This window comes from Actinokineospora bangkokensis (assembly GCF_001940455.1).
GTDB lineage: Bacteria > Actinomycetota > Actinomycetes > Mycobacteriales > Pseudonocardiaceae > Actinokineospora > Actinokineospora bangkokensis.
In genome coordinates, this window is sequence record NZ_MKQR01000009.1 from 471,074 (window position 1) to 528,744 (window position 57,671).

At 74.5% G+C, this 57,671-nt stretch carries 50 protein-coding genes; 18 read left to right on the forward strand and 32 right to left on the reverse strand.

What is annotated here, in order from left to right; genetic code table 11:
- The 10 genes from BJP25_RS10320 to BJP25_RS10375 form a co-directional block, all read right to left on the reverse strand.
- Positions 1-1,554: SMI1/KNR4 family protein (locus BJP25_RS10320; protein ID WP_075974596.1), on the reverse strand; the 1,554-nt coding region annotated here is incomplete at its 3' end.
- Between the two features lie 54 nt (positions 1,555-1,608).
- The gene (gene ppk2, locus BJP25_RS10325) at positions 1,609-2,598 is read right to left on the reverse strand and encodes a polyphosphate kinase 2 (RefSeq protein ID WP_075974597.1); all 990 of its coding nucleotides are present in this window, start codon (positions 2,596-2,598) and stop codon (positions 1,609-1,611) included.
- A gap of 79 nt (positions 2,599-2,677) precedes the next feature.
- On the reverse strand, positions 2,678-3,901 hold the full coding sequence (locus BJP25_RS10330) for an MFS transporter (RefSeq protein WP_075974598.1): 1,224 nt from the start codon (positions 3,899-3,901) through the stop codon (positions 2,678-2,680).
- The gene (locus BJP25_RS32100; RefSeq protein ID WP_084793853.1) at positions 3,898-6,687 is read right to left on the reverse strand and encodes an alpha/beta fold hydrolase; all 2,790 of its coding nucleotides are present in this window, start codon (positions 6,685-6,687) and stop codon (positions 3,898-3,900) included. The genes BJP25_RS10330 and BJP25_RS32100 overlap by 4 nt, the downstream gene beginning before the upstream one ends.
- A complete protein-coding gene (locus BJP25_RS10350) occupies positions 6,599-9,709 on the reverse strand; it encodes an amino acid adenylation domain-containing protein (protein WP_143218977.1) in 3,111 nt (1,036 codons plus the stop codon). The genes BJP25_RS32100 and BJP25_RS10350 overlap by 89 nt, the downstream gene beginning before the upstream one ends.
- A 17-nt stretch (positions 9,710-9,726) precedes the next feature.
- Complete coding sequence (locus BJP25_RS10355) at positions 9,727-10,950, reverse strand: ATP-grasp domain-containing protein (protein WP_075974600.1); 1,224 nt, start codon at positions 10,948-10,950, stop codon at positions 9,727-9,729.
- 33 nt (positions 10,951-10,983) lie between these two features.
- The gene (locus BJP25_RS10360; RefSeq protein ID WP_075974601.1) at positions 10,984-12,138 is read right to left on the reverse strand and encodes an acyl-CoA dehydrogenase family protein; all 1,155 of its coding nucleotides are present in this window, start codon (positions 12,136-12,138) and stop codon (positions 10,984-10,986) included.
- Positions 12,135-13,709: an amino acid adenylation domain-containing protein gene (locus tag BJP25_RS10365; RefSeq protein ID WP_075974602.1), complete on the reverse strand. Its 1,575-nt coding sequence runs from the start codon at positions 13,707-13,709 to the stop codon at positions 12,135-12,137. The genes BJP25_RS10360 and BJP25_RS10365 overlap by 4 nt, the downstream gene beginning before the upstream one ends.
- Before the next feature lie 68 nt (positions 13,710-13,777).
- On the reverse strand, positions 13,778-14,038 hold the full coding sequence (locus BJP25_RS10370) for a phosphopantetheine-binding protein (protein ID WP_075974603.1): 261 nt from the start codon (positions 14,036-14,038) through the stop codon (positions 13,778-13,780).
- A complete protein-coding gene (locus BJP25_RS10375) occupies positions 14,035-14,994 on the reverse strand; it encodes a chlorinating enzyme (RefSeq protein WP_075974604.1) in 960 nt (319 codons plus the stop codon). The genes BJP25_RS10370 and BJP25_RS10375 overlap by 4 nt, the downstream gene beginning before the upstream one ends.
- A gap of 582 nt (positions 14,995-15,576) precedes the next feature.
- On the opposite strand from BJP25_RS10375, the gene BJP25_RS10380 reads away from it, so the two are divergent.
- A complete protein-coding gene (locus tag BJP25_RS10380; RefSeq protein WP_075974605.1) occupies positions 15,577-16,749 on the forward strand; it encodes a cytochrome P450 in 1,173 nt (390 codons plus the stop codon).
- Positions 16,750-16,902: 153 nt separating this feature from the next.
- Here the strand turns inward: BJP25_RS10380 and BJP25_RS10385 are convergent, their stop codons facing one another.
- From BJP25_RS10385 to BJP25_RS10395, 3 genes are read right to left on the reverse strand one after another with little or no spacing between them, the layout of a single operon-like run.
- Positions 16,903-18,126, reverse strand: coding sequence for a PP2C family protein-serine/threonine phosphatase (locus BJP25_RS10385; RefSeq protein ID WP_084793855.1), 1,224 nt, complete (start codon positions 18,124-18,126; stop codon positions 16,903-16,905).
- 9 nt (positions 18,127-18,135) lie between these two features.
- Positions 18,136-18,972 (reverse strand): alpha/beta fold hydrolase, encoded by an 837-nt coding sequence (locus tag BJP25_RS10390; protein ID WP_075974606.1) that lies wholly within the window; start codon positions 18,970-18,972, stop codon positions 18,136-18,138.
- 23 nt (positions 18,973-18,995) lie between these two features.
- Positions 18,996-19,376, reverse strand: a complete 381-nt coding sequence (locus BJP25_RS10395; protein ID WP_075974607.1) for a VOC family protein — start codon at positions 19,374-19,376, stop codon at positions 18,996-18,998.
- A 139-nt stretch (positions 19,377-19,515) separates the two neighbouring features.
- On the opposite strand from BJP25_RS10395, the gene BJP25_RS10400 reads away from it, so the two are divergent.
- The 5 genes from BJP25_RS10400 (at position 19,516) to BJP25_RS10420 (ending at position 23,373) form a co-directional block, all read left to right on the forward strand.
- Positions 19,516-19,935, forward strand: a complete 420-nt coding sequence (locus tag BJP25_RS10400; RefSeq protein WP_075974608.1) for an ATP-binding protein — start codon at positions 19,516-19,518, stop codon at positions 19,933-19,935.
- A 148-nt stretch (positions 19,936-20,083) separates the two neighbouring features.
- A complete protein-coding gene (locus BJP25_RS10405) occupies positions 20,084-20,626 on the forward strand; it encodes a PadR family transcriptional regulator (RefSeq protein ID WP_233157991.1) in 543 nt (180 codons plus the stop codon).
- Positions 20,627-20,639: 13 nt separating this feature from the next.
- On the forward strand, positions 20,640-21,857 hold the full coding sequence (locus tag BJP25_RS10410; RefSeq protein WP_075974610.1) for a cytochrome P450: 1,218 nt from the start codon (positions 20,640-20,642) through the stop codon (positions 21,855-21,857).
- A gap of 10 nt (positions 21,858-21,867) precedes the next feature.
- On the forward strand, positions 21,868-22,065 hold the full coding sequence (locus BJP25_RS10415; protein WP_075974611.1) for a ferredoxin: 198 nt from the start codon (positions 21,868-21,870) through the stop codon (positions 22,063-22,065).
- Between the two features lie 117 nt (positions 22,066-22,182).
- Complete coding sequence (locus tag BJP25_RS10420) at positions 22,183-23,373, forward strand: hypothetical protein (protein ID WP_075974612.1); 1,191 nt, start codon at positions 22,183-22,185, stop codon at positions 23,371-23,373.
- Between the two features lie 52 nt (positions 23,374-23,425).
- Here the strand turns inward: BJP25_RS10420 and BJP25_RS10425 are convergent, their stop codons facing one another.
- Complete coding sequence (locus BJP25_RS10425) at positions 23,426-24,073, reverse strand: DUF998 domain-containing protein (RefSeq protein ID WP_075974613.1); 648 nt, start codon at positions 24,071-24,073, stop codon at positions 23,426-23,428.
- A 213-nt stretch (positions 24,074-24,286) separates the two neighbouring features.
- On the opposite strand from BJP25_RS10425, the gene BJP25_RS10430 reads away from it, so the two are divergent.
- Positions 24,287-25,036 (forward strand): hypothetical protein, encoded by a 750-nt coding sequence (locus tag BJP25_RS10430; protein WP_075974614.1) that lies wholly within the window; start codon positions 24,287-24,289, stop codon positions 25,034-25,036.
- 20 nt (positions 25,037-25,056) lie between these two features.
- Here BJP25_RS10430 and BJP25_RS10435 read toward each other — a convergent pair whose 3' ends face one another.
- The 4 genes from BJP25_RS10435 to BJP25_RS10450 all read right to left on the reverse strand — a co-directional run bounded on the left by BJP25_RS10435 (position 25,057) and on the right by BJP25_RS10450 (position 30,384).
- Positions 25,057-25,887, reverse strand: a complete 831-nt coding sequence (locus BJP25_RS10435; RefSeq protein WP_075974615.1) for a GNAT family N-acetyltransferase — start codon at positions 25,885-25,887, stop codon at positions 25,057-25,059.
- An 83-nt stretch (positions 25,888-25,970) separates the two neighbouring features.
- Positions 25,971-27,341: a glycosyl hydrolase family 18 protein gene (locus tag BJP25_RS10440; protein ID WP_075974616.1), complete on the reverse strand. Its 1,371-nt coding sequence runs from the start codon at positions 27,339-27,341 to the stop codon at positions 25,971-25,973.
- A gap of 70 nt (positions 27,342-27,411) precedes the next feature.
- Positions 27,412-29,568, reverse strand: a complete 2,157-nt coding sequence (locus BJP25_RS10445) for an RICIN domain-containing protein (protein WP_075974617.1) — start codon at positions 29,566-29,568, stop codon at positions 27,412-27,414.
- Between the two features lie 219 nt (positions 29,569-29,787).
- Entirely contained in the window at positions 29,788-30,384 is a 597-nt protein-coding gene (locus BJP25_RS10450) for a TetR-like C-terminal domain-containing protein (RefSeq protein ID WP_075974618.1), read from the reverse strand.
- Between the two features lie 177 nt (positions 30,385-30,561).
- Here BJP25_RS10450 and BJP25_RS10455 point away from each other — a divergent pair, with 177 nt between their 5' ends.
- Positions 30,562-31,884 (forward strand): alpha/beta hydrolase family protein, encoded by a 1,323-nt coding sequence (locus BJP25_RS10455; RefSeq protein ID WP_075974619.1) that lies wholly within the window; start codon positions 30,562-30,564, stop codon positions 31,882-31,884.
- A gap of 318 nt (positions 31,885-32,202) precedes the next feature.
- A complete protein-coding gene (locus tag BJP25_RS10460) occupies positions 32,203-33,270 on the forward strand; it encodes an SdrD B-like domain-containing protein (RefSeq protein WP_075974620.1) in 1,068 nt (355 codons plus the stop codon).
- A gap of 19 nt (positions 33,271-33,289) precedes the next feature.
- Here the strand turns inward: BJP25_RS10460 and BJP25_RS10465 are convergent, their stop codons facing one another.
- The 4 genes from BJP25_RS10465 to BJP25_RS10480 all read right to left on the reverse strand — a co-directional run bounded on the left by BJP25_RS10465 (position 33,290) and on the right by BJP25_RS10480 (position 36,839).
- Complete coding sequence (locus tag BJP25_RS10465; protein WP_075974818.1) at positions 33,290-34,084, reverse strand: TIGR02452 family protein; 795 nt, start codon at positions 34,082-34,084, stop codon at positions 33,290-33,292.
- A gap of 49 nt (positions 34,085-34,133) precedes the next feature.
- Positions 34,134-35,342 carry an MFS transporter gene (locus tag BJP25_RS10470; RefSeq protein WP_075974621.1) on the reverse strand — a complete coding sequence of 403 codons (1,209 nt, stop codon included), beginning with the start codon at positions 35,340-35,342 and terminating at the stop codon, positions 34,134-34,136.
- A 146-nt stretch (positions 35,343-35,488) separates the two neighbouring features.
- Entirely contained in the window at positions 35,489-36,400 is a 912-nt protein-coding gene (locus BJP25_RS10475; RefSeq protein ID WP_198943414.1) for a DAPG hydrolase family protein, read from the reverse strand.
- 19 nt (positions 36,401-36,419) lie between these two features.
- A complete protein-coding gene (locus BJP25_RS10480; RefSeq protein ID WP_075974622.1) occupies positions 36,420-36,839 on the reverse strand; it encodes a MarR family winged helix-turn-helix transcriptional regulator in 420 nt (139 codons plus the stop codon).
- Positions 36,840-36,927: 88 nt separating this feature from the next.
- Here BJP25_RS10480 and BJP25_RS10485 point away from each other — a divergent pair, with 88 nt between their 5' ends.
- On the forward strand, positions 36,928-37,698 hold the full coding sequence (locus BJP25_RS10485; RefSeq protein WP_075974623.1) for an alpha/beta fold hydrolase: 771 nt from the start codon (positions 36,928-36,930) through the stop codon (positions 37,696-37,698).
- Here the strand turns inward: BJP25_RS10485 and BJP25_RS10490 are convergent, their stop codons facing one another.
- From BJP25_RS10490 to BJP25_RS10510, 5 genes are read right to left on the reverse strand one after another with little or no spacing between them, the layout of a single operon-like run.
- On the reverse strand, positions 37,699-38,751 hold the full coding sequence (locus BJP25_RS10490) for a GDSL-type esterase/lipase family protein (protein WP_075974624.1): 1,053 nt from the start codon (positions 38,749-38,751) through the stop codon (positions 37,699-37,701).
- 25 nt (positions 38,752-38,776) lie between these two features.
- The gene (locus BJP25_RS10495) at positions 38,777-39,427 is read right to left on the reverse strand and encodes an ABC transporter ATP-binding protein (RefSeq protein WP_075974625.1); all 651 of its coding nucleotides are present in this window, start codon (positions 39,425-39,427) and stop codon (positions 38,777-38,779) included.
- Positions 39,424-40,089 (reverse strand): ABC transporter ATP-binding protein, encoded by a 666-nt coding sequence (locus BJP25_RS10500; RefSeq protein WP_075974626.1) that lies wholly within the window; start codon positions 40,087-40,089, stop codon positions 39,424-39,426. The genes BJP25_RS10495 and BJP25_RS10500 overlap by 4 nt, the downstream gene beginning before the upstream one ends.
- Positions 40,082-42,586, reverse strand: a complete 2,505-nt coding sequence (locus tag BJP25_RS10505) for a hypothetical protein (protein ID WP_075974627.1) — start codon at positions 42,584-42,586, stop codon at positions 40,082-40,084. Before BJP25_RS10505 ends, BJP25_RS10500 begins: the two co-directional genes overlap by 8 nt.
- A gap of 31 nt (positions 42,587-42,617) precedes the next feature.
- Entirely contained in the window at positions 42,618-43,472 is an 855-nt protein-coding gene (locus BJP25_RS10510) for an alpha/beta fold hydrolase (protein WP_075974628.1), read from the reverse strand.
- Between the two features lie 149 nt (positions 43,473-43,621).
- Between BJP25_RS10510 and BJP25_RS10515 the strand changes: the two genes are divergently transcribed.
- The gene (locus BJP25_RS10515; protein WP_233157992.1) at positions 43,622-46,693 is read left to right on the forward strand and encodes a BTAD domain-containing putative transcriptional regulator; all 3,072 of its coding nucleotides are present in this window, start codon (positions 43,622-43,624) and stop codon (positions 46,691-46,693) included.
- Here BJP25_RS10515 and BJP25_RS10520 read toward each other — a convergent pair.
- Positions 46,644-48,023, reverse strand: a complete 1,380-nt coding sequence (locus BJP25_RS10520) for an alpha/beta hydrolase family protein (protein WP_269844534.1) — start codon at positions 48,021-48,023, stop codon at positions 46,644-46,646. The two genes, BJP25_RS10515 and BJP25_RS10520, sit on opposite strands and share 50 nt — an antisense overlap.
- A 246-nt stretch (positions 48,024-48,269) precedes the next feature.
- On the opposite strand from BJP25_RS10520, the gene BJP25_RS10525 reads away from it, so the two are divergent.
- Entirely contained in the window at positions 48,270-48,983 is a 714-nt protein-coding gene (locus BJP25_RS10525; RefSeq protein WP_075974630.1) for a TetR/AcrR family transcriptional regulator, read from the forward strand.
- Here the strand turns inward: BJP25_RS10525 and BJP25_RS10530 are convergent.
- A complete protein-coding gene (locus BJP25_RS10530; RefSeq protein ID WP_075974631.1) occupies positions 48,948-49,493 on the reverse strand; it encodes a TetR/AcrR family transcriptional regulator in 546 nt (181 codons plus the stop codon). The genes BJP25_RS10525 and BJP25_RS10530 overlap by 36 nt on opposite strands.
- Before the next feature lie 160 nt (positions 49,494-49,653).
- Between BJP25_RS10530 and BJP25_RS10535 the strand changes: the two genes are divergently transcribed.
- A complete protein-coding gene (locus BJP25_RS10535; RefSeq protein ID WP_075974821.1) occupies positions 49,654-50,364 on the forward strand; it encodes an SDR family oxidoreductase in 711 nt (236 codons plus the stop codon).
- Between the two features lie 12 nt (positions 50,365-50,376).
- Here the strand turns inward: BJP25_RS10535 and BJP25_RS10540 are convergent, their stop codons facing one another.
- Positions 50,377-50,685: an ArsR/SmtB family transcription factor gene (locus tag BJP25_RS10540; RefSeq protein WP_075974632.1), complete on the reverse strand. Its 309-nt coding sequence runs from the start codon at positions 50,683-50,685 to the stop codon at positions 50,377-50,379.
- Between the two features lie 87 nt (positions 50,686-50,772).
- Here BJP25_RS10540 and BJP25_RS10545 point away from each other — a divergent pair, with 87 nt between their 5' ends.
- Genes BJP25_RS10545 through BJP25_RS10565 form a run of 5 tightly spaced genes read left to right on the forward strand, consistent with a single transcriptional unit; the run spans position 50,773 to position 55,373 of the window.
- Positions 50,773-51,939: an MFS transporter gene (locus BJP25_RS10545; RefSeq protein ID WP_075974633.1), complete on the forward strand. Its 1,167-nt coding sequence runs from the start codon at positions 50,773-50,775 to the stop codon at positions 51,937-51,939.
- 56 nt (positions 51,940-51,995) lie between these two features.
- Positions 51,996-52,562 (forward strand): TetR/AcrR family transcriptional regulator, encoded by a 567-nt coding sequence (locus tag BJP25_RS10550; protein ID WP_158075628.1) that lies wholly within the window; start codon positions 51,996-51,998, stop codon positions 52,560-52,562.
- Positions 52,563-52,620: 58 nt separating this feature from the next.
- Entirely contained in the window at positions 52,621-53,559 is a 939-nt protein-coding gene (locus tag BJP25_RS10555; RefSeq protein ID WP_075974634.1) for an aminoglycoside phosphotransferase/kinase family protein, read from the forward strand.
- Complete coding sequence (mmuM, locus tag BJP25_RS10560) at positions 53,556-54,422, forward strand: homocysteine S-methyltransferase (protein WP_198943415.1); 867 nt, start codon at positions 53,556-53,558, stop codon at positions 54,420-54,422. Before BJP25_RS10555 ends, mmuM begins: the two co-directional genes overlap by 4 nt.
- Before the next feature lie 45 nt (positions 54,423-54,467).
- Positions 54,468-55,373 carry a LysR family substrate-binding domain-containing protein gene (locus tag BJP25_RS10565; RefSeq protein WP_075974635.1) on the forward strand — a complete coding sequence of 302 codons (906 nt, stop codon included), beginning with the start codon at positions 54,468-54,470 and terminating at the stop codon, positions 55,371-55,373.
- A 3-nt stretch (positions 55,374-55,376) separates the two neighbouring features.
- Here the strand turns inward: BJP25_RS10565 and BJP25_RS10570 are convergent, their stop codons facing one another.
- The gene (locus tag BJP25_RS10570; protein WP_075974636.1) at positions 55,377-56,801 is read right to left on the reverse strand and encodes a carboxylesterase/lipase family protein; all 1,425 of its coding nucleotides are present in this window, start codon (positions 56,799-56,801) and stop codon (positions 55,377-55,379) included.
- Between the two features lie 17 nt (positions 56,802-56,818).
- Positions 56,819-57,670, reverse strand: coding sequence for a metal-dependent hydrolase (locus BJP25_RS10575; protein WP_075974637.1), 852 nt, complete (start codon positions 57,668-57,670; stop codon positions 56,819-56,821).
- Between the last annotated feature and the right edge of the window lies 1 nt (position 57,671).

Here is a 57,671-nt window from a genome sequence, read left to right on the forward strand (position 1 = left end):
CCCGCCGATCCGGGCCGCCGTCAGGCGCGGCGGCAGCCGGTCCGCCGCGCGCAGCTGCCGCCACTGGTCGAGGTTCAACGTCAACTCCCGCACCCCCAGGTCGGCCACCGCGGCGATGTCGTCCACCCACGCCTCCGACAGGTCGAGCCTGCGCAGCCGGGGCAGGTGCGGCAGCGCGGCCACCGCGACCCGGGTCCCCGCCAGCTCCAGGTCCCACAGGCACCGGTGCCCGGCGAACGCGCCGAGGTCGGCCACCGTCGCGTTGACCGACAAGCCCTCCAGCAGCGGCGGCGCCCCGACCCGCACCTGCCCCATCCGGTTCAGGTGCGCCGTCCGCACCATCGGCAGCAGCGCCAGCGCGCCCAAGTCGCTGTCACAACCGTCGAACAGGAACACCTCCTGCACCGCGTCGAGGTCCTCCACCTCCGCCAGCACCTGCGGCAGCGCCCGGCCCGCCATCGACCGCGACAGCGAGTAGTCCGGCACGTGCCAGTGCTCTTCCGCCAGCACCACCGCGTCGAACCCGGCGCTCTCCGGGTCCAACCGCCCACCCTCCACCGCCTCGACGACATCGCTCAGCAACCGCGCCACCGACTCCGCGACGTACTCCACGCGATCGATCCCCCGGCCGGTCTCCACCACCTGCCCCACCCGCCCCAGCGGCCCGGGTGAGAAGTCGAGGAAGAACGTGCTCCCCGCGAAGTCGCCTGCGAACGCCACCTGCCGCCCACCCGGTGCCCGCGCCACCATGCCCGGGGGATAGGCGTCCAGCAGCACCTCCACGTCGAACGGGTTCTCCACCGGTCGCACCGCGACGACCCCGGTGCGGTGGTAGTGCGCCACGGTCGCCAGGGGGAGGAGCGACATCCGCCCGAGCAACCCGATCTCGTGCCTGTCCGGCCCCCACAACAAGTGCAGCGCCCGCACGTCCTCGGGCAACCGCACACCCAACTCCCGCTCGACCGCCTGCAACTCCTGTTCGGTCGAGGGCGCACCCCGATTCGGCTGCTTGCCCTTCGTCGCCGAGTAGCCGCGCGTGAACCTCTCCAGCAGACCCTCGACGTGGGCCAGAACCGCTGGGTCGGTCGGCGCCGTCGACGGTGCGGGGAACTCCGGCAGGGCCCCGGACTCGATGGGCCGCAACCAGAACGTGTCCGGCCGGGCCAGCTCGTACGAGTACCGGAACTCCGCCCGCTCCCCGTCGAGGAACAACTCCAACGCGATCGGCCGATCCTCCCCATCAGGCCGCAACGCCGCCACGATCTCCGCCACCACCTCCCCGTGCGCCACCGGAACCCCCGCCACCGTCAACCCGTTCCGGTACGACGTGGTGCCAGGGGCCACCAGCCCCCCGCCGCTGTCCACCACCACCTGCCACGCCGTCGGCCCCACAGGCCCGTTCGGCCGCAACTCCCGCGTCACCCGCTCCGCCGCGCTCGCCCCGCTCGGCAGGTCCCGCACGGGCAGGAAGGGCGAAGCACCGCCCGAGGCCCGCAACGCACGCGCCAACCGCTCCACGGCCACAGCCGCCGCCTCAGGCAAGTTCGGGAACACCCCGCGAGTCTGGCAGACCTCCGCGCCCGCGGGCGCGTGATCTTGCCCGGCGGGTCAGCGGGCGGGGACGAGCAGGTCGGGGTGGCTGCCCGGGCCCGCGTGGTCGTTGGGGGCGGCCAGCGGTGTCGGGCTCAGGTCGGTCTCGTCCTCGCCCGCCTCCAGGAGGGTGTCCGCCGGGCCGACGATGCGCGGATCGGGCGTGCCCACCACGTCGTCGTCGCGGTCGGTGTAGTCGAAGCGGGCCAGGACGCTGCGCATCGCTTCGATGCGGGCGCGCTTCTTGTCGTTGGACCGGACCACCGTCCACGGGGCCTGTTCGGTGTCGGTGGCGCGGAACATGGCCACCTTCGCCGCGGTGTAGTCGTCCCACCGGCCCAGCGACTGCACGTCGGTGGGGCTGAGCTTCCACTGCCGGATCGGGTCGAGCTGGCGGATGGCGAAGCGGGTGCGCTGCTCGTTGCGCGACACCGAGAACCACAGCTTGACCAGCAGCACCCCGTCGTCGGTGAGCATCTGCTCGAAGGCGGGTGCCTGGCGCAGGAACCGGCGGTACTGGTCGTCGTCGCAGTAGCCCATGACCCGCTCCACGCCCGCTCGGTTGTACCAGGACCGGTCGAACAGCACGATCTCCCCGGCCGTGGGGAGGTGCGTGACGTAGCGCTGGAAGTACCACTCACCGCGCTCGCGCTCGGTCGGCTTGTCCAGCGCGACCACCCGCGCCCCCCGCGGGTTCAGGTGCTCGGTGAACCGCTTGATCGTCCCGCCCTTCCCCGCCGCGTCCCGCCCCTCGAACAGGACCACCATCCGCCGACCGGTGTCCTTGACCCAGTACTGCATCTTCAGCAGCTCGATCTGCAACCCCCGCTTGACCGCCTCGTACTCCCGGCGCCGCATCCGCTCGTCGAACGGGTGCCCTTCCCGCCACGTCTCCACCGGCGACCCGTCCGCCCGCAGCAACACCGGTTCGTCGTTGTCGGAGCAGTCGACCCGCACGCCCTCCCGCAGCTCCGGGAGGACACCCTCAACATCAATCTCCGCAGCCATGGATCCAGACATACCCGACGATCCCCGGCCGCAACCCCCGATCTCGCCCGGCCCGGTGCCCACCCCGCGGGGAGGGCGGTCAGGGGGTGGACGAGGGGTGGCGGACGGAGGGGGACAGGAGGGGGAGGGTGACGATGAGGGCGAACAGGATGCCGCCGAGGAGCATGGCCTCGGTTTGGCCGGTGGCGGCTGCCAGGGGGGCGACGGCCAGTTGGCCGACCGGGACGGCGGCGAAGGAGACGAGGTCGTCGTAGGCGGAGATCCGGGACAGCAGGGTGTTGGGGACCTTCTGCTGGAGGAGGGTTTCCCAGGTGATGGCCATGGTGCCGTGGCCGATGCCCGCGATGAGGGAGGTGGCGACGAGCAGCCAGACGGGTGCGGAGAGGGCGAGGGCGATGAGGGGGAGGGCGCCGGTGGCGAAGCAGAGCAGGCCGGTGGGGAGGGAGCGGGCCCGGAGGCGGTAGAGGGCCGTGGTGGCGACGAGGGTGCCGATGGCGCGGGCGCTGAGGATGAGGCCCCAGGCCGCGGCGCCGATGGTGGTGTCGGCGATGGTGGGGCCGAGGACGTTCCAGACGCCGACGTAGATGGCGTTGGTGGCGGCGAAGGCGAGGACGGTGAGGCAGACCCAGGTGAGGGCGCGGAAGGCGGTCCAGCCCTCGCGGAGTTCGTGCAGGAAGCCCGCGCGGCCGACCTCGACGGCGCCCGGGAGGGTGAGGCGGGCGAGGCAGGCGGCGGCGAGCAGGTAGGTGAGGGCGTCGATGGCGATGGCCCAGCCGCTGCCCGCGGTGAGGACGAGGGTGCCCGCCAGCGACGGGCCGACGATGGAGCTGAGGTTCTTGGAGGAGCCGAGCAGGGAGTTGGCGCGCTGGCGCTGGTCGGGCTCGACGAGCTGGGGGACGATGCCGCGCAGGGCGGGGGTGGTGAACGCGGTGAGCACGCCGTTGGCGAACTCCAGGGCGGCGATGGCGGCGAGGTGGAAGCCGCCGGTGAGGAACAGGGCCGCGGCCGTGCCCTGGGTGGCCGCGGCGCCGAGGTTGGCCACCAGCAGGACGGTGCGGCGGGGGAAGCGGTCGCCGACGACGCCGCCGATGAGCAGGAACAGCAGCATGGGGACGCTGCGGGCGGCGAGGACGACGCCGAGGCTGCCCGCGCTGTGGGTGGCGTCGAGGACGGCGAAGGCGAGGGCGACCGGGGCCATGGCGCTGCCCGCCAGGGAGACGAGCCTGCCCGCGAAGAACCAGCGGAAGCCCGGGTTGCGCAGCGGTCCCGCCGACGTCGTGCCCGGTGCCTGCTCCTCGGTCATGGTCCCCCGTCCCCCCGCACCACCTCCAGCAAGCGGGTCAGCAGCTCGCCGTTGCGCATCATGCCGTTGTGGTGGAACTCGCCGGTGCGCACCACGCGGGCGGCGCCGATCCTAGGGGTCGCGCGCAGCTGGAGCTCCACCGGCGTGTAGAGGTCGCCGTCGTAGACCAGGGCGGCGACGGGCACGTCGTTGGCGGCCAGCCGGTCGAGGTCGTAGAGGTCGGGCCAGTCGGACTCCTCGGCCAGCAGGTGCGCCGCGCCCGCGAAGGGGCGCAGCTCGGTGAACTCCTCGAACATCCAGGGGTAGATCATCTCCCCGATGAGCAGCGGCGGGTCGGCGTCGGTCAGCTCGGGGAACTCGGCCAGCACGCGGTGCGCGGCCCAGCGGGTCGGCCGGTCGGGGCCCGCGTAGAGGAACTCCTGCAGGGCGTAGAGCTGCGCGTCGGTGAACCCGGTCTCGGCGGCGACCGCGCGCAGGAACCCCTCGGACACCCGGTCGCCGTCCCAGGCCTGCCGCAGGACGGCGTGCACGCGGTCGGGGCCGTTGCTCATGCCCAGGTTGCGCCCGACCAGCCGCAGGCGCCTGCTGGTGAGCCGGGCCCCGTCGGGCAGCCGCACGTCGTGGGTGTCCAGGTGGGCGGCGAGGCGCTTGAGCAGGTCGGCGTCGTCGGGGTGCTCGGCGAAGTAGGCGGAGTTCTTGCGCAGCAGTTCGGCGTAGGTGTGCCGGTAGACCTCGTCGGCGGTGGCGCCCAGCGGGGGCACCCCGCCGGAGATCAGCACGGCCGACAGCGCCTCGGGTGCCAGCGACAGGTAGGTCAGGGCGAGGAAGCCGCCGTAGCTCTGGCCCAGCAGGGTCCACTTCGCGCCGCCCGCGACCCGGGCGCGCAGGACTTCGGCGTCGCGGACGATGCTGTCGGCGCGGAAGCGGGTCACGTGCGCGGCGATCTCCTGGTCGGTGCGCCCGGCCATGGTGCTCGCGGTGATGGGGGCGCTGCGCCCGCCGCCGCGCTGGTCGAACAGCAGGACGCGGTGGTCCTCCAGCGCGGTCGTCAGCCACCCACCGGCGAAGGCGGGTGGTGGGCTCGGCGCGCCGGGGCCGCCTTGCAGGAACAGCAGCCACGGCAGGTCGTCGTGCTCGCGACCGCGGGCGACGACCTCCTGGGCGAACACCTCGATGGTGGGGCCGTCCGGGTCGGAGTGGTCGAGGGGCACCGGCACGCGGTGCTCGCGGAGGGTGAACTCGTCGGTGGTCATCCGCGTGTTGGCCGAGCGCGACGGGAAGGTGCGCAGCAGCTCGCGACCGGTGTCGTCGGTGTCCGTTTCAGGGGTGAGACGGTGTCCGTAGCCGAGCGCGGGGGAGAGGCCGTCGGCGAGGTAGGCCAGGTACGGGGTCAGCGCGTTGGGCTCCGCGGACAGCGCGCGCAACCAGTCGTCGTAGCCGACGACGGCCACCGCGCGCCCGATGTAGCGGATGTTCGAGACGATCTCGCGCCAGCCGACCGACCCCGCGGGCACCACCACGTCACCGGTCGCGCCCACCACCACCTCCGCCACGCGGGCCGCCGACGTGACGGGGAACGACAGCTCCAGGTCGGGGGCCGCCCGCACGGTCATGCACGCCCGCACCATCGCCGCGAGGAACCCGTCCGCCAGGTCCACGACGTCCTCGTGCTCGGACACGACCTGCCCGACCCGGATCGTCCGCGTGGGCACCCCCCGCTCGGCGGCCTGCCGCACGAGCCGGTCGGCCACCCACTTGCTCTGCGCCAGGCTGCCGGACACCTCCGAGGACGCGCTCAGCGGCGACAGGTGCGCCACCGCCTTCCCTGCACCCGTCGAGGCGAACCGCAGCACCTCCAGCGTGCTGAGGACGTTCACCGGCACCAGGTCGTCGAACGCCGCGCGCCGGTCGAAGCACTCGCCCACGTGCACGACCCGCGCCACCACCGCGGCCAGCGCGCGATAGGTCTCGGGCTCCATGCCCAGGAACGGTTGGGTGAGGTCACCGGGCACGGCGACCAGCCGATCGGCGTCCCCCGCCCGCCACAGCCCGCACTCCACCAACCGGACCCGCAGCAGTTCCTGCGCGGTCCCGGCATCGGCGGCGGGCACGAGGACGTGGACGGCCGCGTCGGTGTTGTCGGCGTCGGCGGCGTTGTCGGTGTCGGCGAAGGCCCGGACGATGTGCGGGATCGCCAGTCCGGTGATCAGCACACCCCCGGACCGGGCCGGTTCCCCGCACGGCCGGACGTCGGCGGGCAACTGGGCCAACGCCGCCAACCGGTCAGCGGGGACGCCGCGCACCGCGGCATCGGGAACGGGCTGCCACCCGCCGTCCCCGCCGGTCAGGCGCACCAGGGTGCGGATCGTCGGGCTTGCCATGAACGCCGTCAGGTCGAGCGGTGCGCCCCCGTTCTCCGCCCACCGCGCCGCCATCCGCACCGCGATGAGGGAGGTGCCGCCCAGCTCGAAGAAGTCCGCGTCCGGGCCGACCTCCGACCGGCCCAGCACCTCCGCCCACAGCGCGCGCGCCGCTGACTCGGCCGGGGTGGCGTGCTCGGCGGCGGCCGGGGTCACACCGGGCGCGGGGGCGGCGGCGAGCGCGCGCAGCGCTCCCCGGTCGACCTTGCCGTTGGGCAGCGCGGGCAGGTCGTCGAGCACCACCACCCGGGACGGGACCATGGCGGGCAGCAGGCGTTCACGGGCGAACCGGTGGACGTCCTCGCGCAGCGCCGCCGCCCACCGGGTGCGCGCCGGGTCGTTGGCCAGGTCGCGGGGTTCGTCCATCGTGGTCCTCGGGTCGGGTGGTGAAGGTGATGTCCAGCCGGGTCGGATCGCCGGAGCGGGCGGGCCGCACGTGGGCGCGCAGGCCGCGCTCGGCGGCGACGCGGTGCGCCTCGGCGGGGTCGACGGCGTGCGCGGTGTCGAGCGCCCACACCGAGCGGGCGACCTCCCACGCCGTCACGTCGTCGGCGGCGCTGTCCACGGCGGACAGGGCCGCGGTGGGGCGCACCAGCCGGGCGTTCGGCACGTCGAGCAGCACCCGTCCGGCTTCGGCGTGCTCGGCCAAGCCGCCGTCCTCCCCGGGCGCCCACGGCGCGCCGGTCGGCTCCGGCGCCGCGGCGTCGGGGTGTCCGGGGCCCAGCAGGGTCACGTCCCAGCGGAACCTCGACATCTCCGTCCACACCCGGTCGGCCCGGCACTCGACGCGGGCGGTGGTGCCGGGGTGGCGGGCCAGCACGGCGTCGAAGAACCCCGGGGTCAGGCACAGCTCGTGCTCGGCCGCCACGTGCCGCTCGACCACGGCGCGCAGCTCGGCGGCGGGCAGCAGCCGCGGGCAGCGCCGCACCTGGACGTCGGCGTGGAAGTGGGCGAGCAGGCGGGCGTCGCGGACGTCCCCGACGAACACCGCGCCCGCGGGGCCCGCCACGCGCAGCGCCTCGTCGAGCACGCCCGCCAGGTGGTCGGCGTCGGGGAAGTACTGGACCACGGAGTTGAGCACCACGACGTCGGCCGAGGCGGCCGGCAGCTCGGCCAGCACCCTGGCGTCGCCCTCGCGGAAGGACACCCCGTCGCGGCCGACGAGCGCCGCGGCCGCGGCGGCCAGCGCCTCGCCGGAGAAGTCGATCGCCAGGTACCGCTCCCAGCCGTCGAGCGAGCGCGCCAGCAGGCCGCCGCCCGCGCCGACGTCCACGACCCGCCGGGCGCCCAGCGACCGCACCCGGCGCACCGTGGCGCCGAGCCAGTCGGCCATGGTGGGCTCGGGGATGCGCTCGCCGGTGTAGCTGTCGACCCAGCCGGGGAACTGGCCCGCCGCCCGGTAGCTGGCGTCCCAGACGTGCAGCCAGTCGGTGATGACGGGTTCGCGCTCGCGGCCGCGGCGGGGGCGCACGAACGCGACCAGCTCGTCGCCGCGGGCGTCGTCCCGGTCGACGACCACCGCGGCCGCCTCGACCAGCGGGTGCTCCGACAGCACCGACTCCACCTCGTCCAGCTCCACCCGGTGCCCGCGCACCTTGACCTGCCGGTCGTCGCGGCCCAGGAACTCCAGCGCGCCGTCGCGGCGCCACCGCACGAGGTCGCCGGTGCGGTAGTGGCGGTCGGGCCCCGGGGTGAACCGCTCGGCGTCCAGCTCGGGGCGCCGGAAGTAGCCCCGCGCCACACCGTCCCCGCCGATCCACAGCTCCCCGGTGACCCCGACGCACGCGTCGCCGCCCAGGCCGTCGACCACGCGCAGGGTGGTGCGGTTGATCGGGCGGCCGATCGGCACGAGCGGGACGCGCGTGTCCGGCTCAGCCACGTCATGCGTAAGCGACCAGATGGTCGTCTCGGTGGGCCCGTACATGTTCACCACCCGCGCCCCCGGCACCCCGGTGACGAGTTGCTGCGCCAACCCCTGCGGCAGCAGCTCCCCGCCCACCAGCAGCGCCCGCACCCCGCCGAGCGCGGCCAGGACCTCGGGTTCGGCCGCCACGGCGGTGAGGAAGGACGGCGTCGCCTGCGCCACGGTCGGGCGGAACCGGCCCAGCAGCTCCAGCAGCGAGCCCGGCCCGTGGCGCAGCCTGCCCACCATGCCCTCCGGGCAGATCGCCGTGGTGGCGCCGCGCGCCAGCGGCCACAGCAGCTCCAGCACGGAGATGTCGAAGGATGCGCTGGTCTGGGCGAGCACCCGGTCGTCGGGGGACAGGCCGATGGCGTCATCCATGCCGACGAAGAAGTTCGTGACGTTGCGGTGCTCCAAGACTGTGCCCTTGGGACGGCCCGTGGACCCGGAGGTGTACATGACGTAGGCCGCGTCGCCCGGACCCGCCACGTCCTCGGGCGGCTCGTCCGCGCCCGCCCGCTCGACGTGGACCACGGGCGCGGTGGTGGGGGGCGGGTCCACGCCTGCGCCGACCACCAGGCACGCCAGGTCGGCGTCCTCGGTGATGAACCGCAGCCGCTCGGCCGGGAAGCCGGGGTCGAGCGGCAGGTACGCCGCACCCGCCGCCTGCGCGCCCAGCAGCCCGACCACGAGGTCGACGCCGCGCCGCACGCTCACCCCGACGCGGTCGCCCCGGCCCACGCCGAGCGCGCGCAGCCGGTGCGCGAGGTGGTTGACCCGGCGCTCCAGCTGCCGGTAGGTCGTGCTGCCCGCCGGGTCGAGCACGGCGATCGCGCCCGGCCGCCCGGCGGCGGCAGCGCGGAACTGGGCGTGGACGGTGCGGGCGTGGGCGTCGGGCAGCTCGGGTCCGGTGCTCCACGCGGCCACCGCCGCGCGCTCGTCCGCCGAGCGCAGGTCCACCCCGGTCGCCAGGGCGGACGGGTCGTCGGCGATCGCCGCCAGCGCCGTCCGGTAGTAGCCGGGCAGGTTGTCGACGACCGCCGGGTGCACCCGCGCCCGGTCGGCGCGGATGACCAGGTCGCGGCCGTCCAGCACGACGGTGAGCGGGAAGTCCTCCCCGGTCCCGCCCACCGCGCTGTCGACGACCAGCCCGGACCCGCGGACCTGCTCCCACTCGACGGGTTCGGCTTCCGCCCGCGCCACGTCCGCGGCGATCCCGGCCCAGCTCGACCCGGTCAGGTCGACGCGGACCACGACGGCCGGGCTCCCGGCGAGCACGGTGACCACTTCGGCCCGCGACGTGAGGGAGCCGAGCACCCGCAGGTGCGCCACCGCCGCGAGCACGCGCGCGGGCCAGCCCGCGCCCGGCAGCGCCACCCGGGCCGTCGCCACCCCCGTCCCCGGCGTGGTGGGGCGGGGGAGCGGCAGCGGGTCGGCGTCCGCCAGCGCGCGGGTCCGGTGCGCGGGGTCCGCCACGTCGTGCACCACGGCCTCCTCGCCCGTCAGGCGCTCTTGCGGTCGTGCAGCTCGTGGGTGAGCCGCACCGCCTCGTCGATGGCCCGCTCGCAGTCCTCGATGCTGTCCGCGCGGATCAGCGCGAGCGCGACGCAGGTGGTGCTGGTGACCATGTCGCGCATCACCTGGCCCGGCTGCACCGCCATGAGCACCTCGACCACCCCGGGCAGCGCCTCGACGTCGTCCTGGGTGACCCCGTTGGCGGCGCCGGGCTTCACCGGCAGGCAGGCGAAGCCGTAGACGGCGCCGTCCACCGGCTCCGGCTCGCGCAGCGGCTCACCGGCTAGCAGCCGGGCGTGGGCGACCCAGGGGTTGAGGCCGATGGTGTGCCGGGAGGTGTTGGGCGCGAACACCCCGGCGGGCCGCCACCCCAGCTCACCGGCGGTGAACGACCCGGGCTCGCCGAACACCTCCAGGTGGAACACGCCGCAGGTGCCGCCCAGCGCGGTCACGGCCCGCTGGGCGAAGTCGGTGGCCGTGGCGTACAGCTCCGGGTGGGCGGCCGGGGGGAAGGCCACCGAGCGCAGGGTGGAGCCGTTCTTGGTCTCCCGCAGCGGCGCCATGTACCGCGACACGACGAAGTGCACGATGCGCCCGTCGACCACCACGCCGTCGAGGTGCCACTCGCGGCCCTGCTGCATCTCCTCGACCACCGCGTGCCGCAGCGCGGGCGTGGTCGTCAGCACCTCGAACAGGTCGGCGGCGGACTCGCACACGCGCACGTCCCGGCTGCCCCCGCCCGACGGCGGCTTCACCACGTACGGCGCCGACAACCCCACCAGCGCCTTGTCCAGCTCCTCCGCCGACAGCGGTGTGGTCGTCAGGGTGGTGCAGCGGGCGGTGGGCACGCCGTGGGCCGTCCACAACGACTTCTGGAACGCCTTGTCCCGCCCGGCCATGGCCATGCGGACGTCGATCCGCTCGGTCGCCTCCAGCCCCAGCAGCCGGTTGAGGAACCCGGCGGTGACCATGGCGAGCTCGTGGCACGGGATGACCAGGTCGACCTCGTCGGCCACGCCCAGGTGCAGCAGCACCGACCAGGCCAGCTCGGGGACGTCGAAGTCGGGCACGAACCCGATGTGCGCCAACCGGTCCGCGTAGCGCTCGGCGGTGCCGCGGTTCCACTCGACGTAGAGCACGGTCAGGGTGTGGCCGAGGTCGAGCAGCTCGTCCATCACCTCCGCCCGCGCTCCCAGCAGGACGATGTGCACTGGTCGTTCCCTTCTCGTGGTGCCCGGGGCCGCTCAGCTGGGCGCCGCGGTGTCGAAGACGAGGTCGCGCAGCAGCTCGTTCGCCCCGGCCGTGATCGTGCCCGCCGCCGCGTCGCGGTGGACCCTCGCCACCGCCGAACCCTCCCGGTAGCCGCGGGCGCCGTGGTACTGCAAGCACGCGCGGGCGGCGTTCGCGGCGAGTTCGGTGGCGCGCAGCTTCAGCGTCGACGCGGTCCTGGTGTCCAGCCGCCCGCGCGCGTGCCGCAGGGCCGCCAGGTGCGCGTAGGAGCGCACCAGGTCCAGCTCGGCGGCGAGGTCGGCGGTGGTGTGCCGGACGACCTGGTTCGCCGACAGCGGCGCGCCGCCGACGTGGTGCCCGCGCACGAACCCGTCGAGCAGGTCCAGGCAGTGCGCCGCCCCGCCCGCGGCCAGCAGCCCGGCGGCCAACCGCTCGAAGTCCAGCGACTCCACCAGGTAGGTCAGGGTGCGCGCCGGGTTGCCCAGCACCCGGTCGGCGGGCACCGGCACGGCGTCGAAGGTGACCTCGCAGACGTCGGCCGAGTGCCAGCCGAGCATCGGCTCGGGGGTGGCGCGCACACCGGGGGCGTCGGCGTCGACCAGCAGGAACCCGCACCCGGCCAGCGAGCGCGGGCGCGCGGCGACCGTGCGCAGCCGGGCCAGGCAGACGTAGAAGCCCGCCTGCGAGCCGTTGGCGACGTGCGCCTTGTGGCCGGTGAGCCGGTAGCCGCCGGACCCGTCCGGCTCGGCCCGGGTGGTGATCGCGGCCAGGTCGGTGCCCGCGTCGGGCTCGCTGAGCGCCAGCGCCGCGACGCGCGTGCCCGCGCGCACGTCCGCCAGCAGCTCCGCCCGCTGCTCGGGGGTGCCGAAGCGGTCGAGGTAGTGGGCGGCCATGAACGCGTGCACCGCCACCCCCGCCCGGATGCCCGCGTACCCGGTGCGGCCCAGTTCCTCCAGCAGGATGGCGCTGTCGGTGAAGCCGTCGCCGGACAGCGGCATCCCGAGCAGCCCGGCGTCCCCGAGCGCCCGCCACCCCTGTTCCGGGATGCGCCGCGCCCGCTCCCACTCGTCGGCGTGCGGCAGCACCAGTTCCGCGAGCGCGGCGCGGACCCGGGCGCGCACCGGGTGGTGGGCGTCCAGGGCGTCGAGGACGGGGTCGAACGGCGTCATCCGCGCGGCTGCCTCCCGGCCGCGCGCTGGGCCACCAGGGCGCGGCGGTCGACCTTGCCGGTCTCCGACAGCGGCAGCGACCCGAGCACGTGGACCTCGCCGGGGACGAGGTAGGCGGGCAGCACCCCGGCCAGGTGCGCGCGCAGCGCCTCGGCGGTGCAGCCGTCGTCGGCCACCACGAACGCCACCAGCACCCGCTGCCCCAGGGCGCCCTCGACCGCGCACACGACGCACTGCCGGACCGCGGGGTGCTGTTCGAGGTGGTGGGCGACCTCGCTCGGCTCCACCCGGAAGCCGTTGACCTTCACCTGGTCGTCCACCCGTCCGACGAACACGATGTCGCCGTCGTCGTCGAGGTGCACGAGGTCGCCGGTGCGGTAGACCCGTTCGCGCGCCCCGCCCACCTCGACCTCGGTGAACCGGGCCGCGGTGGCCTCGGGCGCGCCGACGTAGCCCGCCGCGAGCCCCGGCCCGGCCAGGAGCAGTTCGCCCACCTCGCCCGGCCCGCACAACCGCCCGTCGGCGACGACGTGGGCGCGGGTGTTCTGGATCGGCCGCCCGATGGGCACCGGGCGCCCGTCCGGGGGCAGCTCGCGCACCGGGTGGTGGGTGGCGAAGGTGGTGCACTCGGTGGGCCCGTAGACGTGGGTGACCCGGCCCGGCCCGTACCGGCGCAGCGCCAGGTCCATCGCGCGCAGGGAGTGCGCCTCGCCGCCGGTGAGCACGCTGCGCACGGTGTCGAGGGTGTCCGGGGCCTCGTCGACGATGGAGTTGAACAGCGCCGTGGTGAGGAAGACGGTGGTCACCGAGTGCGCGACGAGCACCCTCCGCAGCTCGGACAGGCGGGGGAGCGCGGAGGGGTAGACGACGCAGGTGCCGCCGTTGAGCAGCGGGCCCCAGACCTCGAACGTCGCCGCGTCGAAGGTGATCGGGGCCATGTGCAGGACGCGGGTGCCCGCGTCCAACCGGGTGTAGGTGGCGCCGGACACCAGGCGCAGCACGGCCCGGTGCTGCACGAGCACGCCCTTCGGCACCCCACCCGAACCGGAGGTCAGGTTGACGTAGGCGGGCGCGTCGGCGGGCACGGCGGGCGGCGACCACGGCCCCGGGTCGTCGTCGGAGGTCACCGAGACCGCCGCCACGCCGGGGAAGCGGGCGGCCACGGCGTCGGCGCGGTCGGTGAGCACGACCCCGCAGCCGGTGCGCTCGAACAGGTCGAGGACGCGCTGGTCCGGCCACGCCCCGTCGAAGGGCACGTAGGCGGCGCCGCAGGTGAGCACCGCCAGCAGCGCCACGACCAGCTCCGGGCCCTTGCCGACGAGCACGCCGGCGAACTGGCCCGGCCGCACCCCCGCGGCTGCGAGCCGGGCGGCGAGGCGGTCGGCGGCCTCGGCCAGTTCCCCGTAGGTGAGCCGCCGATCGCCGCAGACCACCGCGGTGGCGCCGGGGGCGTGGTCGGCCCAGCGGGCGAACGCGGCGGGCACGCTGTCGTCGGCCGGGTAGTCGACCGCGGTCGCGTTGAGGGCGTCGTGCACCCGCGCCGCGCCCGGGTCGACCACCGGTGAGTCCATCGTCCACGTCCGATCAGGGGAGTGGGGGCCGCCCGGCCGGGCGACCCCCGCGCGTCCTGGCTGGCACCTCAGCCCGCCGCGGCGGCACCGCCCGCGTGCCGCACGATCAGCTCGGCGATGCCCCGCACGGTGCTGTTCTCGTACAGCTCATCGGCGGGCAGGCAGTCCTCGCCGTACTCCTTCTCGGCGCGGCTGACCAGCCGCACCACACCCATCGAGGTGCCGCCGATGGCGAAGAAGTCGTCCTCGGCGCCGCGGGCGGGCAGCCCCAGCGCGACCAGCTCGTCGAGCACCCACCCCTGCACGGCCTGCTGCTCGGGGGCGGTCACGACACCCTCCCCGGCACGGGGAAGCGGAAGCCGTTGACGGTCTCGTCCACGAACTTGTTGTGCCCGAAGGTGTCCTGGCCGGAGACGAGCACGTTGCCGAAGCGCTCCAGGCTCGCGGTGCCGCCGAACTCCTCCAGGCCGTTGGAGTAGGGGTAGACGCGCACCGAGGTGGGCAGGTAGCGGGCGGCGAAGCCCAGGCGCATCTGGTCGGTGAGGCCCGCGTGCGGGTGCGAGGCGTGCATGAGCGTGGACCAGAAGATGATGAACTGGCCCTGGCGCATCACCTGCGAGACGGCCCGGGACTCGTCGGGCTCCCAGTCCGGGTCCTTCTGCAGCTGGCGGTAGTCGTAGCCGAAGAAGCCGCGGCGCACGCCCGCCTTCTCCCGGTTGTTGATGGCCTCGGGGTCGTAGTCCATCGTCTTGGTCTCGTCGTAGTTCATCACGTCGTGGGTGCCGGGGATGAACTGCAGGCAGCCCATCTCCACCGTGGCCGGGGTGAACGCGGTCCACACGGTGATCGTGCCGCCGAACTCCGCGTCGTTGGGCCACTCGATCTGCGGCTGCTTGGACCCGGCCACGTTGGCGAAGTTGTCCGCCTGGTGCCAGTCGGTGCCCTCGTCGCCGGGGTACTTGGGGAAGAACTCGGTGCGCCAGCACAGCACGTCGGGCCCGAGGATGGAGGCGACCCGGTCGGTGATCTCCGGGCGCACGATGTGCCGGGCCAGGAACTCCACGTCGAGGTGGCGGTCGTAGTTGGCCAGGTTCGTCACCCCGGAGACCCCGTCGCCGCCGCCGTACACCGCTTTCTTGGTGTTGAGCAGCTTGGGCCGCAGGGCGCGCAGGTCCTGCTCCATCTGCTCTGGCTCGTAGAGGTCGAACGGTCCGATGAAGCCGTCGCGGTGGAATTGGGCCAACTGCGCGTCGGTCAACGAGAATTCGCGACCTGGATCACCCATGGGCGAGAACTCCTTTTCTGGGCGGCGCGGGGATGCGGGCGCCGCGCGCTAAAAGGCCCGGCGGTGGCAGGGAGTGGCGGAGAAACCGGGCAATGCACCTCGCCCGCAGTGGTCACCCCCGCCGCCGCCCGGCGTCCCGGCCGGGTGGCGGTGTCCTGCCGAGAGTCCCACAACCGCCTGTGAGCAGCAAGAATCGTCATCCCCCATGACCTCAAGTTAGCAGGCCACCGACACCCGGGCCACCACGTCGGACAACTGTGACCTGTATCACCATCGTAGCTGATCCATTCGGGGTGATGTGGTCGTGATCGGCCACCGATAGGGGTGTTGACAGCCCTTTGATCCATCACCACTATGAAGTCGCCCGGCAGCTCCGGGTGCTATCGCCCGGTTGTCGCGGCTATTCCATCCGATCGGGTCGAAGGGGGGCCGCAATGAGCTACGACCACATCAGCTAAGCACCTCACCCGATTCCCGCGGGCCCGCCCCGGCACCGGGGCGGGCCCGCGGGGCGGCGGGCCCGCCGTGCCGGTCGCGACCACGCCAGAGCCCACCCGCGCAGAGAGAACGGACCGCACCGCTGTGACGACGACGCTCGTGTGGAACCCGCTTGACCCGGCCTCCATCCAGGACCCCTACCCCATCTACGCGGAACTGCGCGAGCGCTGCCCGGTGTACTGGCACGAGGGCATGAGCTCCTGGGTCCTGACCCGCTACGACGACTGCCAGTGGGTGCTGCGCGACCACGCCGCCTTCGCCCGCGACCGCCGCCGCGCGGGCGCGGAGATCCCCGACGACAAGCTGAACATCCAGACCCAGGACCCGCCGGAGCAGGCGCTGCTGCGCGGGGTCACCGCGCGGTCGCTGAACTCCCAGCGGTTGCAGGAGATCTGCGCCGAGGCGCGGGAGCTGATGGAGCACCGGCTGCGCGGCCTGGCGGGCGCGGGCCCGTTCGACCTCATGCGCGACCTCGCGGGCCCCGGCGCCATCCACGTGATCAACAACGTCTTCGGCGTGCACGCCTACACCCAGGACAGCTACGCCCCGATCTACCGCGGCCTCACGCAGGCCATGGACAGCGGGCTCGACCCCGAGCGCCTGGCCCCCGGCCGCGCCGCGGGCCGGGCGCTGTCGGAGGAGGTCGGCGGCTGGTTCGCCGACGGGCTGGGCCAGGACGGCCTGCTGGGCATGGTGACCGGCCACGCCGACGTCCCCGGGCTGCCCACCCCCTACGTGGTCAACACCATCGCGGCCACCTACAACGCGGGCTTCAGCACCCTCTACGCCTCCACCGGCGCGATCACCCTGGAGGTCCTCAGGGCGGGCCCGGCCCTGCTGGCCGACCTCGACCCCGCCGACCCGCACGTGCTGACGCTGGCCGCCGACGAGCTGATGCGCTTCACCAGCCCGGCCCAGGCGACCGCGCGGGTGGCGCTGGAACCCGTGGAGCTGCACGGGGTGCGGATCGAGCCCAAGCAGACGATCGTGACCATGATGGCCGCGGCCAACCGCGACCCGCGCCAGTTCGCCGACCCGGACCGCATCGTGCTCGACCGCGCCCCCAACCGGCACCTCGCCTTCGCCTGGGGCCCGCACATCTGCCTCGGCGCGCGCCTGGCGATGACCTGGGCGGCCGAGGTGATCGCGTTCCTCGCCGAGCACGGCCCGCGGCTGCGCCTGGCGGGCCAGGAGGAGTACATGCGCGCCGCCACCCTGCGCAACCTGGTGCGGCTGCCGCTGGAGTACGCGGGCTGACCCGGGGCGCGGGTCGGCCGGTCAGGGGGATCTCCGCCCGCACCGCCATCGCCGTGGCGGTGCGGGGGCAGTGCGGGCTTTGGTCGCAGCGCCGGGCAGGTGCCCGCCAGAACCCGGGCGCTGCGGGGGACGACCGCCAGTGGGTGGTGCGCGTCAGCCCGGTTCGGCGGACGGGACGGTGAGCACGAGGATGGCGGTGTCGTCGGTGGCCTTCGGGGCGTAGGCGGTGAGCCGGGCGATGAGGTCGTCCGCGATGGCCGCGGCGGTGCGACCGGGGAACGCCGTCGCCAGCTCGGACAGGCACTGCTCGCCGAACATCCCGCCGTCCGCGCCCCGCGCCTCGATGAGGCCGTCGCTGTAGAGCAGCAGGGTGTCGCCGGGGCCGAGGCGGGTCGTGGTGGTCACGACCCGCACGTCCGGGAACACGCCGATGAGCTGCCCGCCCGGGGTGGTCAGCTCGTGCACGCCGCCGTCCGCCCTGGTCAGCAGCGGCGGCGGGTGCCCGCCGGAGGCCAGCACGGCGGTGAACCCGTCGCCGTCGCGGGTCAGCACGCCGAAGACCGCGGTGCAGAACCGCATCCGGTCGGTGTGCACCTGCTGGAGCAGCACGTCGTTGAGGTTGGCCAGCACCGCGGCCGGGTCGCCGACGTGCGCCGCCGCCGAGCGCAGCGTGTAGCGGGCCGCGGAGGTCAGCACGGCCGCGTCGGGGCCCTTGCCGCAGACGTCACCGAGGAACACCCCCCAGCGGTCCGGCGTGATCGGGAACAGGTCGTAGAAGTCTCCGCCGACCCGGTCGGAGGAGGCGACGTGGTAGTGCGCGGCGGCGTCGAGCCCCGGCACCGGCGGCAGGCTCGGCGGCAGCAGGGTCCGCTGCAGGATCTCGGTGAGCCGCTGCAGCCGGGCCCGCTCCCGCTCCACCGCGTCGCGCTCGCGGTCGGCCTCCTGCCTGGCCCGCAGCAGCTCCTGCTCGTAGGCGCGCCGGTGCGTGGCGTCGAGCAGGGTGATGCGGACCAGCCGGGGTTCGCCGTCCGCGCCCGCGCGCACCGCGGCGTTGACCAGCACCGGCAGCCTGCGGCCGTCGGCGGCGCTGATCTCGAAGGCGATCTCGCGGACCTCCCCGCCCATCCGCAGCAGCGGCGCGAAGTGGGTCTCGTGGAAGACCTTGCCGCCGAAGGTGAGCAGGTCGGCGAAGCGCAGCCTGCCGACCAGCTCCTCCCTGCCGCGGCCGAGCCAGCCCAGCAGGGTCGCGTTGACCGTGGTGATGGTCCCGTCCGGCAGCGTCGAGAGGTAGCCGCAGGGGGCGTTGTCGAACAGGTCCCGCAGGTCGTGCGGGTCGCCGTGCTCGATCGGGGGCGGTGCCCCGCCCGGGTCCACCACGGGCGGGCCCTACCGGCCCCTGGCCGCGGCGAGCCGGTCGAGGAAGCCGCGCAGCGCGGCGGCGGTCTCCTCCGGCGCGCTCAGGTGCGGGCAGTGGCCGGTGGCGTCGAGCAGCTCCAGCTCGCTGCCGGGGATCGCGTCGCGCACGTACTCGCCGACGACGACCGGGGCGATGATGTCCTGCCTGCACTGGAGGATGAGCGTCGGGTGCGCCACCGAGGGCAGGTCGGCGCGGTTGTCCGCGGTGAAGGTGACGCGGGCGAAGTGGCGGGCGATCTGCGGGTCGGTGCGGCAGAAGCTCGCGGTGAGGTCGGCGCCGAGGTCCGGCCGGTCGGGCACGCCCATGATCGCCGGGGCCATGGTGGCCGACCAGCCCAGGTAGTTGCTCTCCACCGCCTCCAGCAGCTCCTCGACGTCGGCCTCGGTGAAGCCGCCGACGTAGTCGCCGTCGTTGAGGTAGCGGGGGGAGGGGCCGACCAGCACCAGCCCGGCGAAGCGGTCGGGGACCCGCGCCGCGGCCAGCACGCCGATCACCGCGCTCACCGAGTGCCCGACGAAGACGACGTCGCGCAGGTCCAGCGCCTCGCAGAGCTCCACCACGTCGCGGGCGTACCCGCCCAGGTCGGCGTAGCGCCGCGGCGACCACGCGCCGAGGTCCGACCCGCCCGCGCCCACGTGGTCGAACAGCACGACCCGGTGGTCGTCGGTGAACCGCGGGGCCACCGACCGCCAGGTGTTGCTGTCGCAGCCGAAGCCGTGGGAGAACAGCAGCACCGGCCCGTCACCGCCGCCCGCGCTGGTGACGTTGTTCCTGCGGATGACGTCAGTACCGGTGGTGTTGTGCATCGGGGTCAGTATCGCACCACCGCTCAGCCGCGGCTGCCCTGCCCGCGCAGCTGGGTGAGGGCCAGGGTGTTGCCGTCCGGGTCGCGCAGCACCACCCCGCGCACCCACGCCGAGCCGCTGAAGTGGTCCTCCACCCGCACCCCGTGGTCGTCGAGCCTGCGCACGGCCGAGGGCAGGTCGTCGACCCGCACGGTGCAGATGCCCCCGCCCGCCCGCGCCGGGTCGACCACGAGCTGCACGGACTGCCCGGAGCTGAGGTACCAGTCGGCGGCCACGCCGTCGAAGTGCTCGTCGGCGGGTTGGCCCACCGCGCGGGTGAACCACTCCGCGCTCCGCCGCAGGTCGGTGACGGGCAGCAGGGCGAGCAGGGTCACGAAGTCCCCGGCCCGGTCGTGGCGGCCCATGCGCCCGTCCTCCCGTCCTCCCGCCTCCCGCTGGCTCTACCCGCGCCCGGGGCAGATCATGCGGCGGGCTGCCCGGGCTGCCAGACTCGGCGGGCACCCCGGGCCCGGCGCGGGCCCCGCGGCGAGTGGATGAGGAGCGATGGGCGACAGCGCGGGCCCCCGGGTCGACACCCCGGCGCAGTTCAGCACCGAGATCGGCGGCCACAGCGCGCAGCTCGGGTCGGTGCGCGCACTGCTCGGCGGCTGGCTGGCCGACCACGGCTTCGCCCGCGGCCAGGCCACCGACCTGCTGCTCGCCGTCGACGAGGCCGCCGCCAACAGCATCGAGCACGGCTACCGGGGCGCGGGCCCCGGCCCGGTGCGGATCACCGCCGTGGTCGAGGCCGGGCTGCTGGTCGTCACCGTCTCCGACGACGGGTGCTGGCGCACGCCGGACCCCACCCCGGTCGGCCTGCGCGGGCGCGGGCTGGCGATCATGCGCGCGGTGTCGGACTCGGTCGACGTCGAGACCGGCCAGGGCACCACGGTGACCCTGCGCGTCGCCGTCGCCCCCGCGTAGGGGCGTCCACCCCTCCCTGCCGGGCCCGCTGTCGTCCTCGCCCGCCCGTCGACCTGCCGCGTCACCCCGTTGGCCGCTGGCCCCCGCACGCCGTCGCGGGCCAGGGTGTTCAGCGGGTGACTAGCCGGTCACCCGAACCTAGGTTACGGTGACACATGTGTGGATCGAGGTGCTGCTGCTGTCCAAGCTCTCCCGGGGGCCGCTGCACGGCTACGAGCTGCGCAAGGAGGTCGAGGCCTCGACCGGGCGCACGCTGTCGAACAACTCGCTCTACCCCACCCTGCGGCGCTTCGTCGACGCGGGCGCGGTGACGCGCAGCGCCGAGGAGCAGGAGGCCAAGCCGCCCCGGCACGTCTACACGATCACCGACGTGGGCCGGGAACTGCTGCACGACGTGCTCACCGACTTCCCGGACGAGGTCGCGCGCAGCGAGGCCGAGTTCCTGGCCAGGGTGGGCAACTTCGGCAGGCTCCGACCGGACGAGCGGGTGCGCGTCGTCGACACCCGCGACCGGGCGGTCGCCGAGGAGCTGGACCGGCTCGGCGCGCTGGCGCTGACCCAGGACGACCCGTGGAGCCGCGCGGTGCTGCAGGAGGTCTGCGCGCGCCTGGTGGCCGAGCGGGGGTGGTTGGCCCGCCTGCGCGAGCGGGCGGCCGCCGAGCCGGAGTCCGCGACCGAGCAGGACACTTGAGGAGGGGACTGCCATGACCACCACCGACACCGCGGCGCCTCGGCTGCCGTTCGACCGGCCCGACGCGCTGGCCGCCGCGCCGATCTTCGCCGCGCTGCGCCAGCAGGGCCCGGTCGTGCGCGTGATCACCCCGGCGGGCGACCCGGCCTGGCTGGTCACGTCCTACGACGCGGTCCGCGAGGTGTTCCGGGACAAGCGCTTCGGCCGCTCGCACCCGGCCCCGGAGCAGGCCGCGCGCATCTCGCACGCGGCGATCCAGGACGGCCCCAGCGGCGACTACGAGACCGAGGAGCGCGACCACAAGCGGATGCGCCGGATGCTGGCGCCCGCGTTCTCCGCGCCCCGCATGCGCGCGCTGACCGACCGGGTCACCGAGCTGGCCACCGAGCTGCTCGACGCGATGGAGGCCCGGCACGCCGCCGCGCCGGACGAGCCGGTCGACCTCTACGAGTCGCTGGCCTTCCCGCTGCCGGTGCTGGTGATCTGCGAGCTGCTGGGCGTGCCCTACGCCGACCGGGCCATGTTCCGCGACCTGTCCGAGCGCATCGCGGTCTTCGACGGCGGCGCCGACGCGCAGCGGGCGATGGCCGACTTCCGCGACTACATGCTGCGCCTGGCCGTGGCGAAGCGGTCGGACCCGCAGCCCGACGTCATCTCCGACCTGGTCGCCTTCCAGCGGGAGGACCCGACCTTCACCGACGACGACCTCGCCAGGCTCGCCGCGGGCCTGCTGTTCGCGGGCCACGAGACCACCGCGACCCGGATCAGCCTGGGCACCCTGCTGCTGCTGACCGACCTGTCCCGCCGCGACGAGTTCCTGGCCGACCCCGACGGCAAGGTCAACGACGTGGTCGAGGAGATCCTGCGGCTGACCGTCACCGGCGGCACCGGCCTGCTGCGCTACGCCCACGAGGACGTCGAGGTGGGCGGGGTGACGATCAACCGGGGCGACGCGGTGCTGGTGTCCATCGAGTCGGCCAACCGCGACGAGTCGGTGTTCGAGTCCCCGGACGACTACGACCCGGACCGCTCGCCGAACGTGCACGTCGCCTTCGGCCACGGCGCGCACGTGTGCATCGGGGCCAACCTGGCCCGCACCGAGCTGCGCGCGGTGTTCCCCATGATCTTCAAGCGGTTCCCGGGGCTCACCCTGGCCAAGCCGCTGGAGCAGATCGCCGTCCGGCACAACCGGGTCGCAGGCGGCGTCGACGAGGTCCCGGTGACCTGGTGAGGAGGCGGTCGTGAAGGTCGTGGCCGACAAGGAGCTGTGCGTCGGGGCCGGGCAGTGCGCCATGGTGGCCGAGCGCGTGTTCACCCAGGACGACTCCGACGGCACGGTGGTGGTGCTCAAGGAGGTCCCCGACGCGGGCGAGGAGGCCGACGCCCGCCAGGCGGTGCTGATCTGCCCGTCGGGCGCGCTGTCCCTCGACGAGTCCTGAGCCGGGCGGCCCTCGGGTGGTTGCGCCACCCGGGGGCCGCTGGGTCTTCCCGGCACCAGGGCGGTGAATCCCACGCTAGGGTGACCGGCGTTCGGTGAACTTGTCCCGGGAGGGTCGATGTCCCTGCGCCGCAGTGCCCCGCTCGCCGCCTGCGCCGTCGCGGCGGCCGCGCTGGTGGCCCCTCCCGCGGCGGTGGCCGCGGCGGGCCCCAGCACCCTGCCCGCGTCGCAGTACACGCTGTCGGCGGACTACCACCGGTTCGACGCGGTGAACTCCGCCCTGGTGTCGACGCTGGGCACGGCGCCGGTGCGCACCGTGATGGACAACGCCAACCACGACCGCACCGCGCTGCCCTCGACGTTCGCGCCCACCGGGCTCGCGGGCGGGTTCCGGTTCGACTCGGCGGACAACTCCGACTGCAAGAGCTACCCGCAGGGCATCACCACCAGCCGCGACGCCGTGGGCACCGCCGACGGCGGCAACTACGACGGCCACCAGCTCGTCGTGGTGAGCTGGTACACCAAGGACGCGTGCGACGGCGCCCAGGAGCGCAGCCGCCTCACGCTGGTGGACTGGGACGCGACCTACCCGAACAAGTACCGCAAGGTGCTGCTCGTCGAGCCCACCGGCAGCACCGCGACGCCCAGCTTCAAGGACATCCCCGTCCACGCGGGCGGGGTGTCCTGGTACGGCGACTACCTCTATGTCGCGGAGACTGGCAAGGGGATGCGCGTGTTCGACATGCGCAAGATCCTCAAGGTCGACACCGGCGGCACCGCCGACCAGATCGGCCGCCAGCCCGACGGCAGCTACCACGCGCACAACTACGCCTACGCGCTGCCGCAGGTCGGCACCGTCACCGCCGCCACCACGTCCGGGACCCCGTTGGTGTGGTCGACGATCTCGCTGGACCGGGTCAGCCGCTCGATCGTGATGACCGAGTACACCTGCCAGTCCGGCTGCACGTCCTACCCCAACCGCGGCCCCCGCGCCGTCCGGTTCCCCTTCGCCGCGGGCACCCCGACCTTCGCGGCCACGACCACGGCGTCCCAGGCGCTGAGCCTGCCCTGGTACAAGCTCAACGGGGTGGCCTCCCACAACGGGCGCTGGTGGTTCGCCTCCTCCGGGGCCAAGCAGCTCTACTACTGGACCCCGTCGGCCGGTGCCACCACCCACGCCTGGGTGGGCTCGGCGGAGAGCATCAGCTACTGGGAGGACGGCACCGGCCCGGACCTGCTGTGGTCCTTGCAGGAGGGTGCTGGCTCCCGCAACGTCTTCGCCGTCGAGCAGGCCGCCTACGGCAGCTGAGGCGCCCAGCCCGGGACGGCGACCGCGCCCGCCGGTGGGCGCCAGCGGGCGCTCACCCCGCCGGGCTGACCTCCGTCGGGGCGCGCTCGCCGCTCAGGTCGCCCAGGATCGCCTCGCCCTTGGTCAGCCAGGCCAACCCGAACGCCATCGTCGCCACCGTCTCCAGCCACAGCGCGGGCCGCAGCTCGCCCGGGATGCCCAGCGGGCCGGACGCCACGATGAGCGCGAGGCTGCCGATGATCGCCAGGCCGCACGCCACGTACACCCGGTTGCGCGCGGCCTTGCGCGGGGTCGGGGTCGGGTCGTCGGACTTGCGGAACAGCACCAGGCAGAAGTAGGCCAGCGACAGGAAGAAGATCCCCGCGAAGACCAGGTGCAGCACCCCGATCAGCTTCGCGTGCTCGCTCGGGTCCGGCGGTGTCGTCGGCAGCAGCGCCAGCCCGATCGCCGCCACCGCCGCCACGTCGCTGGCGAGGTCGTCCACCCGGTCGTAGCCGCGGTAGGAGAACAGGAAAACCCCGATGGCGCACATCGCCCCGACGAAGATGTCGCGCACCGGGCTGTAGTAGTAGCCGCTGATCGAGCTGAGGACCCGCCCGTCGGCGAGGTACCCGCCCGCGATCAGCACGAGCGGCAGCAGCAGCCCGAGGGTGCCGATGGCCCGCCGGAGGAACAGGTAGGAGTGGACGAGGCCCCGCATGGCCGCTCCCGGAGGTCGTGCGGCCCCCTCACGCGGCCGCAGGGTGTCGATCTCAGCGAACCATAGCCGCCTGCCCGTGTGCACCGCCGGACGTGCACGTCCGGCGTTCGCCACCGCCGGGCGCGGCCACGCCGCGCGACCGGTGCCGCCCATCGGGGCGGTCGTGCTCACCCGGGTGCGAGACTGGGTGCGCGACGACGGGAGGAGACCGGCATGGCCGAGGAGATCGAGGCGCCCGGTGGCGCGCTCGACGGGCCGACCCCGGGGCCGGGCGGGCGACCCGCGCCCGCGCTCGTCCTGCTCGACAAGGCCATCGGCCTGCAAGCGCCCCTGGTGCAGCGCAACATCGCGCGCGCCCGCCAGCGCAACCCGGAGGCGACCCCGGCGGAGGTCATCCGCACCCTGGAGCGCATGTACATCAGCGCTTTGGCGAGCACCGGGGCCGCGGTCGGGGGAGCGGCCGCCGCGCCCGCGGTCGGCACCGGCATCGCCCTGGCGCTCTCGGCGGGGGAGGCCTTCTCCTCGCTGGAGCTGAGCACCCTGTTCGTGCTGTCGGTCGCGGAGGTGCACGGCATCCGGCTCGACGAGGTCGAGCGCCGCCGCACGCTCGTGATGGGGATCCTGCTCGGCCAGTCCGGGTCCGCGACGATCGGCCGGGTCGCCGAGCGCACCGGCAAGCACTGGGGCCACCAGCTCGTCAGCAAGGTCCCCGCGGCGACGCTGCTGCGGATCAACAGCGTGCTGGGCAAGGACTTCGTGACCAAGTACGGCACCAAGCAGGGCGTCATCGTGCTGGGCCGGGTGGCCCCGTTCGGCATCGGCGCGGTCATCGGCGGCGGCGCCAACGCCACCCTCGCCGCCTTGGCCGTGCGGGCGGCCCGGCGCGCGTTCGGCCCTCCTCCCGAGTCGTGGCCCGGTCCCACCGTGGTGTTCCCGCCGGACCCGGGGACGCGGCGGGACTGAGGCTCGACCGCCTGTGCAGGTCAGCCCAGGGCGAGCATGACGGGTGTGATGCTGCGGGTGGCGTCGAACGGGAAGTCCGGGCCAAGCAACATGATGTCGGTGTCGAACCGGTGCTCCAGCCCGTGCGAGCGCGCCCAGGCCATCACCTCCGGCTGCCGGTGGTCGACGTCCACGCGCACCACCCCGGGCGCCGCCGCGGCGAGGTCGGACAGCAGTGCCAGGCCGGTCGCGGTGTCCGGGGCGGTGACGGGTCCGAGCACGGTCTGATCGATGTTGGGCCACGCCCCGCCGAACGCCACGACGCCGCAGTCCTCCACCACCCGGAACTGGTCGCAGAAGCCGGGCAGGGCAGCCATCAGCTCCGCCCGTGGCGCGCCGAAGACCGTGTTGTCCAGGGCGATCACCGCCTCCACGTCGGCGGCGGTCGCAGGACGGGAGACCCCCGCGGGGACCACCCCGCGGGGGACACCGACGTAGGTGGACGTCCGCCCGACCACGCGGAACCCCATCGACAGGTACAGCGGCCTGCCCATCGGGGTCGCCGTCAGCAGGGCCGTGGGCGCGCCGACCCGCGCCAGGGTTTCGCCCAGCACCCGCGCCCCGAAGCCGCGCCGGGCGTGCTCGGTCGCCACCAGCATCATGCTGATGGCGTTGACCGAGCCCCCGTACGGCGTGCCCACCACGACCGCGATGAGCCCGCCGCGCGGGTCGTCGACGCCGTGGACCTGACCGACCCGGAACAGCAGCCGCCACTTGTGCTCCTCGCGCGGCCACCCGCGGTCCGCGCCCAGGTCCAGGCACGCCCCCAGGTCGGTGAGGTCCAGCCTGCGGACCTCGGCATCGTTGCCCACGGCTGCCCTCCCGGTCGATTTCGCGGGTCGCCCACCCTAGGGCGTCCGGCACGCCGCGCGCCCGTCCTTTTCCCCGACCGCGGTCAGGGCAGGCGCCAGACCTGGTTGCTGCCGCCGAAGCAGTCCCAGATCTGCAACCGCGTGCCGTTGGCCGAGCTGGGGCCAGTGGCGTCGAGGCAGCGGCCGGACGCCGGGTTGCGCAGGGTGCCACCGGGCTGCGGCGACCAGTTCTGGGCGCCGGTGCCGTTGCAGTCCCACAGCTGGACGGCGGTGCCGTTGGCCGTGGCGGCTCCCGCGACGTCCAGGCACTTGCCGAAGGCGCGCACGGTGCTGCCCTGGACGGTCCACCGCTGGGCCGCGCCGCCGTTGCAGTCCCACAGCTGGATGGGGGTGCCGTTGGCGGTGGCCGAGTCGGTGACGTCCACGCACTTGCCGTCGATGCCGGTGAACGCGCCGCCCGTGGGCGGTGCGGTGGTGCCGGTGGCGGCGTCGTGGATGGCGCTGACGAGGGACGTGGAGCCCGTGGTGTCCTGGGACAGCTCCCAGTTCATGATGCCGCCCGCGTTCGCCCGCGCCCACTGGGTCTTGCGCTTGATGGTGGGTATGCCGTTGTAGCACTGCTGGGCGCCGTTGGCGGTCGTGCAGTCCCGGTTGGCGTTGGCCGGGTCCAGGGCGACGAGCTGGGCGTAGGTGAGGTAGCCGGGGCGGCTGTAGAACGGGACGCCGAGCACCGCCTTGGCCGCGGGCAGGCCGCGGTCCTTCCAGAAGTTCACCGAGGCGATCGACCAGTCGTAGTTGGCGTGCGGGCTGCCGCCGTCGTAGGCCATGATGTTGAGCCAGTCCACGGCGGTGAACACGGCGGGCTGCACCCCGTTGGCCGTGCCGCCCTCGCTGACGACCGCGGCGGTGAGGATCTTCCCCGCGCCGTGCAGCGCCGAGCTGAGCTGCTGCACCAGCGCGGTGAAGTGGTCGCCCGAGGCGCCGGGGTCCGGGTACTCCCAGTCGATGTCGACGCCGTCGAGCCCGTAGGTCGTGACGGTGTTCATCACGGTGTTGACGAAGGTCGTCCGGGTGCTCGACCCCGCGGCGAGCGCCTCGAACGCCGAGTCGTCGCCGTCGTTCCACCCGCCGATCGCCAGCGAGACCTTGACCCCGTTCTGGTGCCCGAGGGAGACCAGGGAGCGCAGCTTGCCCGTGTCGGGGATCGGTTGGAGGGTGCCGTTGGCGTTGGGCAGGGCGAAGCTGTAGTTGATGTGGGTGAGCTTGCCGTACTGGATGGCGTTGACGTCGCCCGACCACGAGGGCAGGTAGCCGACCGAGCGGAAACCGCTGGGCAGCGCCGCGGCGCTGGTGGTGGCGGTGGTGGCGCCTGCGCTCGACGAGGTGGCCAGGACGACCCCCGCGCCCGCGGTGGCGAGCGCGAGCGCCAGGGCGCTCGACCTTCGGAACTTCATGGCGGTGCCTTCCGGTGCAGGGAGGGGGGACCAGACCGGGGCGGCGGGGACGCGCCGCCCCGGCCCGCGATCAGGGCCCGCTGACCAGGCGGACGACCTGGCGCCCGCTGTTGGCCGCGTCGCCGGTGCCGTTGATGACGTGCGCGATGGTGCCGGTCCCGCCGAGGGACACCGTGACCATGTTGGTCAGCCGCACCCCGGACCGGACCGGCACCTGGAACGCGCGGTCGGCGACGGTGGCGGGGTTGACGTTGAAGTAGCAGTAGCTGCCCAACCCCCACGCCTGGTGCTGGGTGACGCCGTCCGCCACCTGGTAGGCGGCGTAGCCGCGCGCGCCACCGTCCATCCAGGACGCCTGGTTGGGCGGGTCGTAGGGCATCTCGTTCTGGTAGAAGTAGGTGCGGCCGCGCTCGCCGTTCCAGACGGTCTGGGTGCCCTGGTAGTGCTCGACGAACAAGCCGTAGATGGTGACGTCGTCGCCGTTGACGACCAGGCCGTTGCGAGCGGGGTTGGTGCCCCAGCCGACGCCGCTGCCGTGGTCGGCCCGCCAGATCCAGGTGTGGTCACCGATGACGTCGTCGCTGTTGACCCGGAGGCTGACCGTCGCCCTGGCCGCGCCCGCGCCGCCGACCCGGAAGTACACGTCCGACAGCCACGACGGGTTGGCCGCGTGGTCGGCCGACGCCCCGTCGGGGCCCACCTGGAGCAGCACGTCGGAGTTGGTGCTGCCCGCGTCGAACATGACGCCCGCGATCGAGACGCCGTCGACGTCGGCGACGGTCATCGCGGTGACGCCGCCGTCCGGCACGAAGGTGGCCAGCCCGAGGCCGAGCACGACGGTGTTGGCCCTGGTGACCTGGATGGGGGCGTTCACGTGGTAGACGCCCGGGGTGACGAGCAGATTCTTGCCCTGCGCCAGCGCGGCGTTGATGGAGGCGGCGGTGGCCCCCGCGCGCACGACGTAGAAGTCCGACAGCGGCAGGTCGCGGCCCGCGGGCGTGCCCGTCCAGCTGGGGCCGGTGCTGTCGCGGCGCACGTCGGGGACGAACACCTTGTACGCGCCCGACGGGTCCACGTGCAGGAACGGCTTCTCCCGCACGACCGGCGTCTTGGCGATGTTCGTGTGCGGCGGGTTGGGGAACGTCGAGGCCGGGGCGCCGGTGTCACCGACGAACACCATGTTGTAGTTCGAGCCGGTCCAGCCGCCCATCCCGGAGTTGCGGGTGAGGAACTGCTGCTGCGAGCCGGAGAGGACCTGCCCGTCCACCTTCGAGTCCGCGATGATGCCACCGCTGGACCAGCCGCCGTCGTCCAGGCGGAGGTTGCCGCGCAGGTGCATCCGGCGGTAGGGGGCGGCCTGCGACACCGCCCACCGGTCCGCGCCGCCGGTCGGGGTGACCGACAGGTTCTCCGCGCCGCGCCAGAAGTTCTGCGTCGCGTTCCCGCCGAACCAGTCGGCCTCGGCGTGCACCGCGCCGCTGATCGTGACGTCGTCCGGGCTCATCCCCAGCCCGGCGACCTGGGTGAAGAACCCGACGTTGACGTCGGCGGCGTATTGGCCGGGCTTGAACAGCAGCGCGTACCGCTGCGGCCCGAACTGGTTGGTCTCCTGCCCGGCGAACACCGCGTTGAGCTTCTGCTGGATGCCCGAGGCCGACATCGAGGGGTCGAACACGAGCACGTTCGGCCCCAGCACCGGGTCCTCACCGCTGGGCGGAGGGGTGCCGCCCCCGCTGGTGGACCACTTCTGGTTGCTCGCACCGGTGCACGACCACAGCTGCACGCCCGCACCGTCCGCGGTCGACCCGTCGCGCACGTCCAGGCACTTGTCGGCCTTCTCGTTGACCACGTCGCGCGCGCCGGTCACCCGCCACCGCTGGCTGGCCAACCCGGCGTAGCAGGTCCACAGGTGCACGGCCGCGCCGTCCCCGGTCGCGCCGTCGCGGACGTCGAGGCACTTGCCGAACGCCCGGAGCGTCCCGTCGTCGCCGATCGTCCACGTCTGGTTCGGCCCGGGCGAGCACGACCACACCTGGATCGCGGCGCCGTCGGCGCTCGACCCGTCCTTGACGTCCAAGCACTTCCCGCTGCCGTCGCCGCGGAGGGCCCCGGTGCTCGCCGCGGCGGCGTCGGTGGCCGCGGCGACCCCGAGCAGACCGGGGACGAGCACGGCGGCGGCGAGGACGGGCAGGAGCGCGCGCCGCGGGCGGCGACGTGGTGCGGGCATGGGCGCCTCTTCTCGGCAGGGGTGCGTGCCGACCCCGGCGGGACGACCGGGACCGGGTGCTGCTCGCTGAAACAAGATGAAACAAAGGAAGTAACCAGCCTGAAACAGAAAAGCAGCAGTGGTTTAGACCTGTCAACCCTCCTGGCGGGCGATGCGCCGCTGGCTCATCCAGGCGATGTCGACGGTCGCGCTTGCGCGGGGATCTGTCGAGCGGACGGCTTAGGACAAGCCCTGGGCGGCGAAGCTGCGCACAACCGCGTCGGCCAGCCGTTCCAGGTCGTCGTCACCGAGGGGCTGGCGGGTGAGCAGCAGGCGGAAGTGCAGCGGCGCGATGAGCAGTTCCAGCGCCTGCCGGGGGTCCGTGCCCGCGGCGAGTTCGCCCCGTGCGACCCCGCGGTCGACGATGGCGCTCGCGCTGTCGTACCGGGACCGCCAGAACTCGGCGCGGCCGGGCGCGGGGTCGTCCTCGGTGGCGGCCATGACGCGCGCCAGCGCCCCGCCGAGCGGGGTGGCCAGGTAGGACCTGATCAGCCGGGCGAACGCGATCAGGTCGCCCCGCGCGGTGCCGGTGTCGGGGATGGGCAGCTGCTCCTGGCTGTGGGTGAGCATCGCGTCGAGCACGAGCTTGTCGCGCGACCCCCAGCGCCGCTGGATCGACGTCGCGTGCACGTCGGCCCGCCGGGCGACCTCGCTGATGCTCACCGCGTCCGGGCCCAGCTCGGCCAGGGCGTCCAGGGTGGCGCGCAGGACCGCGGCGCGGACCTTGGCGGATCGACCGCCCGGCCGCCGCCGCACCTCGTCCTGCGCGGGGCTCACCCGTGCAGGCTAACGCAGGAACGTTGCGTTAAGTCGCAGGCGGCGGTAGCGTCGCCTAAACGCAGTGATTCTGCATTAGCTGAAGGAGTTGTCCATGCCGCGCTGGCAGGCAGACCCGGGTCGCTGCTCCAGGGAGGCCGTGGCGTCCTCGGTCGCGCCGCTGTGCGCGGTGACCGGATGAGCCCCAGCTTGGCCACCCGGCTCTTCATCAGCGCCTGCGCGTTCACCGGCACCACCGACCTCGCCGCGGCCCGCAAGGGCGCGGCGTACTTCCTGCCCGCGCTGTTCGCCCAGCGGTACGCCAACATGGGCGGGCTCGACCGGGCCGCGTTCGCCCGCCAGCTCGACGGCGTCCGCTCGTTCCGGGACGACCGCTGGTGCGGCCACTGGAACGCCATCGCCGCCCAGCACGTGGCCGTGGCGGAACGCGCGCTGGAGGACCTGATCGGCTCTCCCGCCCCCGGTCTGCTCGACGCCGCTTCCCGCGTCGGCGCACTGCCCCTAACAGACGCGCAGACGGCCCGGCTCGCACCCGCGGCCCTGCACTTGGCCGATCACGGACCACAACCGCAGGGGACGGACCCCCAGCAGGCCGGTGGCCCCGCCGCCGTCGTGCTCGACGCTTGGCTCAAGGCGATCACGTACTACCAGATCAGCGCTTTCCCCGGCCACAGCCCGGCCCGCACCCGCGCCTACTGGCGGTCCCGGCGGCTGTTCGACGCGCTGCTCGCGCTGATGGCACCCGCCATCGGCCTGGGCGTCGAGGAGGTCGAGATCCCGGTCGAGGGCGACCTCGTCCACGGCTACCTCGTGCTGCCCCCCGGCCCCGGCCCGCACCCGACCGTGCTGGTGACCAACGGGCTGGAGGGCACCACCCAGGAACTGCTCATCCCGCTCATGCGGTACCGCGACGACGGGATCGGCGTCTTCGTCATGGAGATGCCCGGCACCTACGCCTCGCACCAGCCGATGTCGGCCGACTCCCAGCAGGCCTACCACCGGGTGATCGACCACCTGGTCGCCGACCCCCGGGTCGACGCCGACCGGCTCGGCGTGGTCGGCGTCAGCTTCGGCGGCTACTGGTCCACCCGCCTGGCGGCCACCGACCCCCGCCTGCGCTGTGCCGTCGCGTGCGGCGCCCTCACCTACCACTCGTTCCAGACCAGCGGCTCACTCGGCATGCCCCAGGCCATCATCCAAGCCCTGCGCGACACCACCGGCGCGACCAGCCTGCTCGACCTCGGCCGGAAACTGCGCGCACTGTCCCTCAAGGACACCTACGCCGACATCGACATCCCCCTGCTGGTCATCAACGGCGCCGACGACACCCTCGCCAGCCCTCAGGACTCGATCGATCTCGCAGAGCGGGCCCGCGACGCCACCCTCCTGCTCTACCCCGACGACGACCACTGCGCCATGGGCCACTACCGCGACTGGCTCGACGAATCCCGGCGCTGGCTCCACCACCACCTCACGACCGCAAGCCCAGCCCCGCGCTGACCCGGATCAGGGCGGATTTCCTGCCGCGCGCGGACGTGTTCGTCCACTGGGCGGGGCCAGGGGATAACGGTTGGGTCTCCCGGGCAACCTCGGTGGTCGTCGCGCGCCTTGGTGGTCAAGGGCGATGACCCGACTGGGGGGTCCGAGCGCTGACCATGGCCGTGAAAAGGGAACGGCTTATTCGGCGCGCGCATTTTCGGCGCGAGAAAATCATTGTGTCTCAGTCGAATAACGCGGGGAACCGCGACGCGGTTCGGACGCCTTTGCTGGTGGAGGACAGAGAACGGGCTGCGGCCCATAAAGACCTGGGGGAATGTCATGAACAAGTCGACGCGCACCACCGCTGCCGCCGCGCTGCTGGCGCTGTTCACCCTGCCCGCGTTGGCGGGCACGGCGAGCGCCGCCGCGGCGGAGGGGGCGATCTGCGGGACGGTCTGGCGCGACAGCGACGGTGACGGGCTGCGCGAGGCGGGGGAGCCGTTGATCGCCAACCACACCGTCGGGCTGGTCGGGCTCGGTGGCAGCTACGTCAACACCGCGGCCGACGGCACCTACTGCCTGAACGGGCTCGAAGCGGGCACCTACACCGTGCAGTCCAACGACCGGGCGCTGTTCGTCCCCTCGGAAGGGCTGACGGTCGCGGGCAAGGACTCGAAGTTCGAGCGCTCCGAGTCGACCGCCGCGGTCACCGTGGGGGAGGGGCAGACCGTGTCGGGGATCGACGCGGGGTACGTCGTGTCGGACGAGGACGTGCGCGCGGTCCAGTTGATCCTGGACTTCGGGGACCGCACCTACGCCCTCGACCAGCAGTGGCTGGACGAGCCGGTGCAGGTGGGGCAGGAGTTCGACATCTACGGCAGCGTCACCATCGAGGGCAACACCTCCGACCAGATGTGGGCCGAGCTGCACCTGCCCGCTGGGCTTTCCGCCCAGGAGACCCTGGGTGGCATGCCGTCCGTCTTCGACGGCTTGCCCGAGGAGGGGCAGCGCGTGCACGGGCAGTTCGCCGGCCGCAAGGAGCCCGGGCTGGTCGAGTTCATCGGGGTCCGCGTCCGCGTGGTCGCCCCGTTCGACGCCTCGGACATCACGGTGAAGGCGCTGGCGGGGGTGCACCCGGACGAGGACCCGGGGAACAACACCCTGGTCGGCTCGATCTCGGCGGTGGCGGCCCCGGTGACCCCGACGCCCAGCGGCGGCGCCACCACCCCGCCCCCCGCGCCCGCCGGGGGTGTGCGGCCCGCCGGGAACGTGGTGCCCGCCGCGTCCGGCCCGCAGCTCGCGAACACCGGCGTCGACCCCGTGCTGGGCATCGGCATCGGCTCGGGTCTGGTCCTCGCGGGGGCGGGCGCGCTCTGGTTCGCCCGCACCCGCCGCTCCCAGGCCTGACGCCCCTGCGCCGGGCGGCCTACGCGAACACCCTCGCGAAGGCCGCCCGGGTCGGGGAGTCGGGTCGGCTGTCGTAGACGGCGAAGGCGACGTGCTCGAAGTAGGGGTTGTCGCGCAGTGCTGCCGCGAACACGTCCGCCACCAGCGCAGGGTCGTTGCCGAACACCCCGCAGCCCCACGCGCCGAGCACCAGCCGGGTGTGGCCGTGGGTGGCGGCGACGTGCAGCACGCGGGTGGCGCGGGCGCGCAGCGCGCCCTCGATCGCCGCCGCGCGCTCCGGCTGGTTGGTCAGGATCGCGGAGCGGTTCGGGGCCGCGGCGGTCAGGAACGACAGCGGGTACGGCTGGGCGAGCAGGGCGCCGTCGTCGTCGCGGTACACCGGGACGTCCGGGGAGTAGATGACGCGGTCGGTGTAGACGAGGTCGTGGTTCGCGCGGTGGTGGGCGTAGAAGTCCTCGGCGGCGAGCAGCGTCGGGTAGAGGGCGCTGGCCCGGGCGAGGCTCTCCTCCTGCGCCTGCGCGCCGTTGAGGAACCCGCCGCCGGGCTTGCGGGCGGACGCGAAGTTGAGGCAGGCGGTGCGGCCACCGAGCCGCTTGCCCGCCGCGAGGGTCGTCTCAGCGGTGACCTCGGTCGTCGGCGGCCCGGTGCGCGGCTCCGGCAGGGGAAGGTGCTCGTCGGGCAGGTGCAAGCGGGTGCCGGACACGGCCGCCGCGACCGCCCCGGCGAGGGAGACGGTGCCCGCCGCCGTGTCGTAGTGCCCCCGGTCGGCGATGGCGACGGTCTCCTGGGCGATGGCCCGCAATCGATCTTTCACGACCACCGATCATGGCGGCCCACCCCGCGTGGGGGAAGCGGATTTGCGGTCAGGCGGGGACGGCCGCGCGGGCCCGGCCTCGCTCGACGACCACCGACAGCGCCGCGACCAGCAGGCCCGCGACGCTGAGCGCGACGCCGACCCACGCGGTCGAGGTGTAGCCCCAGCCCGCGGCGATCGCGAGACCGCCGAGCCAGGCGCCCGCGCCGTTGGCGACGTTGAGGGCCGAGTGGTTCGACGACGAGGCCAGCGACGGCGCGTCCGGCGAGGCGTCGAGCAGCCGCACCTGCAGCGCCGAGGCGAGCACCTGCGACACGAAGCCCAGCGCGAAGATCATCGCGAACTCCAGCACCGGCACGTGCGCGGTGAGCCCGAGCAGCGCGAGCACGGCCGTCATGGCGATCAGCGCGCCGAACACCGAGCCCATCACCGAGCGGTCGACGAACCGGCCGCCGACGGTGGCGCCGGTGGTCATGCCCAGGCCGAAGGTGGCCAGCACCCACGGCACCGCGCCCTCGGCGAGCCCGGTGACACCGGTGGTGAGCGGGGAGACGTAGGAGTACACCGCGAAGCACCCGCCGAAGCCGATCATGCCGGTGACCACGGCGAACCACACCTGCGGGCGGCGGAACGCGCGCAGCTCGCCCACCATCGACGCCTGCTGGTCGGCGGGCACGTGCGGCACCCAGCGCGCCACCGCCAGCGCGGTCACCGCCGCGATCGCGGCCACCGCCAGGTACACCGCGCGCCAGCCGATCTGCTGCCCGGCCGCGGTGGCGGCGGGCACGCCGACCAGGTTCGCCACCGTCAGCCCGATCATGACCCGGGCCACCGCGGTGCCCCGGCGCTCCGGGGCCACCAGCGAGCTCGCGACCACGGCGGCGATGCCGAAGTAGGCCCCGTGCGGCAGCCCGGCGAGGAACCGCGCGGCGAGCAGCGACGGGGTGTCCCAGGCGATCGCGGACAGCAGGTTGCCCACGGCCAGCCCGGCGGCCAGCGCGATGAGCAGCCCCTTGCGCGGCACCCGGGCCGCCAGGACGGCGATCAGCGGCGCCCCGACGACCACGCCGAGGGCGTAGGCGCTGATGGCGTGCCCCGCGGCCGGGATCGAGATGCCGAACGTGCCCGCCACCTGCGGCAGCAGCCCCATGGTGGCGAACTCGGTCGTCCCGATGCCGAACCCGCCGAGCCCCAGGGCCAGCATTGCCGCCCCGACCCCCGTCCGTGCCGCGCCCGTGCGCTCGGCGACCGCCGACATGCCACCCCCATCATCGACCTGATCCGTTGCTGAACCGATCCTACGTGCGGTTTCCCGGGTCCTGGCGGTGCGGCTGGTCACACATGGGATGTCTGCCCCGCGCCTGGGGCTGGGATGTCTGCCCCCGCGCCGGGGGAGACCGGGGGTCAGGGCGTGCCGCGGAACTCCTCGTGCAGGCGGGGCAGGAAGCCCGCCAGGTGGTTCATCTCCGCCGCGCAGTGGTGCAGCAGGTCGCGGCCGAGCGAGGCCGGGATGAGCAGCTTGCCCAGGTGCGGGATCACGAGGTTGGCGGCGGTGCGCACCGGCGGCGTGCGCAGGAGTTTGCCCTGCGGCGTCGACACCGCGTGGGCGGGAACATCGATCACCTCCGGGTGGCCGAGGAAGAAGCGGCTGCGCATCTCCGCGCCGTCGTCGGTGGGGCGCACCTGGTGCACCAGCCACCCCGCGAGCACGGGCAGGTGGCTGTATCCGACCCGCGCGCAGATGTGCGTCGTGCCGGGGGAGTCGGTGAACCCGAAGCGGGTCGGGTCGACGAAGCGGATCGCCAACCGCTGGGGGAGGCCGCCGAGGTACTCGTCGACGTAGGACACGTTGTCCTGGTAGCGCTGGCGGTCGGTCAGCCCCGGCAGGCCGCTGCGGTCCTCGCCCCACGCGGCGAGCCGGTGCGCCTCGGGGTGCCAGAGCTTGTAGCGGGCCGGATCGCTGCCGTGCCAGCCGAACCACCAGTCCCACATCCCGGCGGTGACCCCCGGCATCGGGGTCAGGCAGGCGATGAAGGTCGTCCCCGACGGCATCCGCGTCCAGCCCGTCTCCACCGGGTCGTACCCGGGCCGCGACATCCTGGCGGGGGCGTCCTGGGCCTCGTAGCCGTGCTCGGTGGGCGCCATGCCGCCGAGCAGCACCTCCGCCACGTGGTCCTGGACCGGCGCCACCTCGGGCCGGAAGTACCCGGCGAAGGGCCGGGTCAGCTCGTCGTCGCGGTAGCCGAGGTGGGGCGCCGCGCGCGCGTCCCTGGGCAGCGGCGCGCGGTCGGCGGGGGTGGGGGAGTAGTCCGGCACGGGCTCACCCTAGGGCCGGTCAGCCCGTGCGCTCGGGACCCAGCAGCTTCGTGAGCAAGTGGTCGAGCTGCGCCACCTCGTCCTCGTCCAGGGGTGCGAAGGACTCCGCGACGACCCCGTCGACCACCGCGGCGGCGCGGTCGAGCACCTGCTTCCCCGCGGCGGTGATCCGGTGCCGCACCGCCCGCCCCGGGCCCGGCAGCCGCTCGACCAGACCGAGGTCGGCCAGCCGGATCGCCAGGGCGCCGAAGGACTGGTCGGTCATGAAGGTGCGCACCGCGAGGTCGTGGGTGGAGGAGTCGGGGTGCTCGGCGACGTGGCGCAGCGCGTCCCACTGCGACAGCGTCGTGCCCAGGGCGCCCAGCCTGGTGTCGATCTCCCGGTGGTGGCGGTGCTGGAGCCGCTTGATCTTGCGGGCGACGCGCTGGAGCGGGGGCATGGGCGCAGCTTAGCAAGGAAGCTTGTACAAGCTTGCTTATACAAGGATGCTTGTATAGCGTGGTGGCATCCCACCGGAAGGACGCCGCATGAACCCGCTGCTCACCCCCACCCAGCACCAGACCGCGCTCGACGACCGCGGCACCGGCCACCCGTTCCTGCTCCTGCACGGCGGTGGCGGCCCGCAGTCGGTCGCCCCGCTGGCCCACGCCCTCGCCGCCACCGGGCGCGCTCGGGTGCTCACCCCCACCCACCCCGGCTTCGACGGCACGCCCCGCCCGGCGGACTGCGCCACCGCCGCCGACCTGGCCGTGCGCTACCACGCCCTGCTGGCCGAGTCCGGCCTGAGCGGGGTGACCGTCGTCGGCAGCTCCTTCGGCGGGTGGATCGCCGCCGAGATGGCCCTGCGCGCCGCCGACCTGGTGCGGTCCGCCGTGCTGGTCAACGCCGTCGGCATCGCCGTCGACGACCACCCGATCACCGACGTCGCGGGAATGCCGCTCGACCGGCTCGCGGACCTGAGCTACCACGACCCGGAGCGGTTCAGGGTGGACCCGAGCACCCTGCCGCCCGAGCGCCGAGCGGCCATCGCCGCCAACCAGGCCGCCCTCGCCGCCTACGCGGGCGAGCCCTACATGCACGACCCGGGGCTGCGAGCGCGGCTGTCCGCCGTGGCGATCCCGGTGCACGTCCTGTGGGGCGAGAGCGACGGCATCGTCGACCTCGACTACGGGCGCGCGTACGCGCGGGCCATCCCCACCGCCGACTTCCGGGTCATCCCGGGCGCGGGGCACCTGCCGCACGTCGAGCAGCCCGAGCTGGTGCGCGACCTCGTCCTCGCCGCGGCACCCGCGCGCTGATCAGGTGCGCGCGCTGGGCGCCGGGTGCAGGTCGCCGTCCGCGCCCGGCAGGCAGGCCGCGGAGCGGTCGTCGGTGCGCAGGAACTCCCCGAAGCAGCGGCCGACCTGGGCGTGGCCCGCGGCGTTGGGGTGGAACGACTCCTGCAGCGCGTGGCTGGCCCGGTCGTCGGCCTGCAGGTCCGTCCACCGCACGGCCAGCCGGGCGAACCACTCCTGGGCCGGGTCCTCGTGCGAGCAGGCCTCGCGGCCCACGCCCGCGCGCGACAGGTCGAGGAACCGGGCGTCGACCTCCGCCGCGACCCGCCGCACGCCCTCGGTCATGATCGGCACCGCGGTCCCGCGCACCCAGTCCAGGTCCTCCGCGCGCAGCGGGCAGCCGTTGAGGTTGAGCAGCTCCGCCCGCGCCCCCGGGCCCACCGGTGCCGCGTAGGACTGCACGACCAGCTGGTAGTCGGTGTTCTGGTAACCGGCGTCGCGCATCACCGAGCGGATGTCCTGGAGCGCCTTGACGGCCTTGGGCACCATCCTGTCCACCTTGGACTGCCAGTCGCCGTTGCCCGCCGCGCAGCCGGGCGCCCCACGGTTGAACCAGGCCTGCACGCACCCGTCCATCACGTGCGAGAACCCGGGGTCGTCGTTGGCGCCCACCGCCACCTGGATCGCCACCACCCGCTTGTCCAGGGCGATCCGCCGCAGCCGCTCCGCTTGGGACCCCTCGGTGTACTGGTCCTGACCGCCCAGCCCCACCTGACCGGACGGGGCACCGGAGCACGCCAGGTTCACCGTCTCCGCGATGTCCGCCAGGCCCGTGCGGTGGATGGAGGCGTTGGCCGAGCGGTGGCACCAGTCGCCGCCCTCGCCGTCGGTGCCCTTCTCGTAGTCGCCCGCGCCCTCGCCGGAGATGGTGCTGTCGCCCATCGCCACGAGCACGCGGGGGGCGCCCTCGGGCGGGCTCGGGGCGGGCGGGTCGTCGGGGCCGCCGACGAACAGCAGCGAGCCGATCAGCAGGACAACAAGGACGAGCACGGAGAGGTGCCAGCGGTACCGTCGCATCGGCACCGATCCTACGGGGCCGCGCTCAGGCCGTCGCCGGTGCCAACCTGCCGCCGGTGAGCACCAGCCTGCGGTCGGCGATCTCGTGCACGAGGTCGTGGTGGGTGGCCACGAGCACGGCCGCGCCCTCCTCGGCGGTGCGCCGCAGCAGCCCCAGCACGGCCGCCACGCTGCCGTGGTCGAGGTGCGCGGTGGGCTCGTCGGCCAGCAGCACCCTGGGCCGGGCCGCCACCGCCCTGGCCAGCGCCGCCCGCTGCTGCTGGCCGTAGGAGACCTCGGGCGGGTACCGGTCGGCCAGCTGCTCGATGCCGAGGCCGCCCAGCAGCTCGGCCACCCGCTCAGCTACCCCGGAGCGGCGGGCCAGCCGCAGCGGCAGCGCCACGTTCTCGGCCAGGGTCAGCTCACCGGCCAGCCCCATCGCCTGCGGCAGCACCGCGCAGTCGGCCCAGGCGGGCACCGCGGGCAGCGGCTCCCCGCCGATGCGCACCTGCCCGGCGTCGGGGGTGTCGAACCCGCACAGCACCGCGAACAGCGCGCTCTTGCCCGACCCGGAGCGCCCCGACACCGTCACCAGCTCCCCGGCGGCGACGTCCAGGTCGACCCCACGCAGCACCTGCACCGCCCCGTCCGGGTGGTCGAACGCCCTGGTCACCCCGCGCGCGGACAGCACGCTCATCCCACGACCTCCCCTTCGCGCAGCCGGACGACCCGGTCCGCGCGCTCGACCAGCTCCGGGTCGTGCGAGGCGGCGACCACGGGCACGCCCCGCGCGGCCAACCGGCCCAGCACGTCGAGCACCAACCCCGCCGAGGCGGCGTCGAGCTGCGAGGTGGGCTCGTCGGCGAGGACGACGGCGGGGTTGCGGGCCAGCGCGCACCCGAACGCCAACCGCTGCTGCTGGCCGCCGGAGAGCGCGCCGACGCGCCAGCCCGCCGTGCCGGGGATGCCCAGCCAGTCCAGGATCCCCTCGTCCGGTTCGGTGCCCGCCGACTGGGCCGCCGCGCGGAGGTTGCCGCCCACGGTCAGGTGCCCGATCAGGTTGTCGGGCGGCGCCTGGAACACCATCGCCACCCGCTCGCGGCGCAGCGCCCGCCTGCCCCGGTGGGTCAGCCCGCCCACGTCGCGACCGTCCATCAGCACGGTCCCGGCCGTGGCCCGGTCGATGAGCCCCAGCACCCGCAGCAGCGTCGACTTGCCCGACCCGGACGGTCCGGACAGCACCGTCATGCCCGCCCCGGCGACGTCGAAGTCGACCCCGCGCACCGCCTGCACCACCCCCGCCGGGGTGCGGTAGTCCACCCCGACACCGCGCAGCTCGTACAGCGCCGTCTCAGCCACGGATCAGCTCCCCGACTCGGGCGGTGGTCACCGACCGCACCGCCGACAGGCAGATCAACCCCACCACCGCGGCCGCGGCCAGGACGGTCGCGGCCACCAGGCCCACCAGGTCGGGCGCGGAGGCGAGGGGCCGCAGCCACGGCGAGGGGTCCAGCAGCGGGGCGGCGACCGCCGTGCAGATCCACCCCGCGGTGCTGCCCGCCAGCACCGACACCCCGGCAAGGGACCCCAGCTCGACCAGGTGGCTCACCGCCAGCGCGCGGCGACCCAGACCCATCCGGGCGGCCAGCGCCCCGGCGAGCGCGTTCTGCCGCCGCCGCACCTCCACCGCCAGCACCAACGCCGCCGCGGCGACGACCGCGAGCACGAACCCCAGGGCGGTCACGAAGTCGAAGGTCCACGTGACGGTGTAGAAGGGCAGCCCGTCCAGCGCCGCACCGCGCGAGCGCGGCGCGAAGTAGTCCACGCCCGCGCCGCTGAGACCCCGGGTCAGCTCCGCCACCGGCAGCGGCGACCACACCTGCCAGGTCGGCACGGCGGACCGGTCGGGCACGCGGGTCACCACGTACCCGGCGTTGCTGCCAATGAGCGGGAACGAGTCCACCTCGCCCGCGGTCCGGTACCGGCCGAAGGCCCCCAGGGAGACCGACCCGCTCGCGGCGGGCCCCACGCGCAGCGCCTCGCCCGCATCCAGTCCGGCCAGGGTGGACGCCACCTGCTCGGGATCGCGGTCGCCCAGCCAGGCGCCGCGGGTGAACGTGGCCGGGTCGACGACCAGCACGGTCGTCTTGCCCGTCTTGAGCACCCCGACGACGGTGCCCGCCACCGGCAGCTGCCCGCCGGTGGCGACCCCGCCGGGGATCTGGGCGCTCGACTCGGCCCCGACGAACAGCCCCGACTTGGTCTGCAACGCGTCGTCCTGGGCGTCGGCCACCCCGATGCCCACGGTGAGCGTGCCCACCGCGAGCACGCCCACCAGCAGGATCCCCACCGCCGAGCCCGCGGCCGCGGCCAACCGGCGCACCGCCAGCTGCACCGGGGGCACCCGCCACCACTGGACCCGGTGCGCCGCGGACAGCGCCCACCGGGCCAGCCGCACCGCCACCAGCGCGACGGTGAGCACCACCAGCAGCGGGAAGGCCAACCCCGCCGCCTCGGCCGTCTTGGGCAGCGGTTGCGCGAACGCCAGCTGCACCGGCTGCGACCGCACCCGGTCCCACGTCAGGAACGCCGCGACCGCCGCGACCACCTCCCACGGCACCCAGCGCACCCACCGCAGCCGGTCGTGCCCGCCCGGCGCCTGCAACGCCCGGTGCACCCGCACGCCCGCCACGGCGGCCACGACGCCCAGGGACACCAGGAACACCGCCACGACCAGCGCCGCCGCCACCCAGGTCGTGCCCGGGGCCACGTTCGGCGACGGCCCGTAGACCCCCAGGCCCGCCCGGGCCAGGGCGAACCCGGCCACGGACCCGGCCAGCAGCGGCGCGGCCAGCTCCAGCACCGCCCGACCGCCCAGGGCGGCCGGGCCCGCGCCGCGCGACCACAGCAGCCGCAGCTCGGCCTGCCTGCGCTGGCACCACTGGGCGGTCACCGCCGCCACCCCGACCAGGCCCACCAGCAGCGAGATCACCGTGAGCGGCAGCACCGCGCGCAGCACCGTCGTCGCGGACGTGCGCGCCACCTCGACCGGCTTGGCGAAGTAGTTGGCCGCCGTCACCGAGGCGCCGCGCTGCGTGGTCCGCAGCTCGGCCAGCACGGCCTCGTCGAACCGCTCGCCGCGGGCGGCGACGTCGGCGGCCTCGTCCACCGTGCGCGGCGCGGGGTCGGCGAACCGGACGGTCACCACCAGCTGCGGTCGCGGGGTGTGCGCCAGCAGCGACTCCCGGGACGGGAACCACACCGCCGGGCCCGCCGCGCCCTCGGCGGCCAGCGGGTTGACCACCACCCGCTCGCGCTCGGAGCACCAGTAGTCCGCCACCGGCTCCGCCAGGTCGGCGTAGATGGCGGTGACCGGGGGGAGCGTGCCGCCCATGCCCCGGTCACCCAGCTCGATCCCGGCCACGCGCGCCAGGCTCTCCGGGACCCACACGCCGTCGCGCGCCCCGCCCTGGAGCACCCGCAGGTTGTCCATGGCCCCGTCGCGGTAGGCGAACTGCGACCACGGGTTCGCGCCGTTGAACTCGTTCTGCAGCACCGGGGTGTACACCGCGACCACCGGGGAGCGGAAGCCGAAGTCCGCGCCGCGCGCGGCGGCGGTGTCCGCGATCCGCTCGGCCTCCGGGGCCAGGACCCGGTTGCCCTGCACCACCGGCGGCACGAGCTGCGAGCACAGCCTGCCCGCCTGGTAGTCCACGGCCGCGCTGCCCGCCGACTCCGCGTGCAGCACCGCCGCGGCGCCCACGAAGCTCAGCAGCAGGCCCGCCACCACCGCGACCAGCACGGTCAGCGGGCTCGACCCGGCGGCCCTCGGCGCGGCCCTCCACGGCAACTGCATGCCGGCACGCTAGCGGGCGCCCCGGGCGGGCTCAGCGGGCCAGCAGCGCCCGCAACGCCTTCGTGACCTCCTCGGGCGCCTCCTCGGCCATGAAGTGGCCGCAGGTGACGGTGCGGTGGTCGAGGTCGGCCGCCCACGGCTCCCACAGCGCCCGCGCGTCGAACCCCAGCGCCGAGCCCCAGTCCTGCTGCACCACGCACACCGGCATGCGCAGCCGGGTGCCCGCGGCCCGGTCCCGCTCGTCGTCCTCGACGTCCACGGTCGCCGACGCCCGGTAGTCGGCCACGATGGACGGCACGGCCGCCGCCGAGGCCCGCAGGTACTCGGCGCGGACGTCGTCCGGCAGCCCGCCGTGGGACCAGGTGTCGAGGAAGTGGCCGAAGAACGCCTCCGGCGCGCCGCCGATCACGGCCTCGGCCAGGGCGGGCGGTTGCGCCATCAGGTACAGGTGGAAGGCCACCGCCGCCGACCGGCCGTGCAGGACGTCCCACATGTCCAGGGTGGGCAGCACGTCCAGGATGCCGAGGTGGGTGATCGCGGCGGGGTGGTCGAGGCCCGCGCGGAACGCCACCAGGGCGCCCCGGTCGTGCCCGACGAGGGCGAAGCGGTCGTGGCCGAGCGCGGCGGCGGCGGTGACGACGTCCTGGGCCATGGTCCGCTTCGAGTAGCCGTCGGCGGGTTTGCCGCTGGCGCCGTAGCCGCGCAGGTCGGGGCACAGGACGGTGTGGTCGGCGGCGAGGTCGGCGGCCACGTGCCGCCACATCAGGTGCGTCTGCGGGAAGCCGTGCAGCAGCACGACGGGTGAGCCCGTGCCCGCCGAGGCGACGGTGAGGGAGACGCCGTCGGCGACCGGGACCTGCTGGTAGTCGAATCCGGGGATGTTCACGCCGTCGAGCCTGCGCGCCCCCGATCAGCACCGGATCAGTGCCGACGCCGCCGCGGACCTCCCGCGGGGGTCGTCGCAGGTCGGGGCGGGTGCCTGCGGGGGCGAGGCGCTGGGTGGCGGGTCGCGGCACATGACCTAGGGTTCCGGTCGTGGGCACGGCCGTGCGGTTCCTGGTGCTCGGCCCGGTGGCAGCGGAGGCGGGCGGGCCGGTCGACCTGCGCGGGCCGCGCCAACGCGCCGTGCTCGCCCGTCTGCTGGTGGCCCGGGGGCGCGTCGTCCCCACCTCGACCCTGGTGGACGACCTGTGGACGCACCCGCCCGCGGGGGCTGTCGGTGCGGTGCGGACGTTCGTGGGTGACCTGCGCCGCGCCCTGGAACCCGAGCGCCTACCGCGCACACCGCCGCGACTGCTCGTCACCGAGGGACCGGGGTACGCGCTGCGGCCCGGTGCCGTGGACGCCTGGGAGTTCGAGGACCTGCTCGCCCGGCCGGACCCGTCGCGTTCGGACCTGTCCCGGGTGGACGCGGCGCTGGCGCTGTGGCGCGGCCCGGCGTACGCGGACGTGGCGGACGAGCCGTGGGCGGTCGCGGAAGCCCGCAGGCTCGACGAGTTGCGCCTGCACGCCGTCGAGCAGCGGGCTGCCGCGCTGCTCGACCTCGGCCGCGCCGCCGAGGCCGTGGCGGACCTGCGGGCGCACACGGCGGCCCACCCGTTGCGCGAGGGCGCGTGGAACCTGCTTGCCCGAGCCCTCTACCGCGCGGACCGCCAAGGCGAGGCGTTGTCCGCCTTGCGCGACGCCCGCCGCGTCCTGGCGGAGGAACTGGGCGTCGACCCCGGGCCCGACCTGCGCGCGCTCGAAGCGGACATCCTGGCGCACGCGCCGAGCCTCGGGCCCGGACGCGCGGCGGTGGCGCGGCCGGTGCTCCTCGGTCGCGAGGCTGAGCAGGAGGCGCTGCTGGCGGCCGCCGACAGTGCCGTGGGCACGCGGTTCGTCCTGCTCAGCGGAGACGCGGGCATCGGCAAGACAGCACTGGCGCAGTGGCTCGACGCCGAACTGCGGGCGCGCGGGTGGACGACGGCGTGGGGGAGCAGCACCACCGACGACGACCAACCGCCCGCGTGGCCGTGGACGCGCGTCCTCGACACCCTCGGCGCACCAGCCCCCGCCGAGCCCACCGCTTTCGCCCAGCGTCGCGCTGTCGTCGCGCTGCTCGCCCGGTACGCGCCCCTGCTGCTCGTCCTCGACGACCTGCACTGGGCGACGCCGGAGACCCTCGCCCAGCTCACCGCCCTGATCACCGACCCGCCACCGGCTCGCCTGCTGGTCCTCGCCACGCACCGCGACACCCCGGGGCTGGTGGACCTGCGTGCCGCGCTCGCCCGCACCGACCCCCTCCGCCTCCGGCTCACCGGGCTGCCCGCGCGCGCCGCCGGTGACCTCGTGCGCGCCGCCACCGGCCGCGACCTCGACCGGTCCACGGCCGACGCGCTGCACCGGCGGGCGGGCGGCAACCCGTTCTACCTGCGCGAGTTGGCGCGGTGGCACGACGAGGGCGCCGGTGCGGACGACGTGCCGCCCGGCATCCGCGACGTGGTGCGGCAGCGGTTGGCCGGGGTTCCCGAGCAGGTGCGCGAGGTGCTGCGGCTGGCCGCCGTCACCGGGGACGACCTCGACCTGCTCGACGAGCCCGGCCTGCTCGACGCGCTCGAACACGCCGCGGCGGCGGGCTTCCTGGTGGAGACGCCGCCGCGCGGCTTCGCCTTCGCCCACGACCTCGTGCGCTCGGCCATCGCCGCGACCCTGTCCGCCACCCGCCGGGCCGTGCTGCACGCCGATGTCGCCGCCCGCCTGGAACGGCTGCGCCCGCGGGACGCGGCCGCCCTCGCCCACCACCACCTGCGCGCGGCCACGCCGGCCTCTGCTGCCCGCGCCGTCGGCCACGCCCGCACCGCCGCGCAGCGCGCCGAACGCGCTTTCGCCCCGCACCAGGCGGTCCGGCTCTGGCAGACGGCCCTGGACGCCCACGCCGCGTCCGGCACCGACGACGAACACCTGCGCCTGGAACTGCTGATGGGCCACGTCCGCGCCCTGGCCTACACCGGTGACCTGGCCGCGGCCCGCCGCGGTCGCGCGTCCGCGGTGGACGCCGCCGCGCGGCTGGGCGACGCCCAGCTCACCACCAGGGTGCTCGGCGCCTTCGACGTCCCCGCGCTGTGGACGGACCCGGACGACCCCGAGCTGTCCGCGACCATCGCTGCCACGGCCCGGGCGACGCTCGACGCCCTGCCCGAGCCCACCCCGGACCGCGCCCGCGTCCTGGCGACCCTGGCCCTGGAGCTGCGCAACACCGACATGACCGGCGCGGCGGCCGCGGCCCGCGAGGCCGCGGCCATCCCGCACGACGACCCGGCCCTGCGCGCGCTGGTGCTCAACGCCCACGCCCTCACCCTGTTCGACCACGCCGGGATGGCGCCCCAGCGCGCCCGCGCCGCCGACGCCCTCATCGCCGCCGAGCCGATCGGCCACCGCGTGCTGGGGCACCTCGTGGCCCTGCAAGCCCACTGCGCCCTGGCCGACCTCGGCGCCGCCGACGCGCACGCGCTCTCGGCCGACCGCCTCGCCGCCGAGCACGGGCTGCCGCTCGTCGGGGTGTTCACCGCCTGGTACCGGGCGCTGCGGCTGTCGATCACCGGACACCCCGCCGAGGGCGCCTACCGCGCTGCCGCGGCCGCCCTTCCGGGTTCGGGCATGACGGGCCTGGAACCCGGAATCCTCGCCCTGGCACTGCACTGCGACCGCCTCCAGCGCGGCGGACCACCGCTGGTGGCGGACTTCGGCCCGCACGAACCGTGGTGCCGCCCCGGACCCGCGCCACCCCCGCCGCCGCGCGACCTGCTCTTCGAGGTGCGGTCGTGCTTGCGCGCACGGGCGGCCGTCGCGCGCGCGGACCAGGCGTTGGCCGACGAGGTCCACGACGCGCTGCTGCCCGCCGCGGGCGAACTCGCGGCGGGCAGCGGACTGGTCACCCTGGGCCCGGTCGCCCAGCACCTCGGGGACCTGGCGGTGGTGCTGGGGCGCCCCGGGCAGGCCCGCGAGCACTACGCGCGGGCGTTGGCCGTGGCCGAGCGGGCCGGGTCACCGCACGCGGTGGCCGCTGCCCGCGCCGGGCTCAGAGCGGACGGCGCTCCAGGCGCGGCTCCGCCCGGTCGAGGTCGGTGACCGGCAGCTGCGCCACCCGGGCCTGCGCGGTGGTGCCGAGCCCGGCCCAGCGCAGCAGGGTCGCCTTCGCCGCGTCCCGCTCCGCGGGCACCAGCGCCTCGATGTTCGCGCCGTGGTTGGCCCCCGGCGCGGTGTAGGAGTAGGAGTCGCGGCGGCTGGGGGTGAACGGCTCCGCGCCCCACGGGTCGTTGCCGCCGTAGACGAACAGCATCTGCGACGCGCTCGTGCGCACCCACTGGTCCACGTCCAGCATCGGCAGCGCCTGGTGCCGCGAGCGCAGCGCCGGGGGCAGGTTGGAGTTGGCCTGGTAGAGCCCGGGGTAGCGGGTCAGGCCGCGCAGGTGCGCGAAGCGCAGCGACGGCCAACCGAGCTGAGTGGCGGCCTGGTAGTAGTACGGCGCGTACGGCAGTACGCCCTGGTCGCTGTAGAAGGAGAACCCGGCCACCTGGTCGATGAACGCGTACAGCTCGTCGGTGGAGGCGGTGGCCGCGGGCACGGACGCGCAGTCGGCCTCGGTGGAGTACTGCCAGAACGCCCACACCGTGTCCAGCACGGTCATCTCGTAGGCCTTGTCCAGCGACCCGAGAACCTGGGTGAACGTCCACCCCTCGGCGTCGGCGGCGGCCTGGTACCTGGCCTCCATCTCCGCGCGCCGGAGCAGCGCCTGCTCCTGCACATCATCGAGCTTGGCCCGGCACTCGGGGGTGCCCACCCGTGCGAAGAACCGGTCGTAGGCGCCGTCCTCGGGGTTGACCCGGTCGTTGGGCGCCACGTAGGCGACCACGGCGTCCAAATCGGACGGGTAGAACCGGCGGTGGTAGACCGAGGTCATGCCGCCCTTGCTTGCGCCGGTGGCGACCCACTTGGCCGGGTAGATGGCCTTGAGCGCCTCGACGATCCGGTGGTGGTCGGTCGCCGCCTGCCAGATGTCCAGGTCGCTCCAGTCGGCCGGGTCGGGCCGCGACGGGGTGAAGAAGCGCTGCTCCACCGAGATCTGGTTGCCGTCGAGCAGCCGGGTGGGCTCGGAGCGGAAGGCGTAGCCGGGCATCCCGTAGCCGGTGGTGTGCAGCACCACCGGGCGCGAGACGTCGCGGTGCAGCAGCTGGAACCGCTGCTCGAAGGTGGCCCCGCGCGGCTTGCGGTGGTCGACCGGCTGGGTGATGGTGAGGAAGAAGAACCGGTACCCCTGGGGCGCCTGCGCCTCGGTGACCGTCAAGCCGGGCACCGCCTGCAGCCGGTCGAGGATGTCCGCTGACGGCGCCGCGGGCGACGCCAGCGCGGGCGTCGCCACCACCCCCAGCACGGCCAGCACCGCCACCACCAAAGACACCCACCGAGCCCGCACGCGCGCCCCTCCTCGTCCGGTCGCCGACGGCGACCCTGCCGGCATCCTCACTCCCGCCGGACCACCGGCGCAGCCCCCGAACCGCCCAATCCGTTCCCACCCGATCGGCGCACGCCCTGTGAACGGATCACCGCGGCGCGCGTCCGGATCGGACTCGGCCCGGCGCCCGACGGCCCTGGTCGGAACGGTCGCGTACCGGTTTTCCCCGCAGGTGCGCGGTACAGTCGCGCGGTGGCCGCCGTCGACCTCGCCCAGCTGCTCGCCGCACCGGTGTCGAAGCTGCCGCCCGGACCCCGGCGCCCGGCGTCGCGGGAGAACCACCGGATGCGGCTGCTCGCCGCCGTCCTCGGCGTCGCGGCCGACCTGGGGTACCAGGAGGTGCGGGTGGCCGACATCGTCGAGCGCGCGCAGGTGTCCCGGCGGACCTTCTACGAGCACTTCACCGACAAGGAGCAGTGCTTCCTCGCCGCGTACGAGGAGTGGGCCGGGCTGTTGATGGAGCGCACCGCCAAGCCCCGGCCGCGCACCGACAACCCCGTCGACCAGTTCCTGCGCGGCCTCGACGGCTACATCGCCGCCGTCAGCGCGAGCCCCGCGCTGACCAGGGTGTTCCAGATCGACATCGTGCAGGTCGGCTACGCGGGGGTGCGCAGGCGCCGCACCGCCTACCGGCAGTGGGCGGAGATGCTGGCCGCGTTCGCCCGCACGTTCGTCGACGAGGCGGGCAGGCCGCTGCTGCGCGCGGTGTCGCCGTCGCTGTGGCAGGTGCTCGTCGCCGCGGTCAACGAGCGCGTCCTGCAGGCGGTGGAGGAGGTCGCGGAGGTCACCGACGTCGACGGGCTGCGGCACGACCTGCTGGTGATCATCCTCGACGTGGTGGCGCCGCGGCGCCCGGCGGGCACGGTCGCCTCACTGCTGGAGCGCGCGGCCGCCCTGCGCGCGTAGGCCGTCGAGCACGATCTCCAGCGGGTGCGCGGTGTCGACGGTGTGCGCGCGCCACAGGAACCCGACCAGCAGCAGCACCTCGTCGGCCGTGACGTCCCGGCGCAGCTCGCCGGACTCCTTGCCCGCGTCGAGCAGCAGGGTGATCGCGGCCGTCGTGCGGTCGTAGTACTCGTGCGACAGGTCCGCGCGGGTCGCCGCCTCCACCGCCATCGACACCCCGTGCTTGACCCGACCGTAGGCGGCGAGGCGGGCGAACCACCGGCGCAGCGCCTCCACCGGCGGGTGCTCGGCCAGGAGTGGTCCCGCCGCCCCGATCAGCGCCTCGACGTCCTGCCGGTACACCGCCAGCAGCAACGACTCCCGGGTCGGGAAGTGCCGGTAGAGCGTGCCCTGGCCCACCCCCGCCCGCTTGGCGATGGCGCTGAGCGTGACCTCCGGTGACTCGCCCAGCGCGGCGCTGGCGACGCTGAGGAGGTGCGCGCGGTTGTGCTCGGCGTCCGACCTCGGCACAAGCCCTCCCTTGCTAAGCGGACACGTGTCCGTATAGCGTGACCGGTGTTCCGGACACGTGTCCACTTATTCTAGGGGAAGGAGGCCCGCGGTGGAGGACGCCCAGGGCAGGACCGAGCAGGCCAAGACCGTGCAGGGCGAGGTTGGGCAGGGCGAGGCGGTGCGGGGCAAGGTGGTGGTGGTCACCGGTGCCAGCAGCGGGATCGGCGCGGCGACGGCGCGGGAGCTGGCCGCCCGCGGCGCCCGCCTCGTGCTCGGCGCCCGCCGGGCCGACCGGGTGCGCGACCTCGCGCGCGAGCTCGGCGGCGTGGCCGTCCCGGTCGACGTGCGCGACCGGGACGCCGTGCGCGCGCTGGTGGAGACCGCCGAGGCGGAGTTCGGCGGGCTGGACGTGTTCGTCGCCAACGCCGGGGTCGGCCCGATCTCGCTGCTCGACGACCTGCGGGTCGACGACTGGGAGGCGATGGTCGACGTGAACCTCAAGGGCGTGCTGTGGGGGATCGCCGCGGCCCTGCCGGTGTTCCGCCGCCAGGGCCGGGGCCACTTCATCGCCACCGCCTCGACCGCCGCGCTGCGCGTGGTGCCGTACCAGTCGGTGTACGCGGGCACGAAGATGGCGGTGCGCGCGGTGTGCGAGGGCCTGCGCCAGGAGGCCGGGCCGGACCTGCGGGTCACGGTCGTCTCGCCCGGCTACGTCGAGACGGAGTTCGTCGACGGCGTCACCGCGCCGGGCGTGCGCGAGGCCCTGCTGCCGATGCTCGGCAAGGGCATCACGCCGGAGGCGATCGCGCGCGGCATCGCCTGGGCGGTCGAGCAGCCCGCGGAGGTGGACATCAGCGAGCTGGTGATCCGCCCCACGGCGCAGGGCTGAGGCGGCGGCCGGTCAGTGCGGCGCGTTGAGGATGCCGTCGAGCAGGCCGGGGTAGAGCGCGTCGAGGTCGTCGCGGCGCAGGGTGGTGATGCGGGCGGTGCCCGACGGGCGGACCCGCACCACGCCCGCCTCGCGCAGCGTGCGGATGTGGTGGGTGCGGGTGGACTTGCTGACGGGCAGGTCGATGGTGCCGCAGGGGGTGCCCTCGGCGAGCTTGGCCAGCTCGCGCACGATCGTCAGCCGCACCGGGTCGGCCAGGGCGTGCAGCACCTGGTCGATGCGGATGGCGGCGCGGTCGGGGTGGGTCAGCTCGTCGGGCACGGTCCCATGATACGACCCGGCTCGTAGTACGACGAAATTCGTACTACGATCCTCGTCGTACCTGATCCCCGAAACGCGCGGAGAGCCATGTCCACCCGCACACACCTGCTGGCCGCAGGCGCCTTCACCGTCGGCTCCAGCGGGTACATCGTGTCCGGCGTCCTGCCCGCGGTCAGCGACGAGCTCGCGGTGTCCACCGCGACCGCGGGCCAGCTCGTCACCGTCTTCGCCATCGCCTACGCCATCGCCTCCCCGCTGCTGGCCACGGCCACCGGCCGGTGGGAGCGGCGCACCCTGCTCGTCACCGCCCTCGGCGTCAGCGCGCTGGGCAACCTGCTCGCCGCCCTCGCGCCGAACTTCGCGCTGCTGCTGGTCGCCAGGGTGGTCAGCGCGCTCGGCGCCGCGGTGTTCACCCCGGTCGCCACCGGCGTCGCCACCACCCTCTCGCCCCCCGACCACCGCGGCCGCGCCGTGGCCACCGTCTTCGGCGGGCTCACCTTCGCCCTGATCATCGGCGTCCCGGCGGGCAGCCTGCTCGGCGGCCCGATCGGCTACCGCGGCGTGTTCGCCCTCGTGGCGGCGGTGTCGGTGCTCGCGGCGGTCGCCGTGCGCCTCGGGCTGCCCGCCGTCGCCGCCCCGCCGCACATCCCCGTCCGCGCCCGACTGGCCGCGGCCGCCGACCGGCGCGCCCAACTGGTGCTGGGCATGACCGTGCTGGCCTGCCTCGCGGCCTTCGGCGTGTTCACCTTCATCTCGCCGGTGCTCGCCGCCACCGCCGGGGTCCACGGCGCCACGATCAGCGTGCTGCTGCTCGTCTACGGCCTCGGCGGCGCGCTGGGCAACTCCCTCAGCGGCAGGCTCACCGACCGCTTCGGCAGCAGGCGGCTGCTGCTGGTGGTGTTCTCCGCCTTCACCCTGGTGCTGGCCACCCTGCCGGTGACGGCCACGACCACGGTCGGCGCGGGCGCGGCGCTGTTCACCTGGGGGCTGGTGACCTGGTCGGTCAACCCGCCCATCCAGAACTGGCTCATCGAACTGTCCCCTTCGGACAGCGGGATGCTGCTGTCGGTCAACGCCTCGGCCATCTACCTCGGCGTCGGGCTCTCCGGGGTGTTCGGCGGGCTGGTGATCGGCACCGCCGGGATCCTCGCGCTGGCCCCGATCGCGGCCTGCGTCGGCGCGCTGGCGCTGGTGCTGCTCGTGCTCGCCCACCGCAGCAGCGCCGCCGCCGAGCGCGAACCCGTGGCCGCCTGAGCGGCGCGCGGTCGCACCTGGCGCGCCAGGGGGTCCGTCGGCGTAGGCTCCACCCCGTGGTCGACCGAGCCGACGGCCCCCTGCGGCCGCTGCGCGCCGACGCCCGGCGCAACCGGGAACGCGTGCTGGACACCGCCCGCGCCCTGTTCGCCGCCCGGGGGTCCGCGGCGTCCTTCGACGAGATCGCCCGGCACGCCGGGGTCGGCGTCGGCACCGTCTACCGCCACTTCCCGACCCGCCAGGCGCTCGTCGAGGCCGTGGTGGGCGGGCACGTCGCCGCCCTGGTCGACCGCGGCGCCGGTCTGCGCGCCGCGGCGGACCCGGTCGCGGCGTTCCTCGACTTCTTCGCCTTCGTCGTCGACCGCGCCGCCGCCGACCAGGCGCTGCTGGAGGCGGTGGAGGCCAGCATCCGCGCCCCGCAACCACTGCGCGCCGCCCTGCACGACGTGCTGGCCGCGCTGCTGGCCCGCGCCCAGACCGCGGGCCACATCCGCGCCGACCTGTCCGCGGGCGACGTGCACGACCTGATCGTCGGCTGCGCGGCCACCCAGCGCCGCGCCCGCCCGCGCGGCACGCACGCCAACCTGCTCGCCGTCGTCTGCGACGGGATGCGCCACCGCTGAGCGGCGCACCGCGGAAATCCAGCGGACGGGCCCGCCCCGCCCGTCCTAGGGTGGGGGAGTGCTGACCGCCACCGACCTCGCCAACCGCACCGACCGGGCCAGGGACGCCGCCACCGCCGCCGCGCGCTCGCTCGGCGTCGACGTCCACGACGCGCGGGTGGTCTACGACGTGTTCTCGGTGGTGGTCGACCTCGCCCCCGCCCCGGTGATCGCGCGCGTGCCCACCGTCCTACCCGGATCGAGCACCCCGGAGTCCCAGCGCCGGTTGCAGGTCGCGGAGCTCGACGTCACCCGCTGGCTCGCCGCGCGCGGCGAACCGACCGTGGTGCCCAGCCCGCTCGTGCCCGCCGAACCGGTCCGCGCCGACGGGTTCGCCATGACCTTCTGGCAGAAGGTCGACGGCGTCGTCGAGCCCGCCCTGGAGATGCCCGAGCGGGTCCGCCGCACCGCCCACCTGCACGCCGTGCTGCGCGACTACCCCGGGCCGGTGCGCTACTTCACCCCGTTCGCCGACGGCTTCATGGCCGACGCGCTGGCCTTCCTCGCCGAGCGCCCCGACCTGCTGCCCGCCGACGACCTCGACCGCGCCCGCCGCGAGTGGGCCGTGCTCGAACCGCTCGCCACCTCCGAGGACGCCCTGCTGGAGCGCTTCCCGCACGCCGCGCCGCAGGTGGTGCACGGCGACGCCCCCTACTACAACCTCATCGAGACCGCCGACGCGGTGTACTACAGCGACTTCGAGCACGTGATGCGTGGCCCGGTGGAGGCCGACCTGGCCCACGTCGGCGCCGAGGCCGTCGCCACCTACGACGCCGCCGCGGCCGACCTCGGGCTCCGCCCGGTGGACCCCGCGCTGCTCGCGGTCGTGGAGCGGCTGCGCGACCTGCAGGTCGTGGGCTGCCTGGCCATGGTGGACCAGTTGCCCATGCTCGCGGAGGGCGTCAAGCCCAGCATCGACGCGTGGCGCGCCTCGGAGTTCGCGGGCGGTGCGGTGTGAGCGGCCTCGACCTGTCCCGCCCGCTGGTCACCGACGGGGGCCTGGCGACCGAGCTGGAGCGGCGCGGCAACGACCTGTCCGACGCGCTGTGGTCGGCCCGGGTGCTGCGCGACGACCCGGCGGAGGTCGTCGCCGCCCACGAGAGCTTCTACCGGGCGGGCGCGGTGATCGCGACGTCCGCGAGCTACCAGGCCAGCTACGAGGGCTTCGGGCTGCCGAAGGGGAAGACCGACGCGCTGCTGCGGCGCAGCGTCGCGCTGGCCGCCGAGGCCAGGGACCTCGTCGACGACGGCACCCAGCGCTGGATCGCGGCGTCCGTGGGCCCCTACGGCGCCGCGCTCGCGGACGGGTCCGAGTACCGGGGGCGCTACGGGCTCACCGTGCGCGAACTCGCGGACTGGCACGCGCCCCGGCTGGCCGTGCTCGCGGACGCGGGCGCGGACGTGCTGGCGGTGGAGAGCATCCCCGACATCGACGAGGCCGAGGCCCTGGTGTCCCTGCTGGCCGGGACCGGGCACCAGGCGTGGCTGACGTACACGGTGGACGGCGAGCGGACCTGCGCCGGGCAGCCGCTGGCGGAGGCGTTCCGGGTGGCGGCGAGCATCCCCGAGGTCATCGCGGTGGGGGTCAACTGCTGCAAGCCCGTCGACGTGCTCCCCGCCGTGCGCATCGCCCGCGAGGTCACCGACCTGCCCGTGGTGGTGTACCCGAACAGCGGTGAGGCGTGGACGGGGGAGTGGGCGGGGGACAGCGCGTTCCCGCCGGAGGCCGCCCGGGAGTGGGTCGCCGCGGGGGCCCGCGTCGTCGGCGGGTGCTGCCGGGTGACGCCCGAGCAGATCGCCGCTGTCGCCGCCGCGGTGTGAGCGGGCCGCGCGGGAACTGTCGGTGGGGGGCGCCATGATGGGCGCGTGGACGCGCGGGACATGGAGTACCTGGTAGCCGTGGGGGAGACCCAGCACTTCGGCCGGGCCGCCGAGCGGGTGGGGGCCTCGCTGGAGGAGCTGACCCGGTGGTCCCGGGAGTTCGAGCGGGTCACCGGGTTGTCGGTGTTCGAGCGGACGGTCCGGCGGGTGCGGCTCACCGAGACCGGGTCGCGCATCGAGGCCGAGGCGCTGAAGGCGCTCGCCGCCGTCCGCGCCGTCGACGCCGTGGTGGGGTACTTGCAGCAGGGGTGGTCCGGGCAGGTCGCGCTGGCCTGCGCGCCCGGCGCCGCGCACCTGGTGTGGCCGCTGGTGCGCGCGGTCGAGCAGGACCGGCCGGGGTTGCAGGTCGACGTCCGGCCCATGTGGGCGATCGCCGCGCTGGGGGCGCTGGGGCGCGGCGAGGTGTCGCTGGCCGTGGTGCGCGACCCGATCCCGGAGGACGCGGTCGGGTCGCTCGTGCTCGGCGCCTACCGCGACCGGCACGTCGCCGTGGCGGCGCCGGGCCCGCTGGCGGGCCGGGAGCAGGTGTCGCTCTCGGAGTTCGAGGGGCAGGGGTTCCTACTCGCGGAACGCGAAGTGGCCCGCGCCGTGCACGACGCCACCGTGCGGTTCCTCGCTGAGCACTGCGTGGCACCGGTGTGGAAGCACCACCGCCTGCTGGAGCAGGAGCAGCAGTTGTCCTTGGTGGCCGCGGGTGTCGGCGCGGCGCTCGTCCCGCCCACAGACAACCCGCTGCCCGCGGGGGTGGCCCTCGTCCCGTTGCGGGAGGAGGGCCCCGAACACCGCTACCACCTGGTGTGGCGCCGCGACGACCCCTCGGCCCTGGTCACCGCGGTGATCACCGCGGCCGAGGCGCTGACCGCCGGCCGCAAGCGCGGCGCCGACAGCTGACGGTCAGGCGCGGCCCGCCCAGATCTCGGCGGACTCCGGGATGGGGTAGGGACCGTCGACGATCTGGTTGTCCCACACCCGGGTGGTGCGCTCGTCCGGGGTGAACTGCGGCCAGCCGGGGTCGCCGGTGGCGGCGAAGGACGCCCAGGACTTGCGGAAGGCCTCCGACAGCGCCTCGAACTCCGGGGGCGGGGGAGTGCCCAGCAGCAGGGCGGAGATCGGCGTGTCGGTGACCCCGAAGGTGAAGGGGATGTCGACGCTGTGGCAGGCGCCCAGCAGCGGGCCCGCCCAGGCGAAGTCGTAGAGCCACGCCCGGCCGCCCGCGCGGGCGTGCGCCTCGGCCAGCCACGTCGACGGCATGCGGAACAGGGCGTCGGACATGATGACCTCGACCAGGGTCTGCTCCGCCGCGCCCGGGTAGGTGTCGCGGTAGCGCTGGACCTGCTCGGGGGACAGGCGCTGCGCCCGCGCCACGCCGTCCACGGTCACCCCGGTCATGTCGGTGAGCATGGAGAAGAGCCGGAACTCCTCGTGGCAGAACCCGGACACCAGGTCGACGTGCGCGGCCCGGCCGTCACCGATCACCGCCCACGGGTCGCCCAGCACCACCTCGCCGTCGACCACCGGGCCGAACGCGGTGATCCCGAGCTGCTGGCCGCGCAGCGGGGAGTCGAGGACGGGCAGGATCGCCTCCGGCGCCACGGCGGCGAACCCCTCCACCGTGGGCCGCACCCCCAGCTCCGCCGCCAGCGCGGCGGTGATCGCCTCGGCGGACTCCAGGGTCCGGTAGCCCGACGGGATGCTCTGCGCGATGCCCCGGCGGATCAGGCCCTCGGTGCGCGGCGTCGTGAGCAGCACGCCCACCGCCGCCGCGCCCGCCGACTCCCCGAACACGGTGATGAGCCCGGGGTCACCGCCGAACGCCGCGATCTCGGAGTGCACCCACTCCAGCGCCGCGAGCTGGTCCAGGTGGCCCCGGTTGGCGGGTGCGCCGGGCAGCACGCCGAAGCCCTCGAAGCCCAGCCGGTAGTTCAGCGTCACCACGACCACGCCGTGCGCGGCCAGCCGCGACGCCTCGTAGGACGGCAGCGACGACGAGCCCGTCTTGTACGCGCCGCCGTAGACCCACACCATCACCGGCAGGCCGGACCCGCCGTCGTCGGGCGTCCACACGTTCACCGACAGCGAGTCGAACCCGTCGTCGGGCTGCCACGGCGACGGCACCCCCGGGGCGGGCGGGCCCTGCACCGGCGCGGCGGAGAAGGCCACCGCGTCCCGGGTGCCCGCCCAAGGTTCGACGGGGGAGGGGCCCGCGAACCGCAGCGGGCCCACCGGGGCCGCCGCGTACGGGATGCCCAGGAAGCGCGTGACACCCCCGCTCCCCGTGCCCCGGACCAACCCCGCCGACGTGCGCACCACCCGGTCCACGATGACCCCTCCCGCCGCTACTTCATGTTCGACGCGAGCTGCCCCTGCTCACCGAACAGCTCCGCGGTCCATCGTCGCAGCAGCTCGGTGTTGTCGTTGTCGTTGGGGTGGAAACCGGGCCGGTTGTACTCGCGGATCCGCTGCCGCACCTGCTTGGTGAGGAACGGCGACTTGCGCAGCGCCCAGACGCTCTTGCCCAGGCGCGCGGGGTTCCACGCCGCCCGGTCGCCCGCCATCGAGGCCAGGGTGTGCATGGTGACGCCGAAGATGAAGCTGAACGTCATCCACCGCATCGTCCAGATCCGCCGCCGCTCGGTGCCGCCCGCGGCCCGGTAGACGTCGAAGGCGACCGCCTTGTGCTCGGCCTCCTCGATGGCGTGCCACAGCAGCACCGAGCGCACCTCGCTGGTGCCCAGCAGCTCCTGCGCGCGCGGGTCGGTCAGCAGCGTCTCCGCGAGCGCGGCGGTGTAGTGCTCCAGCGCCGCGGTGACCGCCAGCGAGGACATCTTGGGCAGCCGCTTCCAGTACACCGACAGCCCGCGCTTGACCATGCGGTCGACCCGGTGGGTGGGGTAGCCCATCTCCTGCAGGCGGTCGTTGAGCGCGCGGTGCTCGCGGCCGTGGGTGACCTCCTGGCCGATGAAGCCCGCCACGTCCTTCTTCAGCTCCGGGTCGGTGACCCGGTCGGCGTAGTGGCGCACCGAGCGGACGAAGAAGTCCTCGCCCTCGGGGAACATCCCCGACAGCACGGCGACGACGTGGCTCATCACCAGGTCGCCCTGCACGTAGTGGCGCCGCGCCCCGGTCTCCAGGCCGGTGGCGGGCCCGTAGTCGAACCGGATCCGACGCGGTTTGATCGTGATGGCCATG

Bases quoted from the DNA above. Each gene is read 5' to 3' on its own strand.
- BJP25_RS10455 (WP_075974619.1), top strand. From the start codon at position 30,562: ATGAGCCCCAGCTTGGCCACCCGGCTCTTCATCAGCGCCTGCGCGTTC.
- BJP25_RS10410 (WP_075974610.1), top strand. From the start codon at position 20,640: ATGACCACCACCGACACCGCGGCGCCTCGGCTGCCGTTCGACCGGCCC.
- BJP25_RS10470 (WP_075974621.1), bottom strand. From the start codon at position 35,342: ATGTCGGCGGTCGCCGAGCGCACGGGCGCGGCACGGACGGGGGTCGGG.
- BJP25_RS10375 (WP_075974604.1), bottom strand. From the start codon at position 14,994: ATGGGTGATCCAGGTCGCGAATTCTCGTTGACCGACGCGCAGTTGGCC.
- BJP25_RS10485 (WP_075974623.1), top strand. From the start codon at position 36,928: ATGAACCCGCTGCTCACCCCCACCCAGCACCAGACCGCGCTCGACGAC.
- BJP25_RS10390 (WP_075974606.1), bottom strand. From the start codon at position 18,972: ATGCACAACACCACCGGTACTGACGTCATCCGCAGGAACAACGTCACC.
- BJP25_RS10490 (WP_075974624.1), bottom strand. From the start codon at position 38,751: ATGCGACGGTACCGCTGGCACCTCTCCGTGCTCGTCCTTGTTGTCCTG.
- BJP25_RS10365 (WP_075974602.1), bottom strand. From the start codon at position 13,709: ATGGACTCACCGGTGGTCGACCCGGGCGCGGCGCGGGTGCACGACGCC.
- BJP25_RS10480 (WP_075974622.1), bottom strand. From the start codon at position 36,839: ATGCCCCCGCTCCAGCGCGTCGCCCGCAAGATCAAGCGGCTCCAGCAC.
- BJP25_RS10430 (WP_075974614.1), top strand. From the start codon at position 24,287: ATGGCCGAGGAGATCGAGGCGCCCGGTGGCGCGCTCGACGGGCCGACC.
- BJP25_RS10425 (WP_075974613.1), bottom strand. From the start codon at position 24,073: ATGCGGGGCCTCGTCCACTCCTACCTGTTCCTCCGGCGGGCCATCGGC.
- BJP25_RS10495 (WP_075974625.1), bottom strand. From the start codon at position 39,427: ATGAGCGTGCTGTCCGCGCGCGGGGTGACCAGGGCGTTCGACCACCCG.
- BJP25_RS10545 (WP_075974633.1), top strand. From the start codon at position 50,773: ATGTCCACCCGCACACACCTGCTGGCCGCAGGCGCCTTCACCGTCGGC.
- BJP25_RS10460 (WP_075974620.1), top strand. From the start codon at position 32,203: ATGAACAAGTCGACGCGCACCACCGCTGCCGCCGCGCTGCTGGCGCTG.
- BJP25_RS10360 (WP_075974601.1), bottom strand. From the start codon at position 12,138: ATGACGCCGTTCGACCCCGTCCTCGACGCCCTGGACGCCCACCACCCG.
- BJP25_RS10505 (WP_075974627.1), bottom strand. From the start codon at position 42,586: ATGCAGTTGCCGTGGAGGGCCGCGCCGAGGGCCGCCGGGTCGAGCCCG.
- BJP25_RS10575 (WP_075974637.1), bottom strand. From the start codon at position 57,670: ATGGCCATCACGATCAAACCGCGTCGGATCCGGTTCGACTACGGGCCC.
- BJP25_RS10400 (WP_075974608.1), top strand. From the start codon at position 19,516: ATGGGCGACAGCGCGGGCCCCCGGGTCGACACCCCGGCGCAGTTCAGC.
- BJP25_RS10395 (WP_075974607.1), bottom strand. From the start codon at position 19,376: ATGGGCCGCCACGACCGGGCCGGGGACTTCGTGACCCTGCTCGCCCTG.
- BJP25_RS32100 (WP_084793853.1), bottom strand. From the start codon at position 6,687: ATGGACGAACCCCGCGACCTGGCCAACGACCCGGCGCGCACCCGGTGG.
- BJP25_RS10445 (WP_075974617.1), bottom strand. From the start codon at position 29,568: ATGCCCGCACCACGTCGCCGCCCGCGGCGCGCGCTCCTGCCCGTCCTC.
- BJP25_RS10440 (WP_075974616.1), bottom strand. From the start codon at position 27,341: ATGAAGTTCCGAAGGTCGAGCGCCCTGGCGCTCGCGCTCGCCACCGCG.
- ppk2 (WP_075974597.1), bottom strand. From the start codon at position 2,598: ATGGCTGCGGAGATTGATGTTGAGGGTGTCCTCCCGGAGCTGCGGGAG.
- BJP25_RS10420 (WP_075974612.1), top strand. From the start codon at position 22,183: ATGTCCCTGCGCCGCAGTGCCCCGCTCGCCGCCTGCGCCGTCGCGGCG.
- BJP25_RS10330 (WP_075974598.1), bottom strand. From the start codon at position 3,901: ATGACCGAGGAGCAGGCACCGGGCACGACGTCGGCGGGACCGCTGCGC.